Source organism: Lentibacillus cibarius (assembly GCF_005887555.1).
GTDB classification, from domain to species: domain Bacteria; phylum Bacillota; class Bacilli; order Bacillales; family Amphibacillaceae; genus Lentibacillus; species Lentibacillus cibarius.
The window spans coordinates 749,728-807,398 of the sequence record NZ_VCIA01000001.1; the positions used below are offsets into that span (position 1 = coordinate 749,728).

Annotated in this window: 56 protein-coding genes and 1 pseudogene (2 of these 57 only partly in view); 3 read left to right on the forward strand and 54 right to left on the reverse strand. The window is 42.6% G+C overall.

All coding sequences use genetic code 11. The features are described from left to right. The 27 genes and pseudogenes from FFL34_RS03795 to FFL34_RS18140 form a co-directional block, all read right to left on the reverse strand. Positions 1–1,347, reverse strand: the 5' portion of a protein-coding gene (locus FFL34_RS03795; RefSeq protein ID WP_138601617.1) for a glycerol-3-phosphate dehydrogenase/oxidase. The gene continues 315 nt to the left of window position 1, outside the view; 1,347 of the gene's 1,662 nt are visible here — the first part of the coding sequence; the start codon lies at positions 1,345–1,347; its stop codon lies off the left edge, out of view. Positions 1,348–1,607: 260 nt separating this feature from the next. Further along, positions 1,608–3,101, reverse strand: coding sequence for a glycerol kinase GlpK (gene glpK / locus FFL34_RS03800; protein ID WP_138601619.1), 1,494 nt, complete (start codon positions 3,099–3,101; stop codon positions 1,608–1,610). Continuing rightward, a pseudogene (locus FFL34_RS03805) lies at positions 3,094–3,959 on the reverse strand (MIP/aquaporin family protein). Before FFL34_RS03805 ends, glpK begins: the two are co-directional and overlap by 8 nt. A gap of 223 nt (positions 3,960–4,182) precedes the next feature. Continuing rightward, positions 4,183–4,731 carry a glycerol-3-phosphate responsive antiterminator gene (locus FFL34_RS03810; RefSeq protein ID WP_138601621.1) on the reverse strand — a complete coding sequence of 183 codons (549 nt, stop codon included), beginning with the start codon at positions 4,729–4,731 and terminating at the stop codon, positions 4,183–4,185. Beyond that, the gene (locus FFL34_RS03815) at positions 4,728–5,258 is read right to left on the reverse strand and encodes an acyltransferase (protein ID WP_138601623.1); all 531 of its coding nucleotides are present in this window, start codon (positions 5,256–5,258) and stop codon (positions 4,728–4,730) included. The genes FFL34_RS03810 and FFL34_RS03815 overlap by 4 nt, the downstream gene beginning before the upstream one ends. Position 5,259: 1 nt before the next feature. Then, the gene (gene ppaX / locus FFL34_RS03820; protein ID WP_138601625.1) at positions 5,260–5,895 is read right to left on the reverse strand and encodes a pyrophosphatase PpaX; all 636 of its coding nucleotides are present in this window, start codon (positions 5,893–5,895) and stop codon (positions 5,260–5,262) included. Then, on the reverse strand, positions 5,870–6,829 hold the full coding sequence (locus FFL34_RS03825; protein ID WP_138601627.1) for a nucleoside recognition domain-containing protein: 960 nt from the start codon (positions 6,827–6,829) through the stop codon (positions 5,870–5,872). The genes ppaX and FFL34_RS03825 overlap by 26 nt, the downstream gene beginning before the upstream one ends. 19 nt (positions 6,830–6,848) lie before the next feature. Next, positions 6,849–7,694, reverse strand: a complete 846-nt coding sequence (gene lgt, locus FFL34_RS03830) for a prolipoprotein diacylglyceryl transferase (RefSeq protein WP_138601629.1) — start codon at positions 7,692–7,694, stop codon at positions 6,849–6,851. Between the two features lie 13 nt (positions 7,695–7,707). After that, positions 7,708–8,640 carry an HPr(Ser) kinase/phosphatase gene (gene hprK, locus FFL34_RS03835; protein ID WP_138601631.1) on the reverse strand — a complete coding sequence of 311 codons (933 nt, stop codon included), beginning with the start codon at positions 8,638–8,640 and terminating at the stop codon, positions 7,708–7,710. Between the two features lie 205 nt (positions 8,641–8,845). Continuing rightward, the gene (locus FFL34_RS03840) at positions 8,846–9,202 is read right to left on the reverse strand and encodes a phage holin family protein (protein WP_138601633.1); all 357 of its coding nucleotides are present in this window, start codon (positions 9,200–9,202) and stop codon (positions 8,846–8,848) included. Between the two features lie 263 nt (positions 9,203–9,465). After that, positions 9,466–10,137: a bacillithiol biosynthesis deacetylase BshB2 gene (gene bshB2 / locus FFL34_RS03845; RefSeq protein ID WP_138604660.1), complete on the reverse strand. Its 672-nt coding sequence runs from the start codon at positions 10,135–10,137 to the stop codon at positions 9,466–9,468. Between the two features lie 248 nt (positions 10,138–10,385). Continuing rightward, positions 10,386–10,772 carry a YojF family protein gene (locus tag FFL34_RS03850; RefSeq protein ID WP_138601635.1) on the reverse strand — a complete coding sequence of 129 codons (387 nt, stop codon included), beginning with the start codon at positions 10,770–10,772 and terminating at the stop codon, positions 10,386–10,388. 181 nt (positions 10,773–10,953) lie between these two features. Continuing rightward, complete coding sequence (gene uvrA, locus FFL34_RS03855) at positions 10,954–13,833, reverse strand: excinuclease ABC subunit UvrA (RefSeq protein WP_138601637.1); 2,880 nt, start codon at positions 13,831–13,833, stop codon at positions 10,954–10,956. Between the two features lie 7 nt (positions 13,834–13,840). After that, positions 13,841–15,823: an excinuclease ABC subunit UvrB gene (gene uvrB, locus FFL34_RS03860; RefSeq protein ID WP_138601639.1), complete on the reverse strand. Its 1,983-nt coding sequence runs from the start codon at positions 15,821–15,823 to the stop codon at positions 13,841–13,843. A gap of 271 nt (positions 15,824–16,094) precedes the next feature. Next, positions 16,095–17,123, reverse strand: a complete 1,029-nt coding sequence (locus FFL34_RS03865; protein WP_234031416.1) for a multicopper oxidase domain-containing protein — start codon at positions 17,121–17,123, stop codon at positions 16,095–16,097. A gap of 364 nt (positions 17,124–17,487) precedes the next feature. Next, positions 17,488–18,048: a hypothetical protein gene (locus FFL34_RS03870; RefSeq protein WP_138601641.1), complete on the reverse strand. Its 561-nt coding sequence runs from the start codon at positions 18,046–18,048 to the stop codon at positions 17,488–17,490. A 33-nt stretch (positions 18,049–18,081) separates the two neighbouring features. Beyond that, positions 18,082–19,545, reverse strand: coding sequence for a cbb3-type cytochrome c oxidase subunit I (locus FFL34_RS03875; protein WP_138601643.1), 1,464 nt, complete (start codon positions 19,543–19,545; stop codon positions 18,082–18,084). Positions 19,546–19,565: 20 nt separating this feature from the next. Next, positions 19,566–20,090 carry a cupredoxin domain-containing protein gene (locus FFL34_RS03880; RefSeq protein ID WP_138601645.1) on the reverse strand — a complete coding sequence of 175 codons (525 nt, stop codon included), beginning with the start codon at positions 20,088–20,090 and terminating at the stop codon, positions 19,566–19,568. Between the two features lie 262 nt (positions 20,091–20,352). Then, a complete protein-coding gene (locus FFL34_RS03885; protein WP_138601647.1) occupies positions 20,353–21,546 on the reverse strand; it encodes a PDZ domain-containing protein in 1,194 nt (397 codons plus the stop codon). Between the two features lie 244 nt (positions 21,547–21,790). After that, positions 21,791–23,248: a S41 family peptidase gene (locus FFL34_RS03890; RefSeq protein WP_138601649.1), complete on the reverse strand. Its 1,458-nt coding sequence runs from the start codon at positions 23,246–23,248 to the stop codon at positions 21,791–21,793. Positions 23,249–23,381: 133 nt separating this feature from the next. After that, entirely contained in the window at positions 23,382–24,713 is a 1,332-nt protein-coding gene (locus FFL34_RS03895) for a murein hydrolase activator EnvC family protein (protein ID WP_138601651.1), read from the reverse strand. Positions 24,714–24,753: 40 nt separating this feature from the next. Continuing rightward, entirely contained in the window at positions 24,754–25,647 is an 894-nt protein-coding gene (ftsX, locus tag FFL34_RS03900; RefSeq protein WP_138601653.1) for a permease-like cell division protein FtsX, read from the reverse strand. Further along, on the reverse strand, positions 25,637–26,323 hold the full coding sequence (gene ftsE, locus FFL34_RS03905) for a cell division ATP-binding protein FtsE (RefSeq protein WP_138601655.1): 687 nt from the start codon (positions 26,321–26,323) through the stop codon (positions 25,637–25,639). Before ftsE ends, ftsX begins: the two co-directional genes overlap by 11 nt. A 527-nt stretch (positions 26,324–26,850) precedes the next feature. After that, a complete protein-coding gene (gene cccB / locus FFL34_RS03910; protein WP_138601657.1) occupies positions 26,851–27,210 on the reverse strand; it encodes a cytochrome c551 in 360 nt (119 codons plus the stop codon). Positions 27,211–27,387: 177 nt separating this feature from the next. Next, positions 27,388–28,489, reverse strand: a protein-coding gene (gene prfB / locus FFL34_RS03915) for a peptide chain release factor 2 (protein ID WP_176960789.1) whose coding sequence is annotated in 2 segments (ribosomal slippage) — positions 27,388–28,416 and positions 28,418–28,489 — 1,101 coding nt in all. Because the reading frame shifts where the segments join, the coding sequence is not laid out codon by codon here. A gap of 26 nt (positions 28,490–28,515) precedes the next feature. Beyond that, a complete protein-coding gene (gene secA / locus FFL34_RS03920; protein WP_138601659.1) occupies positions 28,516–31,029 on the reverse strand; it encodes a preprotein translocase subunit SecA in 2,514 nt (837 codons plus the stop codon). Positions 31,030–31,269: 240 nt separating this feature from the next. After that, a complete protein-coding gene (locus FFL34_RS18140) occupies positions 31,270–31,425 on the reverse strand; it encodes a hypothetical protein (protein ID WP_171046255.1) in 156 nt (51 codons plus the stop codon). A gap of 379 nt (positions 31,426–31,804) precedes the next feature. Here FFL34_RS18140 and FFL34_RS03925 point away from each other — a divergent pair, with 379 nt between their 5' ends. Continuing rightward, positions 31,805–33,034, forward strand: a complete 1,230-nt coding sequence (locus tag FFL34_RS03925; protein ID WP_138601661.1) for an IS110 family RNA-guided transposase — start codon at positions 31,805–31,807, stop codon at positions 33,032–33,034. Between the two features lie 506 nt (positions 33,035–33,540). Here FFL34_RS03925 and hpf read toward each other — a convergent pair. From hpf to FFL34_RS04005, 16 genes are all read right to left on the reverse strand, one after another. Further along, positions 33,541–34,092, reverse strand: a complete 552-nt coding sequence (gene hpf / locus FFL34_RS03930) for a ribosome hibernation-promoting factor, HPF/YfiA family (protein ID WP_138601663.1) — start codon at positions 34,090–34,092, stop codon at positions 33,541–33,543. Positions 34,093–34,244: 152 nt separating this feature from the next. Continuing rightward, positions 34,245–34,598: a flagellar protein FliT gene (locus tag FFL34_RS03935; RefSeq protein ID WP_138601665.1), complete on the reverse strand. Its 354-nt coding sequence runs from the start codon at positions 34,596–34,598 to the stop codon at positions 34,245–34,247. Beyond that, the gene (fliS, locus tag FFL34_RS03940) at positions 34,598–34,999 is read right to left on the reverse strand and encodes a flagellar export chaperone FliS (protein ID WP_138601667.1); all 402 of its coding nucleotides are present in this window, start codon (positions 34,997–34,999) and stop codon (positions 34,598–34,600) included. Before fliS ends, FFL34_RS03935 begins: the two co-directional genes overlap by 1 nt. Positions 35,000–35,124: 125 nt before the next feature. After that, complete coding sequence (csrA, locus tag FFL34_RS03945) at positions 35,125–35,349, reverse strand: carbon storage regulator CsrA (RefSeq protein ID WP_138601669.1); 225 nt, start codon at positions 35,347–35,349, stop codon at positions 35,125–35,127. A gap of 2 nt (positions 35,350–35,351) precedes the next feature. Next, complete coding sequence (fliW, locus tag FFL34_RS03950; protein ID WP_138601671.1) at positions 35,352–35,801, reverse strand: flagellar assembly protein FliW; 450 nt, start codon at positions 35,799–35,801, stop codon at positions 35,352–35,354. Between the two features lie 80 nt (positions 35,802–35,881). After that, complete coding sequence (locus FFL34_RS03955) at positions 35,882–36,436, reverse strand: DUF6470 family protein (RefSeq protein WP_138601673.1); 555 nt, start codon at positions 36,434–36,436, stop codon at positions 35,882–35,884. A 58-nt stretch (positions 36,437–36,494) separates the two neighbouring features. Then, entirely contained in the window at positions 36,495–37,379 is an 885-nt protein-coding gene (gene flgL / locus FFL34_RS03960; protein WP_138601675.1) for a flagellar hook-associated protein FlgL, read from the reverse strand. 10 nt (positions 37,380–37,389) lie between these two features. Next, positions 37,390–38,916, reverse strand: coding sequence for a flagellar hook-associated protein FlgK (flgK, locus tag FFL34_RS03965; protein WP_138601677.1), 1,527 nt, complete (start codon positions 38,914–38,916; stop codon positions 37,390–37,392). A gap of 18 nt (positions 38,917–38,934) precedes the next feature. After that, on the reverse strand, positions 38,935–39,423 hold the full coding sequence (locus FFL34_RS03970; RefSeq protein WP_171046256.1) for a flagellar protein FlgN: 489 nt from the start codon (positions 39,421–39,423) through the stop codon (positions 38,935–38,937). A 1-nt stretch (position 39,424) separates the two neighbouring features. Continuing rightward, a complete protein-coding gene (flgM, locus tag FFL34_RS03975; RefSeq protein WP_181954958.1) occupies positions 39,425–39,706 on the reverse strand; it encodes a flagellar biosynthesis anti-sigma factor FlgM in 282 nt (93 codons plus the stop codon). 46 nt (positions 39,707–39,752) lie between these two features. Beyond that, a complete protein-coding gene (locus tag FFL34_RS03980; RefSeq protein ID WP_138601683.1) occupies positions 39,753–40,160 on the reverse strand; it encodes a TIGR03826 family flagellar region protein in 408 nt (135 codons plus the stop codon). 39 nt (positions 40,161–40,199) lie between these two features. Then, on the reverse strand, positions 40,200–40,886 hold the full coding sequence (locus tag FFL34_RS03985; protein WP_138604663.1) for a ComF family protein: 687 nt from the start codon (positions 40,884–40,886) through the stop codon (positions 40,200–40,202). Then, positions 40,886–41,998 carry a DEAD/DEAH box helicase gene (locus FFL34_RS03990; RefSeq protein ID WP_234031417.1) on the reverse strand — a complete coding sequence of 371 codons (1,113 nt, stop codon included), beginning with the start codon at positions 41,996–41,998 and terminating at the stop codon, positions 40,886–40,888. The genes FFL34_RS03985 and FFL34_RS03990 overlap by 1 nt, the downstream gene beginning before the upstream one ends. Before the next feature lie 362 nt (positions 41,999–42,360). Continuing rightward, positions 42,361–43,203, reverse strand: coding sequence for a DegV family protein (locus FFL34_RS03995; RefSeq protein WP_138601687.1), 843 nt, complete (start codon positions 43,201–43,203; stop codon positions 42,361–42,363). A 117-nt stretch (positions 43,204–43,320) separates the two neighbouring features. Further along, on the reverse strand, positions 43,321–44,013 hold the full coding sequence (locus FFL34_RS04000) for a response regulator (protein WP_138601689.1): 693 nt from the start codon (positions 44,011–44,013) through the stop codon (positions 43,321–43,323). Between the two features lie 152 nt (positions 44,014–44,165). Beyond that, positions 44,166–45,305 carry a sensor histidine kinase gene (locus tag FFL34_RS04005; protein ID WP_138601691.1) on the reverse strand — a complete coding sequence of 380 codons (1,140 nt, stop codon included), beginning with the start codon at positions 45,303–45,305 and terminating at the stop codon, positions 44,166–44,168. Positions 45,306–45,452: 147 nt separating this feature from the next. Between FFL34_RS04005 and FFL34_RS04010 the strand changes: the two genes are divergently transcribed. Continuing rightward, positions 45,453–46,085 carry a YigZ family protein gene (locus FFL34_RS04010; RefSeq protein WP_138601693.1) on the forward strand — a complete coding sequence of 211 codons (633 nt, stop codon included), beginning with the start codon at positions 45,453–45,455 and terminating at the stop codon, positions 46,083–46,085. A gap of 103 nt (positions 46,086–46,188) precedes the next feature. Here FFL34_RS04010 and nagB read toward each other — a convergent pair whose 3' ends face one another. From nagB to FFL34_RS04035, 6 genes are all read right to left on the reverse strand, one after another. Then, the gene (gene nagB, locus FFL34_RS04015; RefSeq protein ID WP_138601694.1) at positions 46,189–46,914 is read right to left on the reverse strand and encodes a glucosamine-6-phosphate deaminase; all 726 of its coding nucleotides are present in this window, start codon (positions 46,912–46,914) and stop codon (positions 46,189–46,191) included. Next, positions 46,914–48,092 carry an N-acetylglucosamine-6-phosphate deacetylase gene (gene nagA, locus FFL34_RS04020; protein WP_138601696.1) on the reverse strand — a complete coding sequence of 393 codons (1,179 nt, stop codon included), beginning with the start codon at positions 48,090–48,092 and terminating at the stop codon, positions 46,914–46,916. The genes nagB and nagA overlap by 1 nt, the downstream gene beginning before the upstream one ends. A 132-nt stretch (positions 48,093–48,224) precedes the next feature. Further along, positions 48,225–48,368, reverse strand: coding sequence for a hypothetical protein (locus tag FFL34_RS18145; RefSeq protein WP_171046257.1), 144 nt, complete (start codon positions 48,366–48,368; stop codon positions 48,225–48,227). A 208-nt stretch (positions 48,369–48,576) separates the two neighbouring features. Beyond that, positions 48,577–49,062, reverse strand: coding sequence for a VanZ family protein (locus tag FFL34_RS04025; protein ID WP_138601698.1), 486 nt, complete (start codon positions 49,060–49,062; stop codon positions 48,577–48,579). 19 nt (positions 49,063–49,081) lie between these two features. Next, on the reverse strand, positions 49,082–50,113 hold the full coding sequence (locus FFL34_RS04030) for an anti sigma factor C-terminal domain-containing protein (RefSeq protein ID WP_138601700.1): 1,032 nt from the start codon (positions 50,111–50,113) through the stop codon (positions 49,082–49,084). Beyond that, entirely contained in the window at positions 50,110–50,628 is a 519-nt protein-coding gene (locus FFL34_RS04035; RefSeq protein WP_138601702.1) for an RNA polymerase sigma factor, read from the reverse strand. Before FFL34_RS04035 ends, FFL34_RS04030 begins: the two co-directional genes overlap by 4 nt. 228 nt (positions 50,629–50,856) lie before the next feature. Here FFL34_RS04035 and FFL34_RS04040 point away from each other — a divergent pair, with 228 nt between their 5' ends. Then, the gene (locus FFL34_RS04040) at positions 50,857–52,878 is read left to right on the forward strand and encodes a penicillin-binding transpeptidase domain-containing protein (protein WP_138601704.1); all 2,022 of its coding nucleotides are present in this window, start codon (positions 50,857–50,859) and stop codon (positions 52,876–52,878) included. 48 nt (positions 52,879–52,926) lie between these two features. Here the strand turns inward: FFL34_RS04040 and FFL34_RS04045 are convergent, their stop codons facing one another. From FFL34_RS04045 to FFL34_RS04065, 5 genes are all read right to left on the reverse strand, one after another. After that, positions 52,927–53,331, reverse strand: coding sequence for a zinc ribbon domain-containing protein (locus FFL34_RS04045; protein ID WP_138601706.1), 405 nt, complete (start codon positions 53,329–53,331; stop codon positions 52,927–52,929). A 1-nt stretch (position 53,332) separates the two neighbouring features. Next, positions 53,333–54,772, reverse strand: a complete 1,440-nt coding sequence (locus tag FFL34_RS04050) for a zinc ribbon domain-containing protein (protein ID WP_138601708.1) — start codon at positions 54,770–54,772, stop codon at positions 53,333–53,335. A 104-nt stretch (positions 54,773–54,876) separates the two neighbouring features. Next, positions 54,877–55,404, reverse strand: a complete 528-nt coding sequence (locus tag FFL34_RS04055; RefSeq protein WP_138601710.1) for a chromate transporter — start codon at positions 55,402–55,404, stop codon at positions 54,877–54,879. Further along, on the reverse strand, positions 55,401–55,982 hold the full coding sequence (locus FFL34_RS04060; RefSeq protein ID WP_171046258.1) for a chromate transporter: 582 nt from the start codon (positions 55,980–55,982) through the stop codon (positions 55,401–55,403). The genes FFL34_RS04055 and FFL34_RS04060 overlap by 4 nt, the downstream gene beginning before the upstream one ends. Positions 55,983–56,076: 94 nt before the next feature. Beyond that, positions 56,077–57,671: the 3' portion of an OPT family oligopeptide transporter gene (locus FFL34_RS04065; protein WP_138601712.1), read on the reverse strand. Its footprint extends 241 nt past the window's final position; the window shows 1,595 of its 1,836 coding nt (coding positions 242–1,836); the start codon falls outside the window, past its right edge; the stop codon is at positions 56,077–56,079.

Genomic DNA, 57,671 nt, shown 5'->3' on the forward strand with positions numbered 1-57,671 from the left:
CTGGATAAGTTGTGTGGTCACTTGTTCATGGATACCAAGGGCAGTCGCTTCAGCAATCTTCTGCTTTTTAAAGTCACGAAAGCCTGTTGAACCGCCTACTTCTCCGCCGGCTATCGGTAAATGCTTCGTTTCCGATTCACCGTACAAAATCCCTTCCTCTTCCTTAAGCTGCTTAACCACTGTATTAACGGCGTGTTCAGCCATTTTCCGATACCCTGTCAGTTTCCCACCTGCCATAGAGATTAGACCGGAATTCGATACAAAAATCTCGTCTTTCCGAGAAATTTCATCGGGATCATCCTTGCCTTCTTCGGCAATTAATGGCCTTAATCCAGCATAGCTTGATTCAACATCATCTACAGTTATAGCAAGTGATGGAAACATATAACGAATCGCATCAAGTAAATAATTCCTGTCATCTTCGGTCATTTTAGGATTAGCAATATCACCATTGTAACTTGTATCGGTCGTTCCCACATACGTTTTATCATTCCGTGGAATGGCAAAAATCATCCGGCCGTCCGGTGCATCAAAATAAATTGCCTGCTTAAGTGGAAAACGTTTTTTCGAGAACACCACATGAACCCCTTTTGTTAACTGAAGGGTTTTCCCTTTCTTGGATCCATCCATTTCACGAATGTCATCGACCCATGGACCACCGGCATTCACTATTTTCTTCGCATAAATATAGTGCTGTTCGCCAGTGATCTGATCTTCTACAATCGCACCGGTTACTTTTCCGGATTGATAGATAAGATCAACGACTTTGGCATAATTGACCGCATGCGCTCCTTTTTGAACAGCCTTTTTCATTACTTCAATGGTCAGTCGTGCGTCATCTGTTTTATATTCCACATAGATTCCAGCACCTTTAAGACCGTCCTTTTTAATAAGCGGTTCCTTATCCGCCGCCTCATCCGGACTTAGCATTTCCCTTCGTTCACTTTTCTTTACACCTGCCAGAAAATCATACACGCGAAGACCGATATTCGTTGTAAACGGTCCAAATGTACCACCTTTATAAAACGGCAGCATCATCCACTCAGGTGTGGTTACATGTGGGCCATTTTCATATACGATAGCCCGTTCTTTCCCGACTTCAGAAACCATTTTCACTTCAAATTGTTTTAAATAGCGCAAACCACCGTGAACAAGCTTGGTTGAACGGCTTGATGTACCAGCAGCAAAATCCTGCATTTCAACCACTGCCGTATTTAACCCTCGGGTAACCGCATCAAGCGCTATCCCGGAACCTGTAATACCACCACCGATCACGAGAACATCGAGCTGGGTATCTTTCATTTGTTGAAAAACGTTAGTACGCTGATAACTTGAGAAAACTGACATGTCCATCACCTCATATATAGTTTATATCTATTACACATCGTTAAACCCGAAAAAATTTTCTACCTAAAAAAAGAAACCACAAACTAGCTAATGAACACGCTTCATCAGCAATTTGTGGTTTCTCCATTTCTCCGGCACATATATTAACTTATGGGTATAGTTTATCATAGAATCGATTTTACGTACAGTCTTTAATTTAGCCAAATTCTTTTGTCACGGCTGCGATTACTTCCGTCTTCCAGCAATTTTACAGCGGACAATCATTTAAACGTTCTTGCTGCTTCTACTGCCTTTTGCCAGCCTGCATATAGTTCCTTCCGCTTTTGTTCATCCATCTCGTCATTAAATGTTCGATCATGCTTCCACTGACTTGCAATCTCCTCTTTGTCGTTCCAGTAGCCAACAGCCAGCCCAGCAAGGTAGGCCGCTCCAAGTGCTGTCGTTTCCTGTACAACAGGGCGTTCAACCGGGACACCAAGCATATCGCTTTGAAATTGCATTAAGAAGTCATTTTTTACCGCTCCGCCATCAACCCTTAACGTCTTTAATTCAATACCGGAATCGGCGATCATCGCATCAAGCACATCTTTTGACTGATAAGCAAGTGATTCAAGCGTGGCCCGAATCATGTGCTCTCGCGTTGTTCCCCTTGTTAGACCGAAGAAGGCACCACGGACATCACTGTCCCAATATGGTGTACCCAATCCGACGAATGCCGGCACCATGTACACGCCGTCTGTCGAATCGACCCTTGTAGCGTAATCCTCACTTTGCGGCGAATGGTCGATAATCTTCAATCCATCACGCAACCATTGAATGGCTGAACCTGATACAAAAATGCTTCCTTCTAAAGCATATTCCACTTTTCCGTCGACGCCCCATGCCAGCGTTGTAAGCAGCCCGTGATCGGATTTAACCCCTTCCTCACCGGTATTCATCAGCATAAAGTTACCGGTTCCGTACGTGTTTTTAGCCATACCTTTTTCAAAGCACGCCTGACCGAACAATGCTGCCTGTTGGTCTCCGGCAATGCCGCCGATGGGAACTTCATGACCAAAGAAATGATAATCGACTGTATTCGCATAAATCTCAGAAGACTGACGTACTTCCGGTAACATGCTTTTCGGAACACCCAGTATGTTAAGGAGTTCGTCATCCCATTTAAGATCATAAATGTTGAACATGAGTGTCCTGGAAGCATTGGAGTAATCCGTGATATGTGTTTTGCCACCAGAAAGCTTGTATACGAGCCACGTATCTATTGTGCCGAATAATAAATCACCATTTTCGGCTTTTTCCTTCGCACCATCCACATTATCCAGAATCCATTTCACTTTCGTTCCTGAGAAATAGGCATCAATGAGAAGACCGGTTTTTTCCTGGAATAGATTTTGATACCCTTGATCTCTCAATTCTTTACAGATGTCATCCGTCTGACGTGATTGCCATACAATTGCCTTATGAATCGGTTTTCCCGTGTTTTTGTCCCAAACAACGGTCGTTTCACGCTGATTGGTAATACCGATGCCGGCTATCTGTGATGGTTCAACATCAGCTTTACGCAGCACTTCTGAAATACAAGCCAGTATTGAAGTCCAAATTTCATTGGCATCGTGTTCAACCCACCCGGGATGCGGAAAAAATTGTTCGAATTCCTTTTGAGCTGTTTCCATAATTTCTCCGTCATGATTAAATAAAACTGCCCTTGAGCTTGTTGTCCCCTGGTCTAATGATAGAATGTAAGTTTCACTCATATTGTTCTCCTCCTTGTAATATATGGTTTCCTGACATAACTTTTTTAGCACTTGTTTGCCGTGAATCTTTTTTACTTAACTCTGTCACAGCAGCGCCAATAAAAATGACAGTCACAATAATACTTAACACCCAAAAAACAACTGAAAACTTACCTAAAAACATGGCGTTATAAAACACCGCACCGTACACACCACCTAAAATAGGACCAATGACAGGAATCCAGGCATACCCCCAGTCCGATCCTCCCTTTCCAGGAATCGGGAGTAGCGCATGTGCAATTCTTGGTCCAAGGTCACGAGCAGGATTTATCGCATATCCAGTTGTTCCCCCAAGTGACATACCGATTGCAACGATCAGCAAACCGACAATCAGTGGATTTAAGCCCTCCGTAATGTTATTTGCGCCGATAAACATAAGCCCCATTAACAGGACAAACGTACCAATCATCTCACTCACCAGGTTTGAAAAAGGACTGCGGATTGCCGGGTCTGTTGAAAATACAGCCAATTTTGCGCCTTTATCTTCTGTTTCCCGCCAATGAGGTAGGTAATTAAAGAACACAATAACTGCACCGATAAAAGCACCAATCATTTGAGCACTTATATAAAGTGGAACCTTTGCCCATGGAATTCTCCTGCAGCTGCAAATCCCAATGTCACAGCAGGATTTATGTGTGCTCCCGTGAACTGGCCAACCGCGTATACTCCCATCGCTACACCAAGGCCCCAACCGATAGTAATCAATACCCAGCCGGTACCCTCTGCTTTAGACTTTTTCAGGAGTACGCCTCCCACGACACCGCCACCAAGTATGATCAGAACCATCGTACCAATGAGTTCTGCTAAAAACTCAGACATATATAAACACTTCCTTGTATAATTTTGTTAGTTCAAACAAGTTCTATGAACACAAAAAACCACACTGCAATCATAGTACTTTACCTAGGAAGTACCATTACAGTGTGGGTCTCCATGTCTCCTCCACGTTCTTAACTTGTCAAAAATAATTCTACTTCAAAATGTAAACGTTGTCAATCATAATTATAGTGAAATCCTTAGGCAAACTAGTGAAGAGTTAATCTTATGATAAATCCCACAACTCAGCATTGGAAGTCGATACCGCTACTGCTCCTGCTTCTAAAGCTGATGAAACTTCCTGTTCGTTTCTAATCAGACCACCGGCAATAACCGGAATAGACGCTTCTTCATATATTTGTGTTATAATATCCGGCACAAGCCCTGGCAACAATTCTACACAATCCGGCTGAAATCGATCAATCAATTGCAGATTGTGGTCAACGGCCATGCTATCCAGCAAAAACATGCGCTGGATAGCTGTCAGTTTATGCTTTTTGGCAAGCTTGATGATATTGCCTCTAGTCGAAATAACGCCATCCGGTTTAATGGCACGGACTAGAAATTCCATACCGTATTCGTCAGCTTTCAACCCTTGAATCAAGTCAACATGCACGAATACCTGCTTATTAGCGCGTTTCGCATACGTCACCAAACTTTTCAATTGTGCTAATCGCGTCTCCAGCAGTACAACAGCATTGTGATCCGATTCCAGTGCCGTTTCAAAATCTTTCATGCTGCGGATTGCGGGGACAATTCCAGCTGGTATGTTCATGCTTCATCATCCTTCCAATGGTCATCCACCTGTTTCTCCATCTTTTCCTTCGTACGAATCACCTGCATCGGATTCCCACCAACAAAAGCCCCAGGCGGTACATCTTTATGGACCAGTGTTCCCGCCGACACAATGGCACCATCACCAATCGTTACACCGGGAAGAATCGTGGAATTGGCACCAATCATAACGTTATCACCAATCACCACTTCCCCCACCCGATATTCATTTATCAAATATTCATGAGCCAGGATTGTGGTATTATACCCAATCACACTGTTTGCACCAACCTTTATTTTTTCGGGAAACATGATATCGGGCATGACCATTAAAGCAAATGCCGTCTTGTCGCCCACCTTCATTTGCAAAAAAACTTGGTAAAGCCAATTTTTCACACGTAAAAAAGGTGTGTATCTGCCCAATTGGATAAAGATAAAATTTTTCATAACCTTCCAAAAGGGTACTGTTTTATAAATTTGCCACAGCGAATTCGCATGTTTGACAGGATATCGTTCGGTCTTGCGCATACTACACCTCTGTTATTTTGAGCAGATCCTGCATATCATCCAACATATAAGTAGGCTTGTATGCCAGTAATTTTTCGCGGTCTTTCAAGGACCAAGAAACAGCCGCTGTTTTGACTGCGGCATTCCTTCCAGCTTCAATGTCGTGTGAATTATCGCCAACCATTAACGTTGACTCTGGACTGGCTCCAAGTTCATTCATAGCTTTTATAACCGGCTCCGGGTGTGGCTTAGCACAAGTGACATCGTCAAGCGTGATCACCGTCTTGAAATAAGAATCGAGCTGAGTAACCCTTAACCCCATTCCCACGGTCCCGCGCAGCTTTGTCGTAACTATGCCAAGCTGAATGTTTTTCTGGTGCAACCGGTCAATTGTTTTCAAGACATTCGGAAATGCAGTCACATAATCATCATGATGCTTCTTATTATGTTCGCGATATGTTTCCATCATTGACTCAGCCTGAACAGGATTATACTGTAAAAATGTATCTTTCAGTGGTGGTCCAATAAACTCAATTGCTTCCTCGCGTGCAAGCTTTTTGCCGTAATGCTGAAATGTGTGTATGAACGATTCAATGATCAGTTCATTGGTATCAATCAGTGTTCCATCCAAATCAAAGAGTATGGTATGAATGTTCATGTGCTGTTCCCTTCCTTTTTCGATATTCCAACCGTTTCCAAATGAAAGCGACGGTCATCGTTAATACAATTGCTGTTGATAAGCGAATGAGTAGCAGTGGCCAGACGGGGATCCCAAGCGGAATGAATATCACTGTATCCTCTACTACCGCATGACAGGATACAAGAAAGACAAGTGCCAAATACATGTCACGCTTGGACACTCCATCTTCCTCCACGGCTTGAATCATTAATCCCGCCCCATATGCCAAACCAATTGTCAGTCCCGCAACAAGCGTCATCGTTGTATTTTTTTCCATACCTAGAAGCTTTGTGAATGGTGCAAGTTTATCTGAAAATAACTGCAGCCACCCCTTTTCCCGTAGAAATTGCATGATAACCATTAGCACCATGACAATTGCCGCCAGCTGCACAACAGCGAATAACGCTGTTTGCAGCCCTTGAAGAACAATTTCAATCGGGCCGCCGAACGCTGTATCTTCTGATGATAGTAACCCATACCGTGCCTGTTCTGCCCCACCCCGCCAAATAAGATTAATTACAGTCGCGGCCACCAATGCCAATGACAGCCGTATCCCTGAGATGATCCACCAGTTCACGCCCACTTTTGATGCGACCGTCGATTCGATGAATAGATTATGGGAAAACGAAAGCATGACCGCCATGATGAGTACTTCTTTTACGGTGAAATCAAACGATACGATAGCAGCAATGCCGGCATATAGATTTAAAGCATTACCGAGAACCAATGGAACAGCTGCCTCCCCACTCAGCCCAATCAAACCCATTAACGGACTGATTTTGTCAACCACCCAAGGTAAAATGGGTGTATGTTGCAATATCGTCACAATCAATGTGATCGGAAAAATAACTTTCCCCAAGGTCCATGTTACATGCATACCTTGTTTCAAGCCGCGCTGTACAATACCGGTCACATTCATTCCTCACTTTCCGTCACTTTTTTGTTTTGTGTTTATTTTGACCATCGTAATGTTTTCGTGCCATGCCAGAAACACGTCGATAAACCATTACGCCAATAACTGCAATAATCAATGCTACTGATATGAGCTGGGCCATGCGAATATCAGTCCCCGGAATATAGAGACTATCTGTTCGCATTCCTTCAATAAAGAACCGTCCAGCTGAATAAGCCATCACATAACTTAAAAACACTTCTCCCCGCAACGGATTTTTACGACGAAGGACCAGCAAGAAGACGAGTACAAGAATATTCCAAACTGATTCATAAAGAAACGTCGGATGATACATGACTCCCTCGATGCACATTTGATTCATGATGAAATCCGGCAAATATGTATGAAAACTGTTAAACACGGACTCTGAAATCGGTCCGCCATGTGCCTCCTGGTTCATAAAATTTCCCCAGCGGCCAATCGCCTGCCCCAGAATCAAACTCGGTGCGGCAATATCCGCCAGCTGCCAAAACGGAACATTTTTCACACGTGCAAATACAATCGCTGTCAATACAGCACCAATTAATGCGCCGTGAATAGCGATACCGCCTTCCCAAACTGCAAAAACATCCCACCACGGTCCACCAACATAGCGATCCCATTCAAAAATCACATAATACAGACGCGCGAAAATAATCGACACTGGGATGGCGAAAACAACTAAGTCAGTCATTAAATCTTTCTGTAATCCAAGTCGATCCGATTCTTTCGTCGCTATATACAAACCTAAAAAAGCACCAAACGCAATAATTAAACCATACCAATAAATAGTCAGTGGCCCAAGCTCAATAAAAACACGATCCAATGCGGGTGCACTGCAGCTCATACTGATCACTCTCCTACTCTATATCTGTTTCCTGATCAATCATCGCGGTCAGTCGTTCGGAAAATTCCTCAGCGGCATTAACACCCATACGCTTCAATCGGAAATTCATTGCCGCAACTTCTATGATGACAGCAAGATTTCGTCCAGGTCGAACCGGGATGGTAGCTTTCGGAAGATTAACATCCATGATTTTCATTGTTTCCTCGTCAAGCCCAAGTCGGTCATACTGTTTGTTTTCATCCCATAACTCTAGATTGATGATAAGCGATATTTTCTTATGGCTGCGAACGGAACCAGCACCGAATAGCGTCATAACATTTATAATCCCCAGCCCGCGTATTTCCAGCAAATGCTCAATCAGCGGCGGGGAATTGCCGATAAGTTGGTCGTAATCCTCCTGATAGATCTCCACACTATCATCCGCGACGAGACGGTGTCCTCGCTTAACCAGCTCAAGGGCTGTCTCGCTTTTTCCGACACCACTTTGTCCAGTTATAAGCACGCCGACACCATAAATATCAACTAACACTCCATGTATAGCTGTGAACGGCGCAAACTTTGCTTCAAGATAATTGGTAAGCCTGCTAATTACACGCGTTGTTTTCCGCGGTGAATGTAAAACAGGTACGCCTGCATTGTCTGCCGTTTCAAGAATGACTTCCGGAATATCCATCCCACGCGAAACAACAATTACGGGGGTGATATCGGTACATAACCGTTCCATACGGTCCTTTTTATTTTCTTCTTTTAAATCAAGGAAATACGCCATTTCTGTTTTACCAATCAATTGAACCCGTTCTTTTGGATAATACTCAAAATAACCGGTCATTTCAATCCCCGGCCTGTGTACGTCACTAGAGGTGATCTCCCTATGTATGCCATCTTCTCCTGCGACCAGTGTCAGATTAAAATTTTTCAGCAAATCTTCTGTGCGGACTTTTTCCATTTTATAGAAGCCTCCAATAAAGGTTTAGTCCCAATTCTCATTTCTAACTTACCCATGTTTAGAGGTAATATATTACAGCTTGTTAATTCGTGATAAGATTTCTCAATTACTGATGTTTATTGTAGCATATTTTGATGGATTAGGAATATTTAAATGGAAAAGAAAATCGCAGGGATAAAACCTGCGACATTCCGGGTTCGGGGTTTTACGTTATTCTATCTCTTACCAACTTGTTCAGGAGCAGATTTAAAATTGCAAGAATCACTGCTGCGATAATAGCTGTACCGAATCCTGAAATCATAAACGATTCATCCATAACAGTCTGTGTGATCATTAACGTTATGGCATTAATCACAAACAAAAATAAACCAAGTGTCAAAAATGTAATCGGCATCGTCAACACTACGAGTATCGGCTTTACAATTGTGTTCAGAATACCAAGGATGATACTTGCCAAAAGTGCAGTCCCGAATCCAGCAAGATGAAACCCATCAAACAGCTCAGCCGCCACGATGAGTGCAACAGCATTCAGAACAATTGATACGGCCCAACGCAGCAACATCAGTGAACATCCTCCTTATAACATCCCCATAATATAAACATTGAGTGAAACCTCCATTAATGAATCCCGGCACACAGGACGTGGCATAACTTTTTCGTGAAAGTATCATCTTATTTATAGTCTTTGTCTTTTTTTATAAGGTCTCCCAAAATTCATACTTTCTGACGTTACAAAAAACGCTGTCAAACCACCGAACCCCTGTTAACATACGTTCGAACCAGGATTTGTATAACGGCTTTTTTAAAATCTATCTCCTTGAGAAGCTATTTACTAAATTTCCAAACATAAAATTGCTCTACTCCTAAACGTTCTTTCGCAGCTTCCATGACATCTGCAGATAAAGAGGCACTCTCCTGGAATTTGCCGAGGATTCCACTAGCCTGAGACTTATGTGCTAAAACAGCTTCCATCTTCTGTTCAAAATATGGGCTGACATCATTGTGGATATCGGGTTGGCCAAGTTCCTCTATATAGTTATTGGTTATTGCATGTGCCCAAACAACGGGGCGATTTTCTGGTTCCATCAGTCGAATCGCTTCAATGGCCGCAGCCCCCATCGCATTATGATCAGGGTGTACTGCGTGTTCAGGAAAATGTGTAATGACAAGGCTCGGCTGCAACTCATCCAAATGACGTTTCAAATGATTAGCAACTTCCCGTTTATCCTCAAATTCCATCGTCTTATCACGATAACCGAGCATACGTAGATTAATATCTAACTTTTCACATGCGTTGATTAACTCTTCTTTTCGAATAACTGGAAGTGTTTCTCGATTGGCAAAAGGGGGCGAACCCATATTTCGTCCCATTTCACCTAATGTCCCACATAAATAGGTGACTGGTACACCCTGCTCACGAAATGCTGTAATCGTTCCTGCTGCACCAAATGATTCATCATCCGGGTGCGGAAAAATAACAACGACATGTTTTTCCATTTTCATCACCAGACCTTTATTTGCAAAATAACTGTATTTATAACTATTTTAACTTTCTCAAACAGTTCACTGTGGCGAACTTGAAACGCTTCTAACTGTTATCCCCGGCACCTTGGATTCACATAAAAGCTGTTTTCTTCCGAGGTAGCTGAAGCGTTGCCCGCGGTAAACTCTGCGAAAGCGCGAGGCTGTGAAAGTTGAGTAACTGTTTCATTAGCCCTGTAATGTTCTTTATAAAGGGATGCTGTTTATTCAGCTGCTACACTGTCACTGGCAGCATATTCATGGCCAAGCGGTGTCTCACTGATGTGTAAAGCCACCATTAAACGCCCTTCCCGATCATGGCCGGCAAGCAAAAGCTGTGACCCATTATGTAGTGTCCACTCGGTCAAGCCCTCAGCATAAATCCAGCCTAATTCCAGTTTCAGTCCTGCCCGGTATGTCTTTCCGTCACCAATAATTTTTGCTTGCGAGAATTTCACTTTCGCATTACGGATGTATGCACCAACATTGTATGCTTTATCATCAAAATGGCTCGCATAAGCACCATTTGTCGTCTCCAAATGGATATAGACATCCTTGTTGCAGTATCCTTGCAGTAATTGCTGTACTTTTTCAATTTCAATTGGTTCCATCTTCGTTCCCTCCAGCATATGCCTTCTCGTTTAAGGTTACCCAAACCATCCTATTACGTCAAAAATTTAAACCGGTTCATATGTTTTCTCAAGCTATTGCCCACCATAATCTGGGTATTGCCGCACGCATCTAACAAAAAGGCAGCGAAACGCCTCAAAGCCAGGTCCGCCGCCGCTCATTTTAGTTTAATCCGACTTTTTCTCTTTCTGCTAGAGCTGCTTCCATTCGTTTTTGATCACGTTCTAAAATTGGTTTCAAGAATTTACCTGTATACGATGCTTCGTTGACAGCGACTTCTTCCGGGGTTCCAGTCGCAATAATCTCACCGCCGCCGTCACCACCCTCAGGACCGAGGTCAATGATATGGTCGGCAGTTTTAATCACATCCAGATTGTGTTCGATGATGAGTACGGTATCACCATTACCCACAAGACGTTGCAATACATTTAAAAGCCTATTAATATCATCTGTATGCAAACCTGTCGTCGGCTCATCCAGAATATAAAACGTTTTGCCATTGGAACGACGATGGAGTTCACTTGCAAGTTTAACACGCTGCGCCTCCCCACCTGATAACGTTGTTGCTTGCTGGCCCAACCTAATATAGCCAAGCCCAACGTCATAAACAGTTTGCAATTTCCGTTTGATTTTCGGGATGTTTCCAAAAAAGTCCAGCGCTTCTTCTATAGTCATATCAAGCACATCGGCAATGCTTTTCCCTTTGTATTCAACTTCCAACGTTTCACGGTTGTATCGCTTCCCATGACATACCTCACACGGAACATACACATCAGGGAGAAAGTGCATTTCGATTTTGATAATACCATCGCCATGGCAAGCTTCACAGCGCCCACCTTTTACATTAAAACTGAATCGGCCCTTTTTATAGCCGCGTACTTTCGCTTCATTTGTCTGGGCAAATACATCGCGAATATCATCGAAAACACCCGTGTATGTCGCCGGATTAGACCGTGGCGTCCGGCCAATCGGGGACTGATCAATGTCAATTACCTTTTCAATATTTCCGATACCATTCATTCGCTGATGTTTCCCCGGCTTATGCTTCGCGCGATGTAATTGCTTAGAAAGTGATTTATATAAAATATCGTTGACCAGTGTACTCTTGCCAGAGCCGGACACACCAGTCACAACGGTCATAAGTCCAATCGGAAAGGAAGCATCAACCTTTTTAAGATTGTTTTCCTCCGCACCAATCACTTTTACCTGCTTGCGTTTATTCTGTTTACGCCGTTTGACCGGAAGCGGAATAAACTTATCGCCTGCCAAATATTGCCCTGTCAATGATTCTTTATTTTTCATCACGTTTTCCGGTGTACCATTGGCAACAATCTGTCCGCCATGTTCACCAGCACCAGGGCCGATATCAATCAGGTGGTCCGCTTCAAGCATCGTATCTTCATCGTGCTCGACAACAATCAGTGTATTGTCCAAGTCACGCATCCTTTTTAACGTATTAATCAAACGGTAATTATCGCGCTGATGGAGGCCAATGGATGGCTCATCAAGAACATACAGAACACCTGTCAGAGCTGATCCGATTTGCGTTGCTAACCGAATACGCTGTGCCTCCCCGCCTGAAAGTGTTCCCGCAGACCGTGACAGTGTCAAATAATTAAGTCCAACATTATTCATGAAATCAAGACGGTCAGTTATTTCTTTAAGAATCATCTTACCAATGGTTTGTTCTTTCTCCGTCAAATTAAGACTCTGGAAAAATTCTTTGGCCTCAGTGATTGCATAGTCGGTAACTTCGCTAATGTGCATCCCATTAACCAATACAGCAAGTGCTTCTTCTTTGAGCCGATGTCCACCACAGTCCGGGCAGTTTTTATTAGCCATATATTTCTCCAGCAGCTCTCTCGTAAAATCAGACGACGTTTCCCGATACCGTCGGGCAATGTTATTCAATACACCTTCAAAATAAATATCATTATCTCGTACATTACCAAACTCATTCGTGTAATGAAAACGAATTTTTTCATTACCACTTCCATATAAGATTTTATCCATCTTTTTCTTCGGAATATCTTTTACCGGTATCGTCATGTCTATATCATAATGATCACAGACACTCTTTAACAATTGCGGGTAATATTGTGAACTAATCGGTTCCCATGCTGCAATCGCATGCTCTTTCAATGTCTTCCCACGATCCGGGATAACCAGCTCTAAGTCAACTTCGAGATTGGTACCTAGGCCGTCACAAGTCGGACAAGCGCCATATGGACTATTAAATGAGAACAACCTTGGTTCCAACTCCTCAATAGAAAAGCCGCATATTGGGCATGCATGATTTTCACTGAACATCAGTTCTTCATCACCGATTACATCAACGATAATCTTGCCATCACCTAAACCGAGCGCAGTTTCAATCGAGTCACTAAGACGCCCGGAAATGCCTTCTTTGACAATGATACGGTCTACAACAACCTCGATCGAATGGGGCTTATTTTTTTCAAGTTGGATATCATCTGTCACTTCCCGCATTTCCTGATCAACCCGAATCCGGACATACCCTTTCTGTTTGAGATATTCTATTGTTTTGGCATGTTCGCCTTTTCTTCCTGAGACGATTGGGGCAAGAATTTGCATTTTGGTCCGTTCAGGGTACTCCAGGATCCGATCAACCATCTGCTGGACTGTCTGTGAACTGATTTCAATTCCATGTTTCGGACAAGTTGGCCGACCGATACGGGCATACAGCAGACGCAAATAATCATAAATTTCCGTAACGGTTCCGACAGTTGAGCGTGGATTTTTGCTCGTTGTCTTTTGGTCAATGGAAATCGCTGGTGATAACCCTTCAATCGCATCAACATCCGGCTTGTCCATCTGGCCTAAAAATTGTCGCGCATAGGCTGAAAGAGACTCTACATAGCGACGCTGCCCTTCGGCATAAACCGTATCAAAAGCCAACGAAGATTTACCGGATCCTGATAAACCTGTTAAAACAACAAGTTCATTCTTAGGAATGGATACGTTAATATTTTGTAGATTATGTGCACGTGCGCCTTGGATGGTAATTGCTTTACTTGGCATGAACAGGTCATCCTTCCGCTTTGAGTTCCAAAATAATATCACGAAGCTCAGCAGCTTTCTCGAAATCAAGATCCTTGGCAGCCTGCTTCATTTCCTTTTCCATATTCTCAATCATCTTCGTCTTCTCTGCTTTGCTCATTTCAGCAGTATCAGCTTTCCTACTTTCATACGATTCATTATCTTCTGATGCCACCGTTGCACGGATAACATCCCTTACTTCTTTTCGGATAGTCGTCGGTGTAATGTCATGTTTTTCGTTGTAGGCCAGTTGTTTCTCGCGACGGCGGTTCGTTTCATCAATCGCCACCTGCATTGACCGTGTCACACTGTCGGCATACATGATTACTTCCCCGTTTTCATTCCGAGCAGCTCGGCCCATTGTCTGGATAAGGGACCGCTCCGAACGCAGGAATCCTTCCTTATCGGCATCCAAAATGGCAACCAACGACACTTCCGGTATATCCAGTCCCTCCCGCAGAAGGTTGATTCCGACAAGAACATCGTATTTACCGACACGCAAATCACGAATGATTTCAATGCGTTCTAATGTCTTAATCTCTGAATGCAAGTAAGCCACCTTAATACCAATCTCTTTCAAGTAGTCAGTCAGATCCTCCGACATTTTCTTCGTCAGGGTCGTAACAAGCACGCGCTCATTCCGTTGGGACCGCTTGTTGATTTCTTCAATAAGGTCATCAACCTGCCCATCGATTGGACGCACATCTATTTTAGGATCCAACAAGCCTGTTGGCCGAATAATTTGCTCTGTCACATCTGGTGCATGTTCCTGCTCATAAGGGCCAGGCGTTGCCGAAACATAGATAAGCTGGTTTGTTTGTTTTTCAAATTCACCAAATGTTAGTGGACGGTTATCCAGCGCAGAGGGCAGACGGAAACCGTGATCTACCAACACTTGTTTACGTGCCTTGTCCCCATTGTACATTCCCCTGATTTGTGGGAGGGTAACATGCGACTCGTCCACTACACAAAGAAAATCTTCCGGAAAGAAGTCCAACAAGGTGTATGGCGTCGATCCGGGTTCCCTAAACGTTAAATGTCGCGAATAATTTTCGATTCCGGAACAAAAGCCCATTTCATACATCATTTCAATGTCATAATTTGTCCGCTGCTCCAATCGTTGTGCCTCAAGCAACTTATCTTGCTCCCGAAACTCGGCCAATCGTTCTTCCAGTTCTTTTTCAATATTTTTAATTGCCTTTTTGAGTTTCTCTTCACGAGTGACGAAGTGGGATGCCGGGAAAATCGCCACATGTTCACGGTCGCCGATAATTTCACCAGTCAAAGCGTCAACTTCCCGAATCCGATCAATTTCATCCCCGAAAAATTCAATTCGGATACAATGTTCCTCTCTTGAAGCCGGAATAACCTCAACAGAATCACCGCGAACACGAAATGTCCCACGTTGGAAGTCAATGTCGTTCCGGGCATACTGAATATCAACAAGTTCCCGTAAAAGCTGATCACGATCTTTTTCCATGCCCATCCGGAGTGAGAGAACCTGACTTTTATACTCTTCAGGTGAACCCAAGCCGTAAATACATGATACACTTGCTACGATCAGCACATCACGTCGCTCAAACAGCGAGGAGGTCGCTGAGTGTCGTAGTTTATCAATTTCATCATTGATGCTGGCATCCTTTTCAATGAATGTATCTGTCGATGGTACATATGCCTCTGGCTGATAATAATCATAATAACTAACAAAATATTCGACTGCATTATTCGGAAATAATTCCTTAAATTCACTGTATAATTGCCCGGCCAACGTTTTGTTGTGAGCAATCACAAGGGTTGGACGGTTAATTTCTTTTATCACATTTGATACCGTAAATGTTTTTCCTGTTCCAGTTGCACCGAGTAACGTCTGGTGACGCTGACCGGCTTTCACTTTTTCAACCATGTCTGCTATTGCATCAGGCTGATCACCACTTGGCTCGTACTGTGCCACGAGGTCAAATTTATTTTCCAAACCGAAAACCTCCGTTCCTTGCTTCTCCTTCATTCTATCATAAATGGTATATTATTTTAACAGACAAACGAACAAATATTCGGTGTTTAATTTATCATATTCCCATTTTACCCGATTTACCGGACAGAAATCATGTACAATGCTTCGGACAAGGATTTGCAGTGGTAGAAAAAAGCATTCGCAGTAAGTTTTATGTATCATACAATAAACGCCTGCCACATGTATATGACAGGCGTTTATATTAAACATCTTTTCACTAATGAATCAGTTTCTATTCCGTCACTTCGATTTTACCCAGTGCCCCTTTTGTTACATGGTCAAAGGCGTGTGTCACAAATGAATAGATGCCGGGTTTCTCCACTGTAAATTCAGCTACAATAGACCCGGATACAGGGACCATAGACGTTTGCAGGCCTTCTACAACATTTCTTGGATCACCATCAACATACACTGTTTCAAGTTGCGTACCGATAACATGGAAGCTCGATACTTCATTTGGGCCGGCATCAACAAAATTAATCCGAATTTTATCTCCAACTTTCGCCTGAATCATTTCGTCCTTAACCGCTTGTGTGCTTCCATTAAACACGACATATTCAGGTTCACCATTCACCATTTCCTCCATTTTGCCATCTTTATAAAATTCACTTTGAACGACGGTAATTTCTTTGTCAATTTCATTGTCGGTTGGGTAGCCATCCGCCGGTTCAACTATCATCGTTCCATACATGCCATTTGCAATGTGCTGTAACACCGGTTCCGTAGCACAGTGATACATATAAACACCAGGTGATCCAACCTCATAAGAGAACGTTCCGCTTTCATTTGGCTTCACGTCAGCAAAGTCTTTATTCGGAGAAGCGTAAACAGAATGAAAGTCTACGGAATGATTTATTTTAGGGTCCATATTTTTAAGATTGAAATTTAGTTTGTCTCCTTCTTTCACACGGATGACAGGTCCTGGGACGGTTCCATTAAAAGTCCAAGCCTTATACGTTTCACCTTTATCAAGTTCAATATTCGTAATTTGTGATGTCATATCAATATCTACTTCATGTTCACCTATACGCTCTACTTTAATCGGTACTGGTTCCTGATCAATTCCTTTATGGGGGCCAATGTTTTCGATTTTTGGTGTATCTGCTACTACATCTTCAGTCTTGACATTCACTTCATTTGCAGGTTTATCCGTATTCGCACCATCTACTTTGTCATCTATCGAGCCGCCTCCACAAGCTGATAAGAACAAACCCATCGCACTAAGACCAACTACTAATCGATACCCATTTTTCGTCAACATATTATTCACCTCATACCTTTTTGTAGTAGAGAAGCCTTCAAACCAATCAATCAACATACCTTCGTCTATTAACTGCCTGACTGAATGATTCAGCTTATCTTTAACTAAAGTATAATTCTATCGACCTACTTCACATGTGATACGAGTCACTTTATCATGCTCATTTATGAACAAAGTTTGACATAGATGAAAACGTTTTAAATATTATTATATCAGGTATTAATTAACACTTTTACACTATATATATTGTGAAAATATCTCATATATAGTTTACAGATTTTTACATTCCTTATAAATGATGAATGAGAAAAACACCTCCAAAAGTCCTGTTTAAAAAGGAGCGTTTGAAGGTGTTTATTTCAATCTATGGCGTTGTATCGGAATGATCAGTGAACACATACTGGAGCATATATAGAATACAGCTAGCAGTTATTACTAAAAATCCCCAGCCAAGTACTTTTTGTTCAACTTCCAGGTAGTTATTGCACACTCGGACAGGCGCGTCGATGTACAACCATGCCATCAAGCCGAACATAGGTATGAAATTAAATATAATAAAACTTTTAACTAACGATCCGATTTTACCCCAGCTGTCCCGGAGTGGGATTCCGACAAGAAACGGTAGACTGATAAACTTAAACAATTCAATCAGCCAGCTCTCGAGTGATGCATCAAGTGTCCGTGGTATAAGCCAATAGGTTATAACAAATACGACAAGCAACATACCGGGAATGCCATTACCATTCCATGTTTCCAAAAAATTTTTGAACCAATCGTGTGCATAACCCGCTAATAGCCAACCAGCAACTATAAGCAGTGGAATCTGTATAAGCATATGAACAATCATAATAGATTCCATTAAGTTTCTAATTGGAGGAACGACTAATATTACAAATAGGATGAGACCATACGTATTTTTTCGCATATGTTCACCGAACCCACCTTAAAAAAATAACAATTATGCGAGCTTTTCATCATTCCGGTCACCAGAAACTTTTTCTTTGCGTCTGAAGATATAACGGATAAAATGAATAACAAATACAGTTACCGCCAACGCTGCAAATACACCGGCAAATGCCCCAAAAACAGCCGGACCCATCCATTCCGGTATGTGGGAAGCCCAGCGTCTCGGTGTACTTAGTGCTCCGGAAACGAGAAACGACCCACTCAGCGAAACGATTGCCAGTGCAAAAGCTACAAAGGATAAGCGATCCAGTATATTTTGTTTGATATCACTGTCCTGTTTTGCCAAATAATACATAAATCCAAAAAACATCGTGCAAGCTCCAAGTGCCATATACATATGGAAGTGACCCGGAACCCATTTCGTATTATGCATGACATGGTTTACAACAATCGTCGCATCGACAATTGCCGGCACAACGCCTACTACCCAGCCAAACATAGACAGATACAATAACCCGGAGGCGACATCCCATTTAATACCGGATTTATAAACAATCATTAACGCTCCATACGCCGTTACAACGAGAACCGGCAACCCATTTGCATAGGAGAGTGCTTGTGCCATTATGAGTGTCCATGTCGGCATAACTGAATCCATTAATAGATGGTGTGTGTAAATGAGTAATGTAAAAACAGTCGACATCGTCCAGGCAATCAGGAATACCCTATTTGCCTTCCAGGGACGATTCGCATAACGTGGCAATATTTCATAAACCGCAATCACTGCCATATAAATAATCGAGTTGGCAAAAATGTGTCCAAACGCATATGTCAGGTTTTTAGCCAGCAATGGATCAACTGTAAATGCCGGATTAATCACATTAATGACATTCATAATCAATACCGCGGAACCAGCTGTCAACGCCGTTACATTAACTATCGTAACCATCGTACTTGCAATAACCGCTTTAGGCGGAGCGTTGTCCTCAGACTTTTTTCCGGCAATGACATCCCAGCCAAGCCCTTTTGCCAAACTTCCATATTTCTTCATGATCGCCCGACCGGAATCAAGGTAAAATAATAAGAAACCAACACCTAAAATAAGCATTCCAAACAGGTACAACAATGCACCAACTGTTCCCCACGCCGATGCTGACAATTTCGGCAGCGGATAAAGGAATGTCCAGGAACCCGCATATTTAAATGAAAATACACCAACGATCACCATGACAACGCCAATCAGAAATAAAGCCAGATTGGCCGTCATAATCTTTTTCGATAACTGAACATATTGACTTAGAAAATACCCCATCACTCCAGCCGCAGCCAATGCTGCAGCACCAACCATCCCAGTTCCATGTATGGTTAGGAACTGATAGAATGCAGCCGGGGATAAATCTAACATACCGCCCTGCGTCAAAAGCATCAAAATTCCGAACACCATCATCGCAACAATAATAATGCCACCAAGTGTTAAGTAGGATACAACCAGATTATTGCGTGACTTCGCTTCCATTCAGCACACCTCCATTATCATTATTCCGTTACTGTTATTTCCGCTGTCATTAAATCGTGAGCAAGTCCACAATACTCTAGACAAAGAATTTCATATGTTCCAGGTTCATCAAACGTCATGTAAACTTTATTTGTATAGTCAGGCATTGCCTGTGTTTGTGCAAGCATGTTCATCTCTTCATCGTAAATTCCAAAGCCGTGATTCACATCCTTACTGGTAACATGAAATTCAACAGGCTCACCTACTTTAAATTCGGTTTGACTCATTTCCCAGCCAAACTGCATGCCTTCCACATCTACCACCACTGGTTCCTGATCGGCACCATAAACCGGCTGGCTATATGGTAGTTCCCGAAGTGTATAAATTGTTATGCTCGTCATCAATACAATCAACACCGACGCATAAAACGTACGTGCCTTATACCATTTTTTCTTTATCGGTGCATATTCCTTCCGCTCTGTAGACTTCCATGCAACAACTGCAAATACGACAAGTACAAGAAACATAAAAAACAAACTCGTGACCCATGCAACTGTCTGTACCAATACGATAACCCCCTTAGAAATGGCAGAAAGCTTTATGTTCTGCTATAGCATATAAAAAATTCGTCAAAAAGCTAGTGATTCACATCACTATTTTCATGTTGTTTTTTGAAAAAACAGTTTTATTAGTTTTTATGGTTGTAACTATACGAATAGTGTTTACCACCTTAGTTTTGGTGAACTAAGTGCCTGCGGGCAGAGAATGCGACACAAAAAAAGCAGCAGACACATCTTCTGTGTCTAGCTGCTTTCCCGGTTTTATTTATTATCCATGCTTTTTTAATTGCTTGTCCAAGAAGCGGTCGTTCGTCGTAATAACACCCAATTCATGATGGTCCTCCTCGTATAACGCGCTTTGAACAAAACGTACCTCCCCATTATTGCCAGTAATTTCGAGTTTAAAAAATGCTCCACTTTCCTGCAACGCGTAATAGAATGACTCCATATCATTAATCCTTTTTCCATTCGCTTTCGTAATCGTTTCACCAACTGTAATACCTAAACGGGCAGCCGGTGTATCTGGAATCACCGCTAACACTTTGACACCACGCTCATTTTTGTTGAAAAAGGGTACTTTAGCCTGATCCTTCATGCGGTGTCTGTAATTGATATATTCCCTTCCGATAATTCCAATGAAGATAGCCGCCAGTGACAACCATCCGGCATAAACGCTTCCAACAGCCAGGAATAATACGATCATACCGAGTATTAAAACCCGTCTTGCGATAGCCATTGCGCCTTTTTTCGGGAGTGTGCCCTGCACGATATGATCAAATCCTATCACGAACGGCACCAATGCAAGGCTATACATTTCGCCATTTAACGTAAGGGATGGCCAAAATGATGCAAACGAGGTAATTGAGCCTGTCGGTATCAGCACAAAAAAAGGAATAAAGCCAACTTTTTTAAGATGGTGCACGCCTATCCGTAACCCACGGCGTCCAGGCTTTAATTCTGGAAATGTCCTGCTTCGGCTGTTTTGTATCAACAATACGGTTTCCGCCATTAACAACAGTGCCAGTAATAAGGCTAAACCGACAAAATTGACAGATGAAGAGAAACTTATATCGGCGAAGGTCTGACCATCCAGCACAAACGGAAGCAATAGTAACAGCAAATAACTGATACCAATCGTATACACGGGAGAAAGCAGTGTGAAACGAAACGAAAAGCTCAATACAATCGTTACAATGGCCAGCATCAAAATAGTTTCCTTGGAAAAGACAATCCCCACACCTAGTGCAAATGCTGATAACAATAAACTAAAACCGATACTCATTAGCCATGTATTTCGCCATTCTGCAAATAAATCAAACAACTTAAGCCCAAAGTCTTTCCGTTCCTTTCGAATTCGCCTAACTCCTGCAAACACAATTAAAATAACGGTCCAATAAACGAGGGGATTAACAAAAAATCTGCCTATTCCTCTCCATAATTCCATAAGCCAGGTCTCTACCATGATGATCACCTTCTACTATATGTCTACTGTTAATTTAATTATTCCTAAACAATACACAATGATTACCTAATTATATTCAACGTGGAAGGGGTTATTTCCTGCAACAAACGAAAAATATCCACAGGCAAACACCCGCGGATTATATATCTACTGCCATTTAAACAGAAGGATCCTCCGAACGCTTTGCCGCACAAATAAGGAGGATCCTTCTTACATCATTCTCGTATATCAAATAGCATAGGGCTTATTGATATAATATATTCAGTGCTTTTTCTAATTGCCGGTCATCCTCACCGTCACGAACCTTTTCGATAATTTTAGTTTCAATAAGACCAGCCGTTTTTTCATCTACCTTTCCAGTTGCTTCCAGGTCATGTTCCGTCTGAAAGGATTTAACCGTTGCTTCTGTAGCTTTATTAAAATAACCATCTGTACGCTCAGGGTCATGCCCCAGTCCTTCCAGCATGATCTGTATATTTTTCACTTTATCACCAGTATCGTTATATGTCAGTGGTTTATCCAGTTGAATCGGATTGCTAAAATAATACGCTGGTTGGTCTGCCTTAACTGTTGGTTTAACACCTTTTTCATGGATCCATGTTCCTTTTGGTGATAGCCATTTAAAAAAGGTCAGTTTAAGCCTACTTCCATCACCGAGCGGCAGTGCCTGTTGTACGGTTCCTTTACCAAAACTTTTCGTCCCGACAATATTATATCCGGCTTCCTTCATCGCCACTGCCAGGATTTCAGATGCAGACGCACTACCCTCATTAATAAGCACACTGATAGGATACGGCTTTTTCTCATCTAGATTGGAGTACGATTTGGACACCTTGCCATCCGGATTTTCAATTTGTACATAAGGCATGTCCTTAGGAATAAAGTTTTTCAAAATCCCCTCAACAGCTGTAAGCAGGCCACCTGGATTTCCACGAACATCGATTACTAACCCCTCGATATTTTTGTTCTCCAGCTCCGTTAGCTGTTTTGAGAAATCATCTGCTGTATTTTCCGCAAACGAGGTTATTTCAATAACCCCTGTCTTCCTACCATTAATTGTCTCTACCTCAGAATAAACCGTCTCCACCGGTATATCATCACGAACAATCGATACTTCAAATGGTTCGGAAACACCTTCACGCTGGATTTCGATTACTACTTCTGTACCCTTTTTACCACGAATCTTTTGGACTGCTTCCTGCAAGTTAAGTCCGGCAACACTTTCACCGGCAACACTCAAAATCTGGTCGTTCGGACGCAATCCAGCTTTCTCTGCTGGTGAATCCTTAATCGGTGATACAATCGTAATCTTCCCATTGACTTTACTTACTTCCGCACCGATCCCTTCAAACGACGATTCAATCGTTTGATTAAATTGTTTCATTGTTTCTTTATCCATGTATGAACTGTATGGATCCTCCAATGAACCAACCATACCCTGGATTGCGCCTTCGATTAATTGTTTATCCTTTACATCTTCTAAATAGTTTTCTTTTATTAAATTGTATGCCTGGGCAACTTTTTGAATTTTGGCCGGTGGTCTCGCGTTCCCCTGGTTTTGTAAACCTGCTCCATTCCCAGCCAGTTCCTGATCGCTGGCAGGCCCGGGCTGCGCCAGTTTCACACCGGCATATGCACCTGCAAATCCCAAAACCAGTGCAGCGAACAATAACATAATGATATGCTGTTTCTGCAGTTTCATTGTTTCACCCCAATTGATATATTCCCCGAAAGGTTTGTCCTGTTTAAAAGTGCTAAAAAGGCATCACACCATAATGGGCGATGCCTTTAATGATATAGTTTATGCAGTCATATTGCAATGACATTCATGTTAATTACGGCAGATAACTCAAAGGGTTTGTAGAATACTGCTTCGAATAGGTCCACTTAGGCTGATGAACTTCAAAGTGCAAATGTGGACCAGTTGAATCACCTGTTGACCCCATCACACCAATTTGTTGACCTTTCTTAACTACCTGCATATCTCTAACCATAGGCGGGTATTTCATATGGGCATAAACCGTTTCGTATTTATCGCCGTCAATAACATGTGTTATAAATACGACATTCCCATATGAACTTGAAGTATACGCCCTGGTTACGACACCGTCTGCTGCCGCTTTAATAGGTACGTTTCCGCCCCCCTTAGCCGTTGCATTACCTAAGTCTATTCCAGGATGTGTTCCACCGCGTGACCCATAATAATCAGTTATATAGCCTGATGCAGGCCAAGCAAAGGAACCACTGCCGTTTGCTTCATTTCCTAGTTGATTAAGTTCTTCTTTTCTTTGTTTTGCCATACGAATTGCTTTATTAACAGCAGCTTCTTGATTTTTGACTACTTGCTGTTGTTCAGCTAAGCTCATCTTGTAATTTTCAAGCTGATTTTGTTCTTTTTTAAGTTCCCCGAGCTTTTCTTCTTTTTTATTCATTTGCTTATCCAGTTGTTCTTGCAATGACTCAAGCTCCTGTTTTTTGCTTTCTAGGGATGCTTTTTTATTCTCAATTTTTGTTTTCTTATCTTCTATCTCTTTTTTCTTTTCCTCTACTTCAGCTTGTTTGTCTTCCAACTGTTTCTTTTCCTTTGCATGGGTTTCCATGATGTTCTTATCCTGCTCCATAATGGTGCTGACAGCGGAGGAACGGCTGATAAAATCACTGAAACTGTTTGACCCCATGATGACTTCTATGTATTTCATGCTCCCACCATTCGATTGAATCGCACGGAGTCGATCTTTTAAAAGTTCTTCCCGTTTTTCGATGCGTTCTTTTAGTTTTTTGATATCTTTTTTTAGTTTATCAATTTTGTTGTTAATGTTATCAATCTGCTTTTTTAATGTGTTGAGCTGACGATTCGTTTCAGCTATTTCATTCTCCTTTGATTTGATAGCATTTCTCGTTTCCGTCAAGTCCTGATCAATTTTATTGATAGCACTGTTGACCGTTACTTGTTTATCCTTGTTTTCTGCAATTTTCGCTTCCGTGTTTTCTTTTTTGTTCTTTAAATTGGATTTTTTATCGTGTAAATTATCTTGCTTCTTTTTGAGTTCATTGATTTCCTGGTTTACATTACTGGCTGACGCGGCTGATACATTCTCCCAACCGGTCAGACCAAATCCAAGTACGATAAAAGCTGCAAACAAATAGGCAATCCATTTCCTCATCATAAACTCCCCTCTCTCTTCATCTGTGGTATCTATTTTTTTGTTATATTTTCAAGAATTTACGAACACTCATGACACTTCCCCATACGCCAATAAATACTCCGATAACCAAGATGATTAAAGCAAGCTGCAATGCGAATGGACTAAATGGCAGTATATCGACAAAATCGTACGTGATTTTGTCGCTGATGTTATTATCCAAATAATAGTATCCACTCAAAACAGCCATTATAGGTATGATGGCCCCAAGAACCCCGAGCAGCATCCCCTCGACAAAGAATGGCCAGCGAATAAATCCATTCGTCGCACCTACCAGTTTCATAATACCGATTTCTCTGCTTCGGGCCATGATTGTAAGTTTAATCGTATTCGAAATCAGGAATATCGCGGTGAAAACCAGACCCACGATCAGGACAAGACCAATATTACGGGAATAATCGTTGAAGGTGAACAGCCGTTGGACAGTGTCCTTTCCGTAATTGACCTCTTGAATGTTGTCCAATCTATTAATCTCTTTCGCAAGTGCTTCCGTTTCAGAAGGATCCTTCGCTTTTACGACATAGGCGTGACTAAGCGGGTTGTCCTGTTCAAACATTTTCCATGTATCACCCTCTTCCCCCATATCTTCTATTAGCTTCTCTAGCTGCTCATCTTTGGAGGAAAAAGTTACTGATCCTACTTCATCTATTTTCTGAATTTCAGTTCGAAGCTCTTTTATGTCGGTTTCTGTAGCGGCACGATCAATAAGCGCATCAATCTGGACTTCTTCTTCAAGCCCGCTTGCCATATGATTCAGATTCAGCATTAATGCCAGGAATGCACTGACAAGCATAAGCGTTATTGTTACTGCACCAACGGAAGCTACCGTCATCCAACCGTTACGAAAAATGTTCTTCATGCCTTCTCGGAAATGACGTTTTATGGTCCTAAATTTCATAGCCATATTCACCTCGATGTTCGTCACGCACGATTAATCCGTCTTCAATTGCGATTACACGTTTTTTAATCGTGTTGACAATTTCTTTGCTGTGAGTAGCCATAATGATTGTTGTTCCCCTCGCATTAATCTCCTCGAATATGCGCATAATTCCCCATGATGTTTCCGGATCCAAGTTACCAGTCGGTTCGTCTGCAATAACAATCCTTGGATGGTTGACTATTGCCCGGGCAATAGTCACACGTTGCTGTTCACCACCGGAAAGCTCGTCCGGAATAAAGCGTGCCTTATTTTTTAGACCTACCAATTCGAGCACATCCATGACCCGTTTACGGATATTACGGGGAGATTCTTCAATCACCTCTAGTGCAAACGCAATATTTTCATAGACTGTCAATTTAGGCAAAAGCTTAAAATCTTGAAAGATAACACCAATATCCCTTCGTAAAAATGGAACGTTTTTCTCCTTCAGGTTATCCATATCAATGTCATTAATTATTATGCTACCTGATGATGGCTTTGCTTCCCGATACATGAGTCTGATGAATGTTGATTTACCAGCACCACTCGGGCCAACAATATATACAAATTCCCCCTGGTTAATTTCTATTGAAATGCCATTAAGTGCTGTAACACCATTGGCATAGGTTTTATGTACGTCTTTCATTTTTATCATTTAAAAATCACCTTTTGTTCCATTTTTGGAGTTCACCTGCGCTGTCGATTCTTCGCAAACAATATACACGCGCGTCGGTTACATTTTTCTTGTTCCGACAAACACACTAATACTTTTCTATTATAACATTTTTCAGCACAAATTTTAGACAAAATTATATTACATTTTGATTTCAATTTTTATACTATCTGCTGAATTTACGAATTTTTCAGTTTTTGTTGAGTGCAACGGAAAATAGTGTGAAGTATGAAGGATGAATAAGACTATTCACTGAATCATACTGTGGAATCACTTAGCTACTGGGATACTGCTTCGCTCGGGCGCTTAAACAGCGATGAATGACTCTTTATCCGAGGCACTGTCTCGTTTAGACGCTCATTACAGGACATACACCGGTGCGTTGACATGAATTCCGGGGATACGGTAATGGAAGGCTTGATGCGGCTGGCGTTTCAGGTTGTAAAAATGACATAAAAAAAGTTTGGCCCATTCCGGTTAAGAAATAGACCAAACTTCTGTTTATCGATTTACTTTTTCTCTGCCAACCAAGATGCAAGTGCCTGTGCATCTTCATCAGATACATCCTGAGGAGGCATACCATCTTTACCATTTTGAATGATATCAACAATTTCATCCGACGAATAATCCGAACCAACTTCTCTTAAATCAGGGCCAGCTCCACCGGAAAGATCTCCACCGTGGCACGAAGCACAGTTGTTTTGGAAAATTTCTTCCGCAGCAGCGGTGGATTCACCATTTTCTCCTGCAGGTTCTTCCGTACCGGTGTCACCGTTATCACCATTATCGGTTCCACCGTCATCTCCTCCGCCACAAGCGCCGAGCACAAGCGCCGTGCCGAACAATATTGATAATAAACCTTTTTTCATATTCAAATCCCCCTAACATAATTTAGTGAAAAGGCTATCAAGGTTATTATAACCTATTTCCAAAATTTTAAAACCAGTAGAAAAGGAATAATTTCCCGTTGAACATCTTTTAAACCGCATGACGTTCGGGATTTTGGCATATTGTGTCAATTTCATGACTTTCATGTGAACGTGCACTTAATCAATTCGCGAGCGTAAATAGGAATCAATAAGGGGATCGATATTACCGTCAACAACCCCTTGTGCATTCCCAATTTCCATATTTGTCCGATGATCTTTCACCATTGTATATGGATGGAATACGTAAGAGCGAATTTGACTACCCCAGCCGATTTCCTTTTGCTCACCGCGAATTTCATTTAGCTCCCGCTGCTGACGGTCTAGTTCGCGCTGGTAAAGTTTGGACCGCAGCATTTTCATAGCTCGCTCGCGGTTTTGTATTTGTGAACGTTCTGATTGACAAGTGACGACAATCTTTGTTGGCAAGTGAGTAATCCGAACAGCCGAATCAGTTGTATTTACATGCTGTCCACCGGCACCACTCGCCCGATACGTGTCAATATTAATGTCTTCATTGTTTATTTCAATATCCACATCATCATCCATTTCCGGTGTCACTTCACATGAAGCAAACGATGTATGACGTCGCCCCGATGAATCAAATGGCGAAATCCGAACAAGACGATGAACACCTTTCTCGGCTTTCAAATACCCATAAGCATTATGACCTTTAATCCACAGCGTAACACTTTTAACTCCGGCCTCATCACCTGGTAGGTAATCAAGTGTTTCAACTGTGAATCCTTTTCGTTCGGCCCAGCGCTGATACATTCGAAGCAAAATGCTCGCCCAGTCCTGTGATTCCGTACCACCGGCACCAGGGTGTAACTCTAGAATCGCATTATTTTGATCATATGGTTCACTCAACAGCATTTGTAATTCGAATTGATTAATTTCACTGCGTAACTCGGAAACTTCTTTATCAAGATCGGCAAATAATTCCCGGTCATTTTCCTCTTTCACCAGTTCATAAGATACTTCAAGGTTCTCCAGTTTTCCTTCTATTTCCTCGAAGCCTTCTACATAGCTTTTCAGCTGGTTCGATTCATCGATAACTTTTTGCGCTTCATCCTGATTTTCCCAAAATTCAGGAGATGTCATTTGCATTTCCAGTTCTTTTATCCGTTCCCGTTTGACATCTAAGTCAAAGAGACCCCCTGAAATCATTAATTCGCTTGGCCATTTGTTCCAATTCATTTCCAATTTCAACAAGTTCCATCTGTCTCACCTCATAAAATTAATTGGTTATTTCCCATGACAGTGCTTATACTTTTTACCACTGCCACATGGACACGGCTCATTTCGGCCGGTGCTCTCCGTTTTCACGTAAGGTTTCCGTGTTTTTTTCTTTTCTTCCTGCTCGCCTGAGACAGCTTGTGTATTCTTCACAACTTCCTCACGCTGCAAGTTATCCCGTATTTGGGCCTTCATTACGTATTTAGCAACTTCTTCCTCAATGTCAATGACCATCTGTTCAAACATCTGAAAGCCTTCAGCCTGATATTCCTGAAGCGGATCGTTCTGACCGTATGCACGCAGGTGAATTCCCTGACGAAGCTGGTCCATTTGATCGATGTGATCCATCCATTTGGTATCGACGGTCCGTAACACAATCACTTTTTCGAACTCACGCATTTGTTCAGGTGATAGTTCCTGTTCTTTTTCGTCATAGCGCTGTTTAACGATAGCCATGATAAAATCGATTATTTCTTCAGGTTCTTTACCCTTAATGTCGTCAACAGAAATATCATCGGCGTCTAATAGGTTACCATGCACATACTCGATGATGGTTTCCAGTTCCCAGTTTTCAGCAAGTTCATCCTGGGTATTCGCTTCCACGACACGCTCAAGTGTTGACTTAATCATGCCTTCCACTATTTCACGGAGATTCTCATTAGCTTCAATGACATCAAACCGCTGTTTATAAATGATTTCACGCTGCTGGCGGAGGACATCATCGTAGGAAAGCACCGTTTTACGCGCATCGAAATTATTTCCTTCTACTCGTTTTTGGGCAGATTCAACTGCTCGGGAAACCATTTTACTCTCAATTGGCTGGGAGTCGTCCATACCTAGTTTTTCCATCATTGATCGCATGTTTTCAGACCCGAACCGACGCATCAGCTCGTCTTCCATCGACAGATAGAATTGGGATGAACCAGGATCGCCCTGACGTCCCGAACGTCCACGGAGCTGATTATCAATCCGGCGTGATTCGTGACGTTCGGTTCCGATAACAGCCAATCCGCCCAACTCCGTTACACCCTCGCCGAGTTTGATGTCGGTACCGCGGCCGGCCATGTTCGTTGCAATCGTGACAGCACCTTTTTGTCCGGCATTTTCAATAATTTCCGCTTCACGGTAATGATTTTTAGCGTTCAGGACGTCATGTGGAACGCCTGCTTTTTTAAGCATCTTGGAAATCAATTCAGACGTCTCAACAGCGACTGTTCCGACTAGGACAGGCTGACCCGCTTCATGCCGTCTTTTAATATCATCAACAACAGCACGAAATTTCCCTTCTGCAGTTTTATAGATCATATCCGCCTTGTCATCCCTGATAATCGGTTCATTCGTTGGGATAGCTATAACGTCCATGTTGTATATATTGCGGAATTCCTCTTCTTCAGTTTTAGCGGTACCCGTCATACCAGAAAGTTTCTGATACATACGGAAAAAATTCTGGAATGTAATCGAGGCCAGAGTCATGCTTTCATTCTGGATCTGCAGCCCTTCTTTAGCCTCAATAGCCTGGTGAAGTCCATCGCTATAGCGGCGACCTTTCATCAACCGGCCGGTGAATTGGTCCACGATAACGACCTCGCCATCTTGGACAACATAATCAGTATCACGTTGCATCGATGCATGGGCTTTCATGGCCTGGTTAATATGGTGTGTTAGCGTAACATGATTTAAATCAAACAAATTTTCAATGCCGAAGTAACGTTCTGCCTTATTAATTCCTTCTTCCGTTAATTGCACACCTTTCGTTTTTTCGTCATACGTATAGTCTGTCTCATGCTTTAATGTTCGAACAAACGCATTTGCTTGCTGGTACATCGTTGCTGATTTTTGCGCAGTACCTGAAATAATCAATGGTGTTCGTGCCTCATCAATCAGAATCGAGTCCACTTCGTCAATAATAGCAAAGTTCAATGGGCGCTGTACCATCTGCTCTTTATACAGAACCATGTTGTCACGCAGATAATCAAATCCAAACTCATTATTCGTTCCATACGTGATATCACTGTAATACGCTTCTCGCTTCTCTTCTTTGGTCATTCCATTGCCGTTCAAGCCAACAGTCAGTCCCAAAAAGTTATACAGTTCCCCCATATCGTTTGCGTCACGTCCGGCTAAGTAGTCGTTAACCGTGATGATATGAACACCTTTGCCTGATAGGGCATTCAAATAAGCAGGCATCGTTGAGGCTAGCGTCTTTCCCTCCCCTGTCTTCATTTCGGCAATATTACCTTCATGCAATGCCACCGCACCCATTAGCTGAACTGGGAATGGACGCATGCCAAGTACCCGCTTCGACCCTTCTCTTACCACGGCATAGGCCTCTACAAGCATATCGTCTAGTGATTCACCATTCGCATACCGTTGTTTAAACTCATCTGTTTTTTGCTTAAGTTCCTCATCAGACAGCTTTTCAATATCAGGTTCTAAAACTTCTATTTGATCTACTTTTTTCTGCAGGCGATTGAGTTGCTTTTTATTTCCGTCACCAAAAATCTTGGTTAATAATCCAGCCATTTACAACGCTCCTCATATGGTTTCAACAAAAATACAGCCTTCTATTATAGTCCATTACTAATGATAACTCATCTCAAACCGCGTGACAACTGATTGACGCACTGCTCGTGTCACCTTCGCGGCTTCCCGCACTTATTCTACTGTTAGCCAAAAAGAAAGAACAGTCCGGGGATGAACTGTTCTTTCGTCGAGGAATACAGAGGCATAATGAGGATACTTAACAGGAGGGTTATAGAAGTTTTATGTAAGTGAATAGGTATGCGAACTCCTGTTATTCTTCTCATCTAATTCGTCAAGACGACGATTCGTTGCAGCTATAATTGTTACTAATTGGGCAATGGTTTGCTCATGTTGCTGCACCTTCCTGACCAATTCATCATACTTACGTTCACTCACATCGTCCCCCCTCGTATATTATGTTTAGGCCCTATCATTTGAGCCCATATTTTCTTACTTTTCCTGCTGGATATAGTCAAAAGTCTTGGACGTCCCGTGATGTTCCTAGATAATGGTCTTAGGATCATTTGGGACAATTCTTTTCCCCCTTGTGGCTAGACCACACGTAAAGACTGTTTCCCAGTGTGCGTTCGGACCTTCCTACTCGCAGGCTGTGCACCCTGAATCTCGAACCTGGGTGTTAGTAGCCCCAGGGCGGCTTTCGAATCAGGGTTAGTACTTATACACGAGGTTGCTGATCGGCGTTCACACTAGGGATATCTCAGGGCGTCCAAGAAATAGTACCAATGATTCTAAATCGAAAGGAGGAGAACCCCCCATGAAATTATTTGCTGGATTAGATGTTAGTTCTTTTGATATCAAGATTTGTTTGCTGGATGGTGAAGGAGAAAAGGTTAAATCCTTCACGGTTTCCAATGACCTTCCTGGTGCTAGTGAGCTTCGGGATACTGTTTTGGAATATTTGCGTGATCAGGCTGTTGATACGCTCAAATTCGGGCTTGAATCCACGTCCGTTTATAGTTTTCATCCATCCATGTTTCTTCATCATGATGAGGCACTCAAAGCACTTGGCGCAGAGGTATTTGTCATGAATCCAAAACAGATTGCGAACTTTAAAAAGAGTTATAGCGACATGGACAAAACCGATGAAATTGATGCGTTCGTCATCGCCGATTATCTGCGTTTTGGCCGATTGCCAATGTCTGTTGTCAAAGAGAGCCAATATGTTGCGCTCCAACAGCTTACACGCTCCAGGTATCAGCTAGTTCATCAGGTTACCAAGGAAAAGCAGCACTTCCTTCAACACTTGAGTTTTAAATGCAATACCTTCAAAGAGGAAGTCGATTCTTCCGTTTTTGGGAATGCCATGATGGAACTGTTTTTCGAGAAGTTCAGTCTGGATGAACTTGCGCAAATGCCGGTTGAAGATCTAGCTGATTTTCTACAAGAAAAGGGCAGAAATCGCTTTGGTGACCCGGAATGTGTTGCGAAATCCATTCAGAAAGCCGTTCGTTCTTCTTACCGTCTGGACAAGGTTGTGGAAGACTCTATCGATGTTATTCTTGGTACAACTATCGAAGTCATTCGCACACTCCAAAAACAGATAAAGGAAATTGATAAAGCAATCGAGCGTATCATGGCTGGACTGCCACAAACGCTTGTCACTATCCCAGGCATCGGGCCCGTGTTTACTGCGGGAATCATCGCCGAAATCGGCCAAATTGAGCGATTTGATGATGAAACTAAGATAGCCAAATATGCAGGCCTTTATTGGCGAAAGCACCAATCAGGCCGCTTCACAGCTGACGACACTTCACTTACGCGTAACGGGAATCAGTACCTCAGATATTACCTGGTTGAAGCCGCCAACTCGGTAAGACGGCACGTTCCTGAGTATCAAGCATATTACGCGAAAAAATACAGTGAAGTACCTAAGCATCAACACAAAAGAGCACTCGTCTTAACCGCAAGAAAATTAGTGCGTTTGGTGGATGTGCTACTACGCAATCACCAAATCTACACGCCAAAAAGGAGCGTGAATGCATGAAGCACAAATAGCTTCTAAATCCTTTTACTGATTACCAGTAATTTCCATTTATTTACTGGTCTAGTTTCCTGATGCCTTTTTTCGCAAAATTGAACCTTGACAATCGAATATTTAGTTATTTTCCTCTTGACATATCACCGCAGGTCTTTATGGTATGGTTCATTTATACCACGAAACAATCACATAACACCAATTGCCATTTTTGAAATTTGGCTTTTGAATCGACATGTTTCGACATGGAAATGGCAATTTTCAAGCGTGTTTTTGCATCAATTATCAAAAATAACAGAATAACAGTTGCCAAATTTAAAATTTGGCATTCTGTGTGACAAATTTCGACATATTGGTTGCAAAACTGAAATATAACCCATGATGCCAAGGCTTATGCAGATTTTATATAAATAAGAAAAGCGACCCCTTTTGTAGAGGTCGCCGGTAAATACGGATCTTTGATGTTTTTACATATCAAGTTAGCTTTCATTTCGCACGTATATGTTCTATTTTGTTCAGCTGTTAGGTTCAATCAATCCATATCGGCCGTCTTTTCTACGGTAGACGACATTCGTGTCACCGGAAATCGCATTGGTAAATACATAAAAAGCATGTCCAAGCATATCCATTTGCAGGACAGCTTCTTCTGAGTCCATTGGTTTCAGGTCAAATTGTTTTTTACGGACAATGTCTATTTCATCAGACTCGCCTGTTTCATTATCTGCTTCTTTTTCCATTTCAGCAAATATATGTTTTGGTGAACCTTCTTGTCTGAATTTACGATTCACTTTCGTTTTGTACTTACGGATTTGACGTTCCAGTTTATCAACAGCGAGATCAATAGCTGCATATAAGTCAATATGCTGCACTTCCGCACGGAGCAGCAAATTTGTCATTGGAATCGTTACCTCAATGCGTTGTTCGTCATTATAGACACTTAGATTTACATGTACATCGGATGTAGGTGGTGTATCAAAGTATCTCTCCAATTTACCGATTTTCTTTTCTACGTATTCTTGTATTGCTTTTGTCACCTCAATATTTTCACCACGGATGTTGTACTTCATAATAAGTGTCCTCCTTTCATCTTATACCTATAGTATACTACATTTCCACGGTTTTTTCCTCCCAAAACTTGCGATTAATGAAAAGGATTAGTGAGGTCCGTCTACATGTGTATGTGAAATAGAAAGCCCCGGGAATAACACGAAAGCTATTGTTACTTTTTACTGTCCAGAAACATGCCGTCGATTGTTTTGACATGTTCGTATGGGTCTATATATGTACGGTTGGATTTCTTCTGCTTTTTCATTTGTTTCATTTCCTGTTTTAATGTGGTAAACAAGGTATCCATTTTCTCCTGAACTTGCTCATTAAGGAGGATTAGTTGCTTACCTAGCCGTTTTTCATCATCGGTAAAAGGGGGAACAACCTGCTGCAGCAATTCACCCCTATATTCAACCAACTCGTTAATCCGCTCAATGTTCTTCTCACGATTCTTGGTCTCCATTGCTTCAGTTAGAACGTCGTGAAGCAGATTAGTTGTATCCCATAAGTTTTGAAGCCGGTTCATTACACCCGACCATCCTTGACATACTGTTGCTGACGGGTTATCTTTAAAACTTCTTTCCATGTATCACGGAATTCAACAACATAATTCAGTGCTTCCTCCAATGCTTGGCTATCATTCTTTATATTGGCTTCTTTCAGCTGATATTGAATGTATTCATATAATGGCATAATTTGCCGCGAAATGTCTACATTCATATCCAGTGTCACCATTAATTCATGAATGATGTTTTGCGATTTCTTAATATTTGTGTTTTTGGCTTCATAATTTTTATTTTCTAGATCCTGCATTGCCTGTCTGATAAATTTAATGCAGCCATTATACAATTTCAATGTCAACTCTCCGCTTGTCGCCGTGTTCACTGAGTTGTTCTGATATGTCTGATATGCCTTACTCATTGCCATTTTTAAAGCACTCCTTCCAGCCAATATCTGAAGCATCTTCTAACTTGCCTAAGCATACCCTCGTATATTTCATTATATCGGCAAAAACAGGCGTAATGTTTAGTAGATTGCTTGGCTGTTCCCATTTACTTTTCACTTTTTTGCAACAGTTCCAGGACATCTGTCGACAGACTGGCAGCCTCATTGTTCTGCTCTTGGATATCAAGATAGATTTCTTTACGATGGATATCCACCGTTTTTGGGGCATCTATCCCCAACTTTATCTGATCACCGTCAATCGCCAGTATTTTTATTTCAATGTCATCCCCTATTTGAATCGACTCATTCCGTTTACGAGTTAGTACAAGCATAGCTACTCTCCTTTCACGGACGAGGAAGCCCGGGGATCAATAGCAGCTTTGATTGAATAGTCATCCGTATCTATTATGTACTGCTTTCCTTGTCTATTTTTATAATTAATAATGAGAGGTGCTTTCAAATTAAGCGTGCTATATTCAAATGGGGATTTCAACGTTACAATACTCATAACAACCACATTCTCTTCGTCCGTAATTTGCAGCGCTTCAATCAGGCTATCGTCCAGATCAAAGACGTAATCCTGATAAATATCATACGGGTTAACAACGATAAAAGCAGTTACTTTATTATTTATTGATTGCAACACTTGATAAATGGAGGTATCGGATAGATTGATTAATACAAATTCTCTTTCATCCGGAAACCCCGGCAGTCCTGTGGAAAAGTGGATAATAGAGTTCTCATCTACATCCATTTCTCCAAAATATTTTGTCTGTATATACATTCCATCCATCCTTTCCTAGCCTAACCTGTGCAAAAATCCCAAAGCGACACGTCTTGTGGCAGAATGCCTGCTGTCGTTCACTACCGGACAAAGTCAATTTGTAAATCTTGATGCTGTTGCATGGTAATTGCCACATCGCCTGGAGTGTATTGGTGTATTACCTTTTGCGGTTCAGCATTGATCATTGGTTCATTTGCTCGAGCATCAATCTGTACTTTAGAAGGCCTATAATTCAACTTGACAGCAAAAGGGGAAGGAACAAATGTAATGCCAATCCGCTTCATTTCGTCAAAAGCATTACCGGAAGCCTGTCTTGCAATTGGATTTCCGTCATGTTCAATTGTCATCAGTTCGGCACCTTGCCTGACTCGCCGTGCAGTACCTTCCATCGCACCTTTACGCCCTTCATCAGCAAATTTTTCCATCCATTTAGAAAGGGACATAAGGTTCATATCTTCCCACGCTTTTGTCTGATCAATCGTGAGCTTTGAAGGTGTTGTCGTTATGGATAAGTCTGCTTTAGGCTGCCGGATAGACATTTCCGCTTGTGACTGGTGAATCTTCTGAATAGGCGGTGACGTTTGAATATGAATCTTTGCCGGTTGTGATTCCATCCGGATTTGCAACATCTGCATCCCAATCAGTCCTTCGCATTTAGTTATCCTTGTCGTCAACTACATGTACTACAACAGATTAACGCAAGAAGTCAATTAGCGTCGGCTGAATGATTCGTGAACCCGCTGACAAAGCCGCACGGTGGACACTCTCCTGTGTGGTCAGTTCAGTAATAACCTTTTCATAATCAACATCTTCATTTTCAGACATCATCTTTTTCGCAGCAATTTCCTGGTCATCCAAACGGTTCTCCACCAATTCGAGGCGGTTCATACGTGCGCCAAGGTCAGCTCGAACATTAATGACGTTATCGATGTTGTCGTCAATCGTGTCGATACTTTCCTTTATCGCTTTCTGGTCATTCCCCTCCAGTGCTTGTAAAAACGATTTGATATCTTCATCAAACAAGTCTTCACTGAAAACTTGTGTTGGATCAACATTCGCCTGGAGCTTTGTTCCATTTGCTACTTCAATCTTGATTGGAGCAGCATTTTCCGCGTAGGTGATTTCACCTTCACCATTGGTTGTGACGGGTTCCGTGTCCGTATCCGTCCCATTGAAAATATACTTTCCGTTAACATTAGTGTTGGCAATGTCAACCAGATGTTCTTTTAGCTGTTCAACCTCTTCTTTGACATTTTGCCGTTCTCCTTCGTCATACGTGTCATTGCTAGCCTGCACTGCTAGTTCTCGCATTCTTTGCAGCGCTTTTGTCGCCTTGTCCAGCGCCGCATCCGAATTGTCCATCCAACTGTGCACTTCATTCGTGTTGCGCTTAAATTGATCGACTTCCGTTACTTGAGTACGGTATCCCATCCCTTTCATGGCGATCACCGGATCATCAGAAGGACGGTTAATCTTTTTGCCTGTGGATAACTGATCCATAGAGCTATTTAATTTAGAATAGCTGTTCGATAAGTTTTTCAGCATGTTACTTGAAAGCATGCTTTGTGTAATCCGCATGATTAGTCACCTACCTTCCCACTAATCCCATATTGTTAATAACACGGTCGAGAAGCTCATCAACAGTCGTCATGCTTCTAGCTGCGGCATTGTACGCTTGCTGGAACTTAATCATATTGGACATTTCCTCATCCAATGATACCGAACTAACGGATTCCCGCTGCGTTTCCACCTGTGACTTAAGAATGCCAGTGTTTTCTACCATGGTGTTGGCTTTCTCAGCGTTGACACCCATGTCCCCGATAATAGATTCATAGAAACTCTTAACGGATGTGTTTTCACCTAAGCCAACATCCGTGTCAGTGAAAACATCCGCTAAATCAGATGCGTTGCCACCATCTCCGGAACCTTTGCCGTTACTCGCCGCGATCAGGTCAGGTTCGTTCATGATATTTTCATTAACCGTAATATTAGCTGCAGCTCCCTGATCGGATGCATTTTTGAAAAAGTTGGGTATCCCCTGTTCTCCTTTCAAATCAGCACCATCATTGTGAACATCGTTAAACGCCTTTGCAAACTTGGATGCCATGGTGTCCAGGTCATTCAGCATATCAGGGAACGTCCCCGCTGTCTCGCCATTTTCACTGTATCCGTACGACTCGATAAGACCTGTCAGTGAGCCTTCTGAAGTAAATTGTGTCGGGCTATAGGATTCACCATTGACATTAATACTGCTAATTTCCTTGTAGCCGTCTTCAGCGCTATCTATATCAATTTTGTTAAAATCCAGTTCACCTTTAGAAAGATCGCCATTCACCAGCACCGCTGTGCTATCGAGTGTTTCGCCGTTTTTACCAGCAAGTTTTATCGTTGCCAGCCCATCAGCAATATCCGGGGCACTGTCACTGCTTTTGGTATAGCCAACGTCAATTTTAACAATACCGGACAGTTCATCAATCAGCCTATCGCGCTCATCGTATAAGTCGTTAGCTAGTTGACCATTTGTCTCAATATTTTTTACCTGCTTATTGATGGAATTGACTTTTTCAAGAATCGTATTCGCCCGATTCTTTGTTAAATCAATTCGACCACTGACATCAGCTCGCATAGAACTTAATGAATCAGACAGATAGTTGAACGTATCGGCAACAGCCTGTCCTCTTTGAGCAACAACCGACCGGGCTCCGGAACTTTCCGGGTTTGCGGCTAAATCCTGAAGCGACTGCCAAAATTGATCCATTGTTTTGTTCAATCCCTGTTCAGACGGTTCATTCATCAGGGTTTCCATACGGCTTAGTGCATCAGCCTTCGTTTCCCAGTAACCAGCTTTACTATTTTCTGAGCGGAACTGGTAATCAAGAAACTGATTGCGAATCCGCTGCACAGAGCCTGAATTGACTCCGGTTCCGAGTTGGCCAGCTATTTCCGGACGATTCCGCGCTGCAGGCGAATAAGCTGATGTTGTTTCAAAGTCTACCCGTTGCCGTGTATAGCCTTTTGTATTCGCATTTGAGATGTTGTGACCTGTAGTATATAATGCCGATTGTTGGGCAAACAGGGCTTGTTTCGCCATTTCCAATCCATGGAATGTACTCATCGGCTTGCTCCTTTCTTTTTACGCCTTTGAATCAAAGACAGACCTTACTGGTACAGCTGATGATCGCTTGTCACCATAGTTCATCCCCTGAATTGTTGGATTTAACATATCCAGCGATAATTCAACAAACTGCAGTGACTGTTTAACTAATTCCCGATTAAGATGTTCCTGTTGTTTCAACTGTGCCAGTGTGCTGGTGAGCCTGGTGCTCCATTGTTCCAGTTCTTTACCACTAGTTTTATCTGTTTCGTTTTTTAAGATATATGTGATTGTCACCGTATCAGGATCGGTGTGATGCTGTATGGCCCATGCGTGGACTGCTTGCTGCCGTTTCCATTCCGCCTGCTCTATTGCTTGTACAAACTTTTGTTCCTTGATAAGCAGTGACTGTAATTTAGCAACGGAACCTTCTTTTACTATTTCCGTTTTCTCCTTAGAAAGGGTGAGCAGGCTTTCATGTAAACTGGTCAATTTGTTAAGTGCGTGGTTGATTGACTGAATGGACAAATCAGTCTCCTCCCTTCGTATTTGTTGACCAGAAATCCATCATGCGCCGGGCGGTTTTTTCATAATCGATCTGGTAGGTCCCTTTATCTACGGCATCTTTCATCTTCTGTACATAAGACGCACGTTTAGCGTCCGTTTTTTCACTGTTATGCAACTTTTTTGCTTCATCGGAAATTTCCAACTGGTCCTTCTTACCGGTACCTTTGGAATCATTCATTTGCTTTTGCAGCCTGTTTTTATATGGATTGAAATTAGTCTGACCGGATCCGTGTATCTTCACCATTCTCCCCCCCATTTTAATCTGTTCTGCAACATATATATCGTTTTTGTTATTCGTTATCAAATGAATAATAAACGGCTTCCGGCTTGTTAGCTGCAGATTCACTTTGCTTGTGAGATTCATGGTGCTTAAGATCATTTTTTAATTGTTCTATGCAGCTGGCACAAAATCGCCCCCTGACAATAGCAACACCACAACGTTCACAAGGGTAAGCAAGCTTTGGAAATTCTGATGTGCGCAGCCGCCCTGTTTTTACAAACTCAATGATCAACGCTTCTTCAACACCAGTTGCTTTTATAATTTCGTTCATCGTTGCTTCTCTGTTCTCCCGTTTCCGCAAAAAACGGTAAACAACCTGAAAAGCTTGTTCTTCTTCTTTGTAGCACGATGGACATATATCACGGGCAGTTTTCACAAACACCGTACCACAGCGGGAGCAATTTGCCAATTCACCCATGTATCTCGCCTCTTTCTCTCTATGATACCATTATACAGGTTATCCACGAATCAATGTCAGCGCATATACGGCAGGACATCCACTCTGCTTTAATAATGAAGCAGCATGCCGCAATGTTGCACCGGTTGTATAAATATCATCGGCAAGAATGACTGGATTGTTAATAGCTTTCGTCAACTTAAATGGATTCCGCCCGGTGATTCGCTGTACTTTCGTTTTTTGGGACTGTTTTTCACTATGCGTGCGCGTTAGCACTTGACAGAGGTTACCCGGCAGACATTCCGCAAGCATCTCCGCTTGATTAAACCCGCGTTCCCTCAGCCGCTCATCACTCAACGGAATCGGGACAACAATCGTGCGCCTCGGTAAAAATGAGAAATGCTCCTTGAACGTCCTGTGATAATACACTTGGAACGCCTTTCCCAGACAATAATCTCCACGGTACTTCCATCTGGTAACCATTCCTTTTATCCATTCATTATATTGAAAAACAGAAATATTACAGGCTAGCGGATCTTCCCAAGGATGCCAACGCATCTCCCAATGTTCACAGTCAGGACAAACATCCCTTTCGCTCATCCGACTGCATTTTACACACCGATTCCCTTCCATAATGGCTAGCTCATTTTCACAGGTAGAACAAAGCTGTTTTGGCTCAGCTAATTTGATAAGCGTTTGCCAGTTGATTGAAGGAACCATTGCCTCATCGCACCACAAGCAATGCATCACTTAAAATCACCTCGTCTGTTCATTCGTTTAATCAACTTTATCGCCTTAATCATTGCTTCCGTTTTGCCATCGTGGAAAAATATTACCTCCCCTGTTGGGTCGTCCGGGCTTCGGCCTGCCCTTCCGGCTATCTGAACTAACGCCGCTTCGTCGAATACTTGATGATTTGCAGCAAGGACGCAAACATCAACGGCTGGGAATGTGACACCACGTTCTAGTATCGTCGTTGTAATTAAGATATCAAAATCACGATGACGAAATTGACTGACCTTTTGTTCGCGATCCGTATCAGCTGCATGTACACTCCGCACCACATGATCTTGCAGCATATCGGACAAACTTTCTGAAAGTGCTTCAGCCAGCCGGACGGAAGGAACAAATAATAAGAGTTGCCTACTCGTATTTTTACGGCGACTGTACCATTTCAAAAATGCATTAGGAGGGTGTCCCTGCTCGAAGTCTTTCTTTAATGAAGGGCACATACGATATTCCGGCACAGGCAGCGGATGCCCGTGAAATCGGACTGGCACAAAAACATGTGGGAGTTTTTTTCTGGCTATTTTTGCCTGGTGTTCTTGCCTTGGTGTAGCTGTTAGGTAAATGGTGGTACCAGCCGGTTTGACCGCCCGCTTAGCAGCAAATGGCAGCGACGGATCATGTGTATATGGGAAAGCATCGACTTCATCAATAATAATGGTATCGAAGGCATGTTTGAACCGCATTAATTGATGGGTAGTCGCCAGAATAAACTGGGCGGTTGCATCTTTATCCTCGCTTCCGCCATATAGTCCTTGGATAGAAACAGCAGCAAACGCCTCTCGCATACGTGGCAGTAATTCAAGCACCACATCCGATCGAGGCGTTGCCAAACAAATACGCTGCCCTTGTTTGAGCGCTTCCGATATTCCCGAAAAAAGCATCTCTGTTTTCCCCGCCCCGCAAACGGCCCAAACGAGTAGTTCCTTTTCACTAGCTTGAATGACCTGTGTAACACGGTCAGCCACCTTTTGCTGTGTCGCTGTCAGTTCACCATTCCATGTGCACGCATCCGGATAACGCGGCCAATTCGGTTCCGGGCCCGTCCATTCGTAGAGCAGTTTGCATGTCATGACCCGTCCCATATCAATACATTTACGGCAATAGACATGCGTTTTTCCACACATATAGCATGGAAGATGTCCAAATAATGAGCGTTTCTGGTTACCACACCGTTGACATTGATCATGGAAATAGTTTTTCTTAATTGCGGATTGAGGAGAAAAATAGGAAGTGTTTAGGAGTGTTTGAAAAAGGGGATGGTTAAGATGAATTTCGTTTCTAAGCAAAAGCTTTCCCGCATAACGGTGACTCAGTTCTTGGCACTCTTGTTCATCCATCACGTCACGCTCCTTATCAATAAATAGCAGAGACCAGCACATATTGGTCCGGTCCCTGCGCAGTAATTATTACTTACTAGGTGGATCAGATACGTTTATTCTTTATACCAACAAACACCGACCGCACCTTCCCCTAAATGTGTTCCGATTACAGGGCCGAAATAACTAATCATCGTATCCATATTAGGGTAGGCAGCATCAAACTGTTCCTTCAGACTTATCGCAGCCGCCTCGTTATTAGCATGGATAAAAGCCACTTTCAGCTTACCACCCTGTACCGCGTCCGACTCAAGCATGCCCATGATACGGTTTAATGCTTTCTTACGGGTACGGATCTTCTCAAACGGAACAATCTGTTTATCCACAAAATGAAGTACCGGTTTAACCTGCAACAGACTACCGACCATAGCCTGGGCACCATTGAGTCGCCCGCCACGTTGTAAATGACTTAAATCATCCACCATAAAGTAGGCACGCATGCTTTGCTTCATCTTATCCAGCCGCTGAATGATCGCTTCCGGATTTTTACCACTTTCGGCAAGTTTTGCAGCCTCAATCGCATAGAAACCTTGTGCCATACAGCTTAATCCGGAATCGTATGCGTAGACATCAATCCCATCGACCATTTCTCCTGCACTGATGACAGACTGATGTGTACCGCTTATTCCACCTGATAAATGAACGGAAATAACTGCATCATAGTTCACGGCAAGTTTTTCTAGCTTTTCGGTTATCATGCCGATGGACGGCTGGGATGTTTTCGGTAAATCCTTTGTTTCTTTCACTTTTTGGTAAAACGTTTCCGTTGTAATATCTAATCCTTCGCGGTAGGACGCATCGCCAAACACAACGCTTAACGGAACGATATGTATGTTGTATCGATCAACCAATTCATCAGGCATGTATGACGTGCTATCCGACATTACAGCGATTTGCATCGTTACCCTTCTCCTTAGTGCACTTGTCGATTTTCTCTCATTTTACATGAACGGATGAAAAATTGCACTCTCGATCCAGGAGCAGTTTTCCATGTCTATTCAGGAAGGTAAGAAGACTTACAATTTCACTTCCACCCAACCTTTGCGAATGGCGGAGACAACTGCTTGTGTGCGGTCATTGACATTCATTTTTTGTAAAATATTACTGACATGGTTTTTCACCGTTTTCTCACTAATATACAAGGTCTCCGCTACAGCACGATTGCTTTTCCCATCCGCCAAGAGCTGTAACACTTCACACTCTCTACTCGTTAGCAAGTGCAGCGGTTTATAATAGCTAACAGGATTCTCTGCCACACCTGATACCTTATCCTGTGCAAGACGGCGATATTCCTTGACTAGATTATGCGTTACTTTGGGATGAAGGTATGAACCCCCTTCCCGGACGACTTTAATCGCTTCTATCAATGCCTCAGAATCCATTTCTTTCAACAGGTAACCCTGTGCGCCGGTTTTCAAGGCGTGGGTGACGTAGCTTTCATCATCGTGAATGGAAAGGATAATGATTTTTACATCCGGGAATTTCTTCACAAGGTCAGCAGTTGCTTGTACACCGTTCAATTGCGGCATATTAATATCCATTAAAACAACATCGGGGTTATGTTCTTTTACTAAATCAGCGCATCCGTATCCATCTTCCCCTTCCGCAACGACATTAAAGGATGATTCAAATTCCAAGATTCGCTTGACCCCTTCACGAAATAATTTATGATCGTCTATCAATACAATTTTTGTCTGTTTCGTTGTCATTAGCTGCGTTCCTCCCAAATGTCAATCTATTAAGTACCTAATCTATTTCCAATTCGCTGATCATAAAGTAAACCTTCAATCAGTGGGGGAAATGATAGTTTTTATTCCACTCTATCATAAGTATACCTTATCCATTTAGCAAGTGCGCCATGTTACGAAAGATTATACGGAACATTTATGACAATTGCTGTCCCTTCACCAATTGTGGAGTTAATTGACATAGTGCCATTGAGCATATCAACTCGCTCGCGCATTCCTATTAGGCCAAATGACTTTTCCCGTTTTATCGCAGGATCAAACCCTTTTCCATTATCTTTTATTACCATTGCGATTGTTTTTACGCCTATTTCTAGTTTCACGATAACCTGAGATGCTTCTGCGTGTTTAACAGCATTCTGTAACGCTTCCTGCATCAGTCGAAAAAAAGCAATTTCATATTTCTGATTCACCCGTCGCTCTTCACCAATAAGGTTGAAATCAATTTTCAAATTATTATAATCGGAAAGTGTTGCAATATATTTTTTAATTGTCGGTACAAGACCAAGATCATCCAAGGCCATTGGCCGAAGATCATAAATGATGCGGCGGACCTCATACAACGATGACCGAATCATTTTCCGGACACTTTTAATTTCATAAAGTACCTCATCTGTTGTACCATTTCGGAAGGTCTTGTCAACCAACTCGGAACGTAGCAAAATATTGGCGAGCATCTGTGCCGGACCATCATGAATTTCTCTGGATAACTTTCTCCGTTCATCCTCTTGGGCTTCGATAATTTTTAATCCGAATTCCTGTTTTTCCTTAGCTTCTTCAAGCATTTCATTTACTTGTTTGAAATCCTCATTCAAATATGTAAGGATGACAGACACTTTACTAGTGAGCCCTTCAGATCTTTCAATCGTTTGATCCAATGATTGCAAGCGCCTTTCCAATTCATCACGCTTATCCCGCAAGATCTTTTCTTCCTGCCGCAGCATAGCGAGCCGTGTTTGCATAGTATGGGTATATTCATATACTTCACGAACTTCACTTTCAGAATAACGATCAAAGTTTTTGCTCACCTCGGATAGGTGCTGTCTGGACATACGTACTTTTTTTTCCAGTTCATCCCCATCATTGATATGCGCAATCACTTTATCTTTTGTTTCCTGTAACTCCTTTTCCAGCAGTTCATGTTCTTTGCGTGCTTCCTCACTGATATGAAATATTTCATCTTTGCTTTTGTGCACCACATCAATCATTTCCTCAACAATAGCATCCAGTGCCTTTTCTCCTGGTTTTTTTGTCATCTATTCCCACCAGCCTATGTTATAATAATTCGGTATCTGTTCATTTTTTCAGGGGCTTACAATGGATATACAGGAACATTATCCTGAAACCACATCCATCAAAGCATTATTTTCTAGTATACTAATAGTCAGGAGGTAAAAATCAACATGCTATCGTCCTATTATACCGTAAAAAAAGAGGATTTTGACCAGCAAATCATACAAAAGTCACGATTTATCGGATATGTTAAACGAGTAGAAACCGAAGAAGAAGCACAAGCTTTTGTCCAAGCGATTAAGAAAAAGCATCACGACGCTACCCATAATTGTTCAGCTTATATGGTCGGGGAACATAATCAAATCCAGAAAGCCAACGATGACGGGGAGCCAAGTGGGACCGCGGGTGTACCTATTCTGGATGTATTAAAGAAAAAGGATTTGAAAGATACAGCCGTCGTTGTGACACGGTATTTCGGTGGTATTAAACTTGGTGCCGGAGGGTTAATCCGTGCTTATAGCAGCACAACATCACTAGCCATCGAAACTACTGGTGTTGTAGAGCGTCGGCTCATGCGGGGCATTTCTATTACAGCGGACTATGCGCTGCATGGGAAACTAGAAAACGCACTGCGCAATTCAACGTATATCGTGGATGCGGTCAACTATACGGAGAAAGTGGAATTTGTCGTGTATGTTCCTGACGGCGAAGAACAGACATTTCGTGACTGGATGGTCGACCTCACCAGTGACCAGGTGTCATTTGCTGATAAGGGGACAACTTATGTGGAAATAGACGTGTAATGAAAGCTCTACTGTTCTTTGGATTACAGATCATTACAGAACAGTATCCACATAGACAAAGTAGAGCTTCATTTTTCAATGGATTTCTAGAAGGCGTACTGTCTTAAAGTTTCGACAATGCGCCTTCATCTGCAATTAGAACTGCGTTGGGATGCTTTTGCAAAATGGACGCTGGAAATTCCTCTGTAACCTCTCCATTCACAAGCTGGTTAACAGCATCCGCTTTTTTCTCACCTGAAACAAGCAGTACAATTTTCTTACTTTCCATAATCGTGTCGATGCCCATTGTTATCGCTTTTTTCGGAACGTCATCTAGCGTCGGGAAAAACCGTGCATTCGCCTGACGTGTTGATTCATCCAATGTCACCATATGCGTCCGGCTGCCAAAAGACGTTCCAGGTTCATTAAATCCGATGTGCCCGTTAAGTCCCAGACCTAAGACCTGTAAATCGACATGCCCGGCATCTTTAATGAGTGCTTCATAGTCCTGACATTCCTTCTCTGGATCATCTACATCTCCACGTGGCAAGAAAGCTTTATTATCAGGCAAATCAATATGCCTAAATAATTTTTCATTCATGTAGTATCGGTAACTGTTTGGGTCATCGGCAGCCAGTCCGACATACTCATCTAAATTAAACGTCGTTACATGCTGAAACGAAACATTACCTTCTTTGTATTGATCAATTAGCTGCTGGTACAAACCCTCCGGAGTGGAACCAGTTGCTAGCCCTAGCACGGACCTATCCGATTGCCTTAATTGATTAACTATTTGCTTACAAGCCGTCTTACTCATTTCTTCGTAACTGTTAACACGAATGATTTCCATTATTCACCCTCCTGATAAGCAAGCACACCACGACAGATCGTATATTTAATATTCAAATCATCGTCAACCAACAACAAATCAGCATCCTTGCCTGCTTTTATACTTCCTTTTCGATCAAAAATGTTCAGCTGTTTTGCCGGGTTTTCCGATGCCATTTGTACCACGTTTTGAATCGTGGTATCCTTCAGGCGCAGCATCTGCTGAGCACCCGCGCGCATTTTTAAAATACTACCTGCCAATGATCCGTTCTCAAGCGTGGCACGATCGTCCGTCACCGTCACTGGCTGACCGCCAAGTTCATAATTTCCTGCGTGCAGACATTTAGCCCGCATCGCATCAGTGATAAGAATTAACCGTTCACTTCCGATATTGGAATAGATCATCTCGAGCATTTCCGGTACCACATGAATACCGTCTGCAATCAGTTCTGCACGTAAATCCTCCAGCTGAAAGGCCGCACCGACTGCACCAATTTCACGATGATGAATCCCGTTCATCGCATTGCAGAGATGGGTTACTTGCCGCAATCCATAAGGAATCGCTTTTTTAATATCTTCAAAACTTGCGTCCGTATGCCCCGCAGAAACATTCACACCAGACTCATATAAATACTGCATAAACTCACCGGTCTCATCATGCTCAGGTGCCATGGTGATCGTTTTAATTGCATTCCCTGACGACTGCTGCCACTTCTGAAATTGCGCTATATCCGGTTCCATAATATACTCCAGCGGCTGGGCACCTTTTTTGCTTTTCTCAATGAATGGTCCTTCTAAGTGGGCTCCAATCACTTCCGCTTTTCCCGGCTTCGATTCATACGCCGCCATATTTTCAAGCGCTTTTGTAATATTCTCAGGCGCCTGCGTAATGGTCGTCGCCAAAAAGCTTGTCGTACCTTCTTCCGGCAATGCACCAGCCATCGTATCTAGTGCTTCTTCCGTTGCATCCATTACATCGGCACCGGCTGCTCCGTGGATATGTCCATCGATAAATCCAGGGATAAGATTTAGACGACCCTGTCCATCAATCACCGTCGCCTCTTGTGGTGGCATCTGTTCTTCAGTATGTATCGCCTTTATTTTCGTCCCATCTATGGATAGTGAACCATTCACAGTACCATCTTCCTCAGTCAAAATGGTAACGTTTTTAATGTATATGGTATTTCCCAATTGAATCATTCCTTTGGTCTTTTCTAGTGCTAACGTAGCATACCGGGTGTGCGTTTGTCTATTTGAATAGTGATGGAGAGACAATATACATCTGTCAAAACAAAAACTGCACCCTCAACAGGAAATGCAGTTCCCAAATTATTAATTGTCAGGACTGAATGAATTCCCTGGTTTTAACTCTTGAATTATTTTTTGAACCAATTCTTCAGTTGAATTAATTTTTGAATCCTCTGTCTCTTGTATTAATTTTTTCATCAAACGTTTATAGCGTTCCTGCTCTGCCATAATATTACCGCCTTTTACTAATCTAACTCAACATTCGCACCTAAATTAAACTCTTGCAGTTAACTGTGGTCAACTTGAAGCACTTTAACTTTTGTACACAAATGATATGAATTGTTAAACCACCACTGCAGAAGTTGACTAGTCTAAGAAAATTATATCACAATTGCTAAAAAAGTGTTGATTCACTTTATACAATTCGTGACATTTTTTATTTTCCAGTCCGTTTTCGCATAAAAAGTAGTATGCACGCCCCCGCCAATAGCGCTCCGACCATATCAATCATCACATCACCGACATACGGGGTGCGGTTTGCCGTAAAGCTTTGGTGAAATTCATCTATTCCAGCATATGCAGCAGTCAGAAAAAATGATACAACCAACACAGCACGAAATGATAGATGGCTTGTCCGGTGCAGTGCAACAAAAAAGAAGCACATCAGAATAAAGAAGACACCTAGATGGGCACCCTTCCGGAGAAAGAATTCGATAAAACCCTCAACACCTAATGCCGCCACACTCACCTCAGAATGATGATAGGTAAACGTCACCCAGTCAACGAACGGCGTAAGAAAAGACCAATCAAACGTCTGTTCCATAAGTGGCTTGACATCCTGTTGTTCATACGGTGTTGCCGATGAGTAATAGATGACACCCATCCACACCACCGGCAGCATCCAGTAAGCATATTTTTGCATTCGTACTCCCCTAACCTTCCTACCAGTTCCATACTTCAATTCCACCTAGCCTGAATTGATAGAATGCATCCTCTTCCATTAGTTTTTCAATCTCACGGACAGGACCTGTTACAACTGCCCCATATACTTGCACGCCTTTCTCACGAATATAGTCGAGCCGTTTTTGATCAATATCCCGACCATTGTAATTGCCGTTTTCAATCAACCACTCGATATCCTTGTAAAATTGGTCTACCGATTCATCCAGTGTAACCTTACTAAGCGCATCCCCCCACGATGATAACTGATTTTTTTCGCCATAAGTCGTTTCCGGCCTTAGCAGCAATGACTGGGCAAACGTTATTTGTCCGCTTCGGTGATAGTTCATATCAAATGCTGTCAATTCACCGCCGTAAACCGGCATCCGGGACGTGCGTACATCATAGGTTTGTAGTTTTTCCAATAAAGCTTTTGGTTTCATCGCCTCTTTCACTGAAAACTGTACTTGGGCGACATGTCCGTCATCAATTTTTTTGATTTGATTCTTTATCATGTTTTTATTGTCAGCTTCGACAGTCGTATCATCTTTCCCCAGCAGTTTTGGCGGAATAGCAAAATCATTGAAATCATTGCCATTCAAATACTTGCTGTCGATATCCATTGTAACATTGACGTCACCAAACATTCGCTTCTTAGCCTCCGCTTCACCAACTACTACATCCCATTCACCGACATTCCGGTATAATTTTAGCGCAATTGACTGTGTCAGAAGCGGGTTAATCTCTGCGCCCATTCCGTGCGTTTGCTTCACCTCGACCCCAGGATACCGTGTTTCCACAAGCGTTGTCACCAATCGCTCAAACCCCGCCTGCTTGCCGGACATATCGTAATAGATATTGACCGGGATCATATACAAAATATAAAGCAGAAAAAGAAACAACAATGTCCGGATAACCGTAAAACCAATCGACAGTCGCGTACGCCAAACCATTTTACGCGCACGCTTTTGATCAAACGTTTGCAGATCTTTTTCCGTGTATTCATCAAGCACGCTATCATCATCTTTTTTCATTCCGTATCCCTACCTTTCAGCAACTGATCATAATATCGAAATTTTTTCCGTGCACGGTGCAACGTCGTTTTCACTTGGCTTTCCGTCAGATTCATCGCAGTAGCCACTTCTTTATATGTGAATTCCTGTATTTCGCGCAAATATAAAATTGTCCGCATCCGTTCAGGCAGGTGATGAAACACCTTTTCAATACGATCGCGTTTCGTCATTCGTTCCAAGTGCTCATCCGGGTTGCCCCATTCACTGGTGTGCAGCTGTTCCGCTTGGATTCGTTCCACCATTTGCTTCTCTGATTTTGACTTCCGCGTTCGATCAATGTATAGATTTCGGGCTACTTTGAAAAGCCATGCCTTTGCCTGGATCATGTTCTTCACTTTTAGAGAGATCATCGCCCGGTAAAACGTTTCCTGCAAAAGCTCTTCAGCTACATCCTCGTCGCGACTCATCTGCAGTAAATAGCGATAGAGTGGGAGCTGATACTGTGCAAACAGCTCAGTGAATATTTGTTTTTTCAACTTCGCTCCCACCTCCTTCACATATATAACGATAGAAACATGGATTTGTTACATATGATACACTTAAAATTTTTCTTAAACATAATTCTTAAACATAAATAAAACTACATACACTCGCAAGAAAAAGTTATGTTCACAAGTTTGTAAAAGCGCCAGCCCTTACTGCATGTTTTCACCACAAGTCACATGCTATAATGAAGAAAATAATTGTTGATGGTGGGGGTTTGTATGAAGAAACTTGTCGCTTTATTTTCACTTCTGCTGTTTGTTTTCATTGCCGCATGCTCAGATGATGAAATCACACCACAAGAACGCTTTGACAAATACGTCAACCTTTGGAATGACCAAGCGTTTTCTAAAATGCATGATATGATTACATCTAATGCGTCAGAAAAGTACCCTGCAGAAGCGTTTACTGACCGCTACAAAAAAATATATAACGATCTGGGGATTTCCGACTTAAAGGTGACATATGAAAAACTGTCCGATGAAACAATTGAAAAGGCGATGGAAAAAGGGACCGCACAATTCCCATTCACCGTCAAAATGAATTCCGTCGCCGGACCGATTAACTTTGATAATAAGGCTACACTGATTAAAGAAGGCGAGGAAGATAAGGAAAACTGGTTTGTCAAATGGGATCCGGGGTTTATTTTCCCGCAGATTAAAGATGGCGGTGATATCGGACTAACAGTAACCGAACCAGAACGTGGAGAAATTCTTGACCGAAACCGGATGCCTCTGGCCTTGAACACGATTGTAAAGGAAATTGGCATCCAACCAGGTAAGCTCGGAGACAATCCGGAAAAGACCAAACAAAAAATTGCCGATTTACTGGACATAACCGTTGAAACAATCGACAAACAACTCAACAAGGACTGGGTTGGACCGAATATGCACGTACCGCTCAAAAAAGTACGGAAGCAGAAAAAAGATCTATTGGCTCAACTGCGTGGAATGGAAGCTATAACTGAACGGGATAAAACCGCACGTGACTACCCATTAGGAGAAGCTGCGGCCCATTTAACCGGCTATATCGGAAAAATAACCGCTGAAGAAATGGAAGAATTGGATTCCGATGCCTATGATGCCAATGACATGATTGGCAAACGTGGACTTGAATTATTATACGAAGACCGTCTCAAAGGCTCCCAAGGCGTAACAATCACTGCGGTAGGTGAAAACGGGGATGAGACAGTCATCGCTGAAAAGCCTGTTAAAGACGGAGAGAACGTTGTTACAACCATTGACGCGGGTGTGCAGGAAACAATCTACAACGCGTATGAGGATGATGCCGGTACAGCCGCCGCTATTCACCCGAAAACCGGGGAAACCCTTGCCCTTGTCAGTGCCCCGTCGTTCGATCCGAATGAGTGGGTGTTTGGCATTTCGCAATCCAAGTACGACCAAATTCAGAACAATCCGAAGCGGCCATTATTGAACCGATTTACCGCAACCTTTTCTCCCGGATCAGCAATGAAACCGGTAAGTGCAGCAATCGGACTTCATAATGGCAGTATCGTACCTGGTGAAGGTATAGAAATCAACGGACTAACATGGAGCAATAGTGAAGACTGGGGCAATTATCAAGTGCGGCGCGTCTCGGAATCGGATGGCCCTGTAGATGTCACGGATGCTCTAATCCGTTCCGACAATATCTACTTTGCCAAGAAAGCTGTTGAGATGGGCAGTGAAAAATTTGTGAAGGGACTGAAGCAATTTGGATTTGGCGAAGAGCTGCCATTTGCCTATGGTGTAGAAAACTCGTCGGTATCATCAAGTGGAACGATTAATAGAGAAGTGCTCCTTGCCGATACAGCTTATGGTCAAGGTGAAATCCAAGTAAGCGCACTCCATCTAGCGTTGAGCTATACACCGTTTTTAAACGATGGCAATATGTTGAAGCCTGTCTTACTTGCCGACACGGAAACATCCCAAGTCTGGAAAAAGGACCTCCTGAGTGAAAAACAAGCAACCGTGATTAGAGGCGCACTTCGGGATGTCGTTGCATCACCAAAGGGAACGGCACGAGGGGCGCAAAAAGCTAATTTGCCGATTGCTGGCAAAACAGGTACAGCTGAACTCAAACAGTCCGGTGATGACAATGGTGCCGAGAATGGCTGGTTTGTCGGCTATCCGGCTGATAAACAGGACATTTTAATCGCCATGATGATTGAAAATACAGGGGATAAAGGCGGAAGTGGCTATACCGTCAACAAAGTCACTGACATTTTACAAGCTGACAATTGATATAACCGCTTTTCGCAACGCCGATTGCATGGCAAAAGCCGCTACTGATTAACCATTAGGGCGGCTTTTTGCCATTTTCATACCACAGACAGGGCAAAAATCAGCATCAGCCGGTACTTCTTTTGCACAGCTTTGACAAACAACCATTTCCGCCGTATTATCCACCCACTTCACTTTCTTCCCGCATTCCGGGCAGAACAAATCATCCTTTGTTAACAGTGCACCACATGAACACGTCGGGCCCTCGCTTTTTGTTTTCCCCTTCTCTTTCAGTAAATCATACAATTTCACATCCAGTTCCCGTATCGCTTCTCCTTTTTCCTCAACAATCGGGGTTATTTTATCATCAAGGCGATAAGCCATATAAACTTCCTGCCCTAATTCAATCAGCAGTTTAGACTTGGCAGTGGTTAATTCATCGATTTGCTGTTTTTGATCTGTGTTTTTCTTCATCCTACCCCACCTTCATGTACTTTATTTTTCTTACCAGCACACCGATAGCGGCTGTAACACTGGAATAAAGTAGACTAATGATAAATGTCCGTAACAGTCTAAATCCAATGAATACCGGTTCATCCCCCAGAACACGACGCATTCCTTCGCTAGATTGAAACACCTGATTCATTGACGTATAAAAGGCGAAAAATGACATAATCACCGCAACTGTAAGACTATAGATGACAATCAATCGCAGTAAATGGGTTTGTCCCTTCGCCATCCTGTTTCCAGCAATAATAAAAAAGATTGCCATGATTGCCATTACGACTATTTGCGAGGAAGCAAAAAAGTCAGGCGGTATCAGAAATCCAATAGATGACTTGTCTTCCGGAGAGATTTCGGATAAAAAAGAATAGGTATCCGGCGCCGGGCCCGGTCTTTTCAGGATAAACGTATTTCCAGTAGCCAAATGGATTACATACGTGGCCATTTTCCCAACAAATGACATACTGTTATAAATAGACTGATCACTCGTAGTACCTGACCAAGAGTCAGTTTCCACTCCCGGATCGTATTGTGCATTCAGAAAAATAGTCACAAACAGCATCAACACATAGGCTGCTGCAACTGTAAAAATACCGTAACGGATACCTCGTTCACCTTCTGATAAACGCACTCTTGTATGCCGTTTTTCCCACAGTCCCATACCAGCATAGCTAAATACAAAGCCTAAAAACAAACCATTGATAATTGCACTTAATAGATGGAAACTCAACGACGTCTGGTAATGAATCGTACTGCTGACATCATGAACTCCGCTAAATTGCGTGATGACAGCCAACAATGCTGCATAACCAAAACAGAAGATAATCGCTGCTTTCCATGCCTTTACCTTAGGGTGCAGATATTTGATCAGATATCCCCCTGGTACGAGAGCAATCACAGCAATCACTGCCATAAAGGCTAGGCCTGTGGAGAAATAGGATATACGTTGTGCGAAATCCTCATTTTCCAATAGGAGTGACACACCTGTCAGATTGGCAAACAAGGAGAAATCTAAAAAATTCAGCGATTCCCGAACCACTTGATCGATCGGAAGCTGAAGTTGTAAATAACCGCCAATCTGTTTTAATTTATATACATAGAAAAAAACAAACTGACTAACAAGGAACAACAACCCCACCGACAACAGCCATCCAGGCAGTACTTTTTTAACCAGTTGCCAATTAAAAGTTGTTTCTTGCGGTGTTACCGTTTCGTATATATCAAACGATTGGCCGCAAATAGAACAATACCTAGCAGCATGATATGTTTTTTCATTCCCACAAACACTACAAAAAATCGATAAGTCAGGCTGCAGCCGCCCAGATGATATCACCTTCTGCAGCGGATAACCATCTTGACTGCAATATAAAGCATCCGAGTCATTTTTCGCTCCACACGCACTGCAATACAATTATCGGCCACCACCTTTCCTCATCACCCTTCATCATACCAAAAATTACCGTTAAATAGTGGGATGTTTTTTAGAAAAACACCCCTACTTTTGGTGATATTTTTTCACAAAACGAACGCCCCATAGACAAGTGTCACACCAATCACGATCGCCGGATGCACTCGCATACGCTCAATCAGAAGAAAACTGGAAATGGTGATCAACAGCATCTGCCATACACCAATTCCCTCAATTGATGTATGAAAAAACCGCCATGCCATTACACCGAGTAAAATAGCAATTACCGGACGCACATATAATGTCAGCCGCTGAACTTTAGGTGAATCTTTATACTTATATAAAACACCCAAAAGAACAATCATTAAGATAAGTGAAGGTGCAACAGCTGCAAACACACCGATGACAGATCCAAGAATCCCGCCTTGCTCATAGCCAATATATCCGGCAAGCTTTGTGGCAATGGGACCCGGAAGCGAATTAGCAAGTGCAAGCATTTCACTAAATTCCTGTACCGACATCCATCCATAGCGCCGGACAACCTCATTTTCCACCAATGGAATTGATGCAGGACCACCGCCATAGCCGAGTATCCCCGGTATGAAAAACGCGAGGAAAATGTGCCAGTATTTCATTGCTTCTCACCTTCCTCTGTCGCAGAAGATTTATCTTTTCTACCAATGGCCATGACAATCAACGCTCCGATAATTATACCGGGATGTACACCCAGAAACTGGTATGCTATAAAAATAAGTGCTGACATAACTACCGTTTGTATCCAACCCATGCCTTGGCGTGCCCTATTAAAAAACTGCCATGTTAAAACGGCCAGCATCATCGCAACAACCGGTATCACCGCTGCTGTCATGCCCTCTACCCACGCAACATCCCTAACACTTGATAAAGATGCTAACAAAACAATCATCAGTAGGATTGTCGGGATAATGGAGGCAAGAACGGCATTGATCATGCCAATGACTCCGGAGACATAATACCCGATGTAGCCTGCGAGTTTTGTCGCAAGTGGTCCCGGCAGCGTATTCGCCAGCGCCAGCAAATCACCAAACTCCTCTTCATCCATCCACTCATACTTATCAACGACTTCTTTATGTATCAATGGGATTGATCCCGGACCGCCGCCATAGCCGAGCATCCCTACTCGAAAAAACGCAATCATTAGCCGCCACTGCTGCAAAGGAATACCTCCTGTCATGAAACTTCTTTTAACATGTCATCATAATAGCAGAACATATACAAAAATATAAGAGCCACCCCATAGGACAGGATAGCTCTTAGGAAAACATGTTTTATTTTGCCGGTTTCTTATTGGCTGTACGGAATAGGATCCATGCCACAATAGCAATCGCAATCAGTGACACGATTGGTCCAAAGATTGTCTGTTCAGGGAAGGTGACACCAGCCGTAACAGCCAATGCTACGATGACACCAAGCAGTGCTTCCCCGGCAATGTAGCCGGAAGCAAGCAGAATACCGCGTTCATTTTTCGCTTCCAGTTCTTCTTTATCTTTCGTCCGGCGATTAATGATACCACGAATGAGTCCGCCAAACATAATTGGTGCCGTCGTATGAATCGGCAAGTACAGGCCGACAGCAAATGGTAGGGAACCAATGCCAAACAGTTCAACTGTTGCCGAAGCTGCTGCACCAATAAAAATCAAACTCCACGGCAAGTCGCCATGCATAATTCCATCTACAATCATTGACATAAGTACAGCCTGTGGTGCAGGCAGTTCCTCTGATCCAAATCCGTACGCATGATCAAGTAAAATCAGAATAAGTCCGATAACAATACTTGTAATCAAAACGCCATATAACTGGGCGATTTGCTGCCATTTCGGAGTTGAGCCAACGATATAACCCGTTTTCAAATCCTGGGAAGTATCCCCGGCAATTGCCGCCGCAATACAAACAACCGAACCGATGATGATGGCAGTCGCTGCCCCTGCTTGTCCGGTCTGACCGATTGCAGAAAGTACAAGAGAAATAAAAATTAACGCCCCGATAGTCATACCGGAAACAGGGTTGGACGAACTACCGACAATACCAACAATCCGTGATGATACGGTCACAAAGAAAAAGCCAAAGATAAATAATAGGATTGCACCAACAATACCGACATTAATCGTTGGATAAAACAATAGAATACCCATGAAAATCACCGTTAGAACGACAATCAATGACATTGGGATATCTCTGTCTGTACGCAGGTCCTCCATCTCACCGGCAGACGAAAATCCTTTAATTGCCCCAGCGAATGACGAGGCGATGGTCGGCAATGTTTTAATTAGACCCATAATACCACCGAACGCAACTGCACCAGCACCAATATAGCGTAAATAATTATCCCATATATCGTGAAAGCCCATTTCGGATATAGGTACTTCACCAGGGTAGATTGGTGTAGTCGCAACATCACCAATAAAACTAATTAGTGGAATAATGCCAAGCCAGCCAAGAACACCACCGGCGAACATAATACCAGCAATGCGCGGGCCAATAATATAGCCGACACCAAGCATGGCCGGCAGTGTATCCATACCGATTGCAGCATTTTTAAATTTGTAAATTTCCCATTCCACAGATGATGGAAAAGCTTTCACTGCATCTGTTAATAACTTAAACACTGCACCAATTCCAAGTCCGCCCATAACCAATTTCGCACCCTTGCCGCCTTCTTCACCGGCATGAAGTACCTCCGCACAAGCGGTACCTTCTGGATACGGCAATGTATCATGTTCCTTAACAATTAGCGCACGACGGAGCGGAATCATTAAAACCACACCTAAAATACCGCCGGCAAGCGCAATAATAGCTATGGTTGTCAAACTTGGCTGAAGCTGCCAGATAAACAACGCTGGCAATGTAAAAATAACACCAGCAG

Coding starts and splice junctions, on each gene's coding strand:
- uvrA (WP_138601637.1), bottom strand. CDS start 13,833: ATGCCAAGTAAAGCAATTACCATCCAAGGCGCACGTGCACATAATCTA.
- fliW (WP_138601671.1), bottom strand. CDS start 35,801: ATGTATATACAGACAAAATATTTTGGAGAAATGGATGTAGATGAGAAC.
- FFL34_RS04060 (WP_171046258.1), bottom strand. CDS start 55,982: ATGACAGGAGGTATTCCTTTGCAGCAGTGGCGGCTAATGATTGCGTTT.
- fliS (WP_138601667.1), bottom strand. CDS start 34,999: ATGGCAATGAGTAAGGCATATCAGACATATCAGAACAACTCAGTGAAC.
- FFL34_RS18145 (WP_171046257.1), bottom strand. CDS start 48,368: ATGGCAGAGCAGGAACGCTATAAACGTTTGATGAAAAAATTAATACAA.
- FFL34_RS03995 (WP_138601687.1), bottom strand. CDS start 43,203: ATGCAAATCGCTGTAATGTCGGATAGCACGTCATACATGCCTGATGAA.
- FFL34_RS04030 (WP_138601700.1), bottom strand. CDS start 50,113: ATGAAAAAAGATGATGATAGCGTGCTTGATGAATACACGGAAAAAGAT.
- bshB2 (WP_138604660.1), bottom strand. CDS start 10,137: ATGGAAAAACATGTCGTTGTTATTTTTCCGCACCCGGATGATGAATCA.
- secA (WP_138601659.1), bottom strand. CDS start 31,029: ATGGCTGGATTATTAACCAAGATTTTTGGTGACGGAAATAAAAAGCAA.
- FFL34_RS03985 (WP_138604663.1), bottom strand. CDS start 40,886: ATGCATTGCTTGTGGTGCGATGAGGCAATGGTTCCTTCAATCAACTGG.
- FFL34_RS03870 (WP_138601641.1), bottom strand. CDS start 18,048: ATGCGAAAAAATACGTATGGTCTCATCCTATTTGTAATATTAGTCGTT.
- FFL34_RS03850 (WP_138601635.1), bottom strand. CDS start 10,772: ATGGAACCAATTGAAATTGAAAAAGTACAGCAATTACTGCAAGGATAC.
- hprK (WP_138601631.1), bottom strand. CDS start 8,640: ATGGAAAAAGTCCGCACAGAAGATTTGCTGAAAAATTTTAATCTGACA.
- FFL34_RS03815 (WP_138601623.1), bottom strand. CDS start 5,258: ATGCGCAAGACCGAACGATATCCTGTCAAACATGCGAATTCGCTGTGG.
- FFL34_RS03810 (WP_138601621.1), bottom strand. CDS start 4,731: ATGAACATACCAGCTGGAATTGTCCCCGCAATCCGCAGCATGAAAGAT.
- FFL34_RS04045 (WP_138601706.1), bottom strand. CDS start 53,331: ATGAAGAAAAACACAGATCAAAAACAGCAAATCGATGAATTAACCACT.
- FFL34_RS03885 (WP_138601647.1), bottom strand. CDS start 21,546: ATGGTAGAGACCTGGCTTATGGAATTATGGAGAGGAATAGGCAGATTT.
- FFL34_RS03990 (WP_234031417.1), bottom strand. CDS start 41,998: ATGACATGCAAACTGCTCTACGAATGGACGGGCCCGGAACCGAATTGG.
- flgL (WP_138601675.1), bottom strand. CDS start 37,379: ATGCGGATTACACAAAGCATGCTTTCAAGTAACATGCTGAAAAACTTA.
- FFL34_RS04005 (WP_138601691.1), bottom strand. CDS start 45,305: ATGACAAAAAAACCAGGAGAAAAGGCACTGGATGCTATTGTTGAGGAA.
- nagA (WP_138601696.1), bottom strand. CDS start 48,092: ATGATTCAATTGGGAAATACCATATACATTAAAAACGTTACCATTTTG.
- glpK (WP_138601619.1), bottom strand. CDS start 3,101: ATGAGTGAAACTTACATTCTATCATTAGACCAGGGGACAACAAGCTCA.
- cccB (WP_138601657.1), bottom strand. CDS start 27,210: ATGAAAAAAGGTTTATTATCAATATTGTTCGGCACGGCGCTTGTGCTC.
- FFL34_RS04010 (WP_138601693.1), top strand. CDS start 45,453: ATGCTATCGTCCTATTATACCGTAAAAAAAGAGGATTTTGACCAGCAA.
- FFL34_RS03980 (WP_138601683.1), bottom strand. CDS start 40,160: ATGGGTGAATTGGCAAATTGCTCCCGCTGTGGTACGGTGTTTGTGAAA.
- hpf (WP_138601663.1), bottom strand. CDS start 34,092: ATGAAGTACAACATCCGTGGTGAAAATATTGAGGTGACAAAAGCAATA.
- nagB (WP_138601694.1), bottom strand. CDS start 46,914: ATGGAAATCATTCGTGTTAACAGTTACGAAGAAATGAGTAAGACGGCT.
- ftsE (WP_138601655.1), bottom strand. CDS start 26,323: ATGATAAAAATGAAAGACGTACATAAAACCTATGCCAATGGTGTTACA.
- flgK (WP_138601677.1), bottom strand. CDS start 38,916: ATGAGTACATTCCATGGATTGGAAATGGCGAAACAAGCCCTGTTTGCC.
- ppaX (WP_138601625.1), bottom strand. CDS start 5,895: ATGAACATTCATACCATACTCTTTGATTTGGATGGAACACTGATTGAT.
- ftsX (WP_138601653.1), bottom strand. CDS start 25,647: ATGAAATTTAGGACCATAAAACGTCATTTCCGAGAAGGCATGAAGAAC.
- FFL34_RS03875 (WP_138601643.1), bottom strand. CDS start 19,545: ATGGAAGCGAAGTCACGCAATAATCTGGTTGTATCCTACTTAACACTT.
- FFL34_RS04040 (WP_138601704.1), top strand. CDS start 50,857: ATGAAGAAACTTGTCGCTTTATTTTCACTTCTGCTGTTTGTTTTCATT.
- FFL34_RS03840 (WP_138601633.1), bottom strand. CDS start 9,202: ATGTTGCTGCGTTGGGCCGTATCAATTGTTCTGAATGCTGTTGCACTC.
- flgM (WP_181954958.1), bottom strand. CDS start 39,706: ATGGTGAAGATACACGGATCCGGTCAGACTAATTTCAATCCATATAAA.
- lgt (WP_138601629.1), bottom strand. CDS start 7,694: ATGAGCTGCAGTGCACCCGCATTGGATCGTGTTTTTATTGAGCTTGGG.
- FFL34_RS04025 (WP_138601698.1), bottom strand. CDS start 49,062: ATGCAAAAATATGCTTACTGGATGCTGCCGGTGGTGTGGATGGGTGTC.
- FFL34_RS03895 (WP_138601651.1), bottom strand. CDS start 24,713: ATGATGAGGAAATGGATTGCCTATTTGTTTGCAGCTTTTATCGTACTT.
- FFL34_RS03925 (WP_138601661.1), top strand. CDS start 31,805: ATGAAATTATTTGCTGGATTAGATGTTAGTTCTTTTGATATCAAGATT.
- FFL34_RS03935 (WP_138601665.1), bottom strand. CDS start 34,598: ATGAACCGGCTTCAAAACTTATGGGATACAACTAATCTGCTTCACGAC.
- csrA (WP_138601669.1), bottom strand. CDS start 35,349: ATGCTTGTACTAACTCGTAAACGGAATGAGTCGATTCAAATAGGGGAT.
- FFL34_RS03865 (WP_234031416.1), bottom strand. CDS start 17,123: ATGTTGACGAAAAATGGGTATCGATTAGTAGTTGGTCTTAGTGCGATG.
- FFL34_RS03890 (WP_138601649.1), bottom strand. CDS start 23,248: ATGAAACTGCAGAAACAGCATATCATTATGTTATTGTTCGCTGCACTG.
- FFL34_RS03955 (WP_138601673.1), bottom strand. CDS start 36,436: ATGCAGATGTTGCAAATCCGGATGGAATCACAACCGGCAAAGATTCAT.
- FFL34_RS04000 (WP_138601689.1), bottom strand. CDS start 44,013: ATGACAACGAAACAGACAAAAATTGTATTGATAGACGATCATAAATTA.
- FFL34_RS04055 (WP_138601710.1), bottom strand. CDS start 55,404: ATGAAATACTGGCACATTTTCCTCGCGTTTTTCATACCGGGGATACTC.